The sequence below is a fragment of the Veillonella fallax genome (assembly GCF_020687175.1).
In the GTDB taxonomy this organism is placed as follows: Bacteria; Bacillota; Negativicutes; order Veillonellales; family Veillonellaceae; genus Veillonella; species Veillonella fallax.
Genome location: NZ_JAJEQD010000014.1, coordinates 1 through 54,844, shown reverse-complemented (window position 1 = coordinate 54,844; position 54,844 = coordinate 1). Strand labels below are relative to the sequence as shown.

Sequence of the window (54,844 nt, the reverse complement as noted above, 5' to 3'; positions counted from 1 at the left end):
GGGTGATTTGCATAACTATGACAAATTATCTTTCAATGATTGGGATTAAAGTACCAACACGTTTTGTCCTATAACCCCTATTTAAATCTACTATCTAGCCACTTGATGATGTAATGGCAAGTTACACCACCTATGATAGTGATAATAAGGGAAACAAAATAATCTATCACGAAAACACCTCCTCTCTGTTGCCAGATTAGGAGTTAGCAACGTGATAAGTATATCATAATAAAATGAACTAACGTATATTATAATAAGTTAAAAAATAGCTTATTTTTAACTGATGATATATAATAAGAAGGTATACATATAAGAAGATTTTTAGGAGGAATAGGAATGGAACAATTCCAAATGGACCTAGCTGGTCGTACGCTTACGATCGAGACTGGGGAACTTGCAAAACAAGCTGGCGGTGCCGTAATGGTTGGTTACGGTGATACTCGTGTACTCGTTACCGCTACAGGTTCTAAAGAGGCGAAGGATATCGACTTCTTCCCACTTACAGTAGACTATGAAGAAAAAATGTACGCTGTTGGTCGTTTACCAGGTGGCTTCATTAAACGTGAAGCACGTCCACCTGAATCTGCGATTTTGAATAGCCGTTTGATTGACCGTCCTATTCGTCCATTATTTGATAAAGGTGTACGTAATGAAGTACACGTAGTAGCAACTGTTATGTCCGTTGATCAAGATTGTGATCCTGCAATCTGTGGTATGATTGGCGCTTCCGCTGCTTTATCTATTTCTGATATTCCTTGGAATGGTCCTATTGCAGGCGTTCGCATGGGTCGCATCAACGGTTCTTTTGTTGTAAACCCAACAAAAGAACAATTAGAAGCAACAGATCTTAACATTGTTGTAGCTGGTACAAAAGATGCTATCCTCATGGTTGAAGGTGGTGCTCAAGAGGTTCCAGAAGAAACTATTCTTGAAGTTATCATGGCAGCTCATGAAGAAATCAAAAAAATCGTAGCTTTCCAAGAAGACATGAAAGCTAAAGTGGGCAAGGAAAAACGCGTATTCGAAAGCAAAGACGTACCTGCTGAAATCGCTGATGCAGTTCGCGCTTATGGTCATGATAAACTTGATGCAGCAGTTCGTTGTGCAGATAAACAACAACGTGATGCTCAAGAAAGTGAAGTGCGTGCCGATGTGTTAGCTCACTTTGAAGAAATCTACCCAGATAACTTGGCGGATGTAAATAAAGCATTTGATGCTATGACAAAAGAAATCGTGCGTCATATGATTACTGTTGAAAAAATTCGTCCAGATGGTCGTAAACTTGATGAAGTACGTCCTATCTCTTGCCGTACAGGTATATTACCTCGTACACATGGTTCTGGCTTATTTACACGTGGTCAAACTCAAGTATTGAACGTTGCCACTGTAGCACCATTGTCTGAAACTCAAACAATTGATGGCATTGGTTTAGAAACAGAAAAACGTTATATTCACCACTATAATTTCCCATCCTTCTCCGTAGGTGAAACTCGTTCCTCCCGTGGGCCTGGTCGTCGTGAAATTGGTCATGGTGCGTTGGCTGAACGTGCATTAGTACCTGTTATTCCTAGTGAAGAAGAATTCCCATATGCATTGCGCTTAGTATCTGAAGTGTTGGAATCTAACGGTTCTAGCTCCATGGCATCCGTATGTGGTTCCACATTATCCTTGATGGATGCTGGTGTACCTATTAAAGCTCCTGTAGCTGGTATCGCAATGGGTCTTGTAACGCAAGGTGAACACTACACAATCTTAACTGATATCCAAGGCATGGAAGATGCTCTTGGCGACATGGACTTTAAAGTGGCTGGTACAGCAAAAGGTGTAACAGCAATTCAAATGGATATCAAAATTTCCGGCTTATCCCGTGAAATTCTTCATGAAGCATTAGAACAAGCTCATAAAGGCCGCATGCATATTATGGGTATTATGCTTGATACAATTGCTGAACCACGTCAACAAATGTCTCAATACGCTCCACGTATTATTACAATGAAAATTGATCCAGATAAGATTCGTGATGTAATTGGTTCTGGCGGTAAAGTAATTCGTGGTATTATTGACGAAACAGGTGCAAAAATCGACATCGAAGATGATGGCACAGTATTCATCGCTTCTGTAGATCAAGATGGTGCTGCTAAAGCACAACAAATTATTGAAAACCTTACTAAAGAGGTTGAAGTAGGTGAAGTATACCTTGGTAAAGTAACTCGTTTGATGGCATTCGGTGCTTTTGTAGAAGTATTACCAGGTAAAGAAGGTCTTGTACACATTTCCAAACTTGCGAAAGAACGCGTTGAAAATGTAGAAGACGTAGTAAATGTAGGCGATGAGATTATGGTAAAAGTTATCGAAATCGATAAACAAGGCCGTATCAACTTATCCCGTAAAGATTGTTTAAAATAAGAGGTGTTACATGGATATTCGTGGCTTTGAAGTAGTTTCTGCTTTTGAAGAACAAGATATCAATTTACCGACACGTAAAACAACAGAAAGCGCAGGCTATGATATTGAATGCGCTGAAGCTGTTACTTTAGAACCAGGTCAAGTAGTATTAGTGCCAACAGGTATTAAAGCTTTCATGGCATACGATGAATACCTTGCCATTCACATTCGTTCTAGTATGGCCATTAAACGCCATCTAGCACTTGTAAATAGCACAGGCATTATCGACAGCGATTACTATAATAATGAGGACAATGAAGGTCATATCATGATCGCTTTACTCAATTATGGTAAAGAAACAGTTTCCCTTGAAAAAGGTGAACGCGTAGCGCAAGGCATCTTCTCAAAATACCTTATCACTAACGATGACGATGCTACAGGCATTCGTACAGGTGGTATTGGTAGCACTGGTGCTATGTAAACAACATACAATTCTAAATAGAATGGTGAAAGCCGCTCAACTGATGTTGGGCGGCTTTTTAGTTATTGTGTTATTATTAATCTATAAAGAAGAATATAATAAATATATTTTTATAAGAGTATTAAATTATAAGATATTATATATAATAAGGAAATAAATATGAATGAAAATATCATAGAGATTTTAACAAACGCAAAAAAACAACTTGAGTATTATATTCCCAAAATTATAAGTACTAATAATTTAACCAATCATGAAGATATAAATGTCATCAATGAACAATATAGACAAGCTTTAAAAGAGATAACGATGATTTTAGATATTTATAATTCTTCAACTCCAATATCTGCTTTAGATAAATTAATTAATCAAACAAAAGACAATTTTGATATTATAATCAACAACTGTGAAGAAAATATTTCTAATAATATAGAGATTAGGGATTATGATGATTATTACTATCAGTATAAATCTATTTTTAATAATTTAGAAAGTTACCTTGAAAAACTAATAAGTATACGCTATTTATGCCGTATTGGAAATCAAAATACTGTAATTGTAGGTAAAAATGGTTCAGGTAAATCTTCATTTGCTAGTTTTATTAAGAATTCATTTAGTGATAATATTGTCGTTATACCTGCACAAAAATATTTAGTTTGTAAACCATTGCATGATTTGAACTCATTAAGTATGAATCGTGGAACTTTAGGCGAAGTTCAATATAGAAACTATATTGGTGAACTAAGAGAATCAAAATATGTAGACGATGTTTTGAACCATTTAGAATCTATTTTTTCTAAGTTAATAATTACTTTTTGTAATGAAGAAGTGAAAAAAGGATTAAATTATTATTATAAAAAATCTATTGAGGGACCAGAAAATAGTTTATTGATTCAAGTAAATAATATTTTAGCTAATATAATCCCTGGAGTTCAGGTGCAGATAAACTCTGATTATAGGTGTATTGATATTTTAAAGGATAATAATATCTATAATGTTAATGCAATGAGTGATGGTGAAAAGGTATCTTTATACTATATTTTACATGTAATTTTAGCATCAGAGAATAGTTATATTATTGTTGATGAACCTGAAATATTTTTGAATACATCTGTTGCTAATAGATTATGGAATTATTTAGAAGAAATAAGACCAGATTGTAAATTTATATATTTATCTCATAATATTGATTTTATTATGTCAAGAAAATTAGCTAAATTAATTTGGTGTGTAGAATATATATACCCTAATAATTGGGTTTTGAAAGATGTAGAATTTCAAGATAATTTACTTCCAAAAGAGCTTATAATAAGTTTATTAGGCGCTCAGAAAACAATTTTATTCTGTGAAGGAAATGTGGGTGAGGTCTCTGATTATTCATTCTATTCTGCGCTTTTTTCAGATAAAGTTTTTGTTTACCCCGTAGGAGGTCATAGGGAAGTAATTCAATATGTTAGAAAATTTAACTCAAGCTTATTGAATGGATACTATAATGCTGTAGGGATTATAGATCATGATTTTCTATCTGAAGAGACAATTGATGATTATTTAAAAGATAAAATTTTTACGCTTCCTTTTAATGAAATTGAAATGGCTTTATTATGTGATGAACTTTTAGAAAGTATAGTTAGTTTGTATGAAGACGAAATCGGTACTAAAGAAAAAATAGTAGATTTTAAAAATAAAGCATTTGACTTACTAAAATCTAATAAAGATAAAATTGTATCACAAAATGTAAAATATTATATTGAAGAACAAATCACTACTTTTAGAATTAGCGATGAAAAAGATATGGAAACTATCACAGAGGGGTTTTATAAGTGGTTTGATGAATTAAAAGAAAAAGATTTATTTAAGTTTTATGAAGATAAAATTAACTCAATTATTGATAGTAAAGATTATAATGAATTCTTAAAGATTTCTTCATTAAAGTCTCAATTAAGTAAAGGCCTTGCTAATAAAGAATTGGACTCTAATTACTTAGTTAAGGCGATTCAAAGAGTTTCTAAAGATGCTGATTTACGTAAACTTTTAATAGAAAGGTATTTTAAAGAATTCAATGAGTTAATTAGTGAAAATTAAATTTTAGTGAGTGATTAGTTTGAAAACTATTATAAATTTATACAGTTTAAACGAGCTATATTTATATATACTCACTTTTAGGATATGAGTTTATAAATAGTAATTCTACGCTAATGATTAATATATATTTAACTCTCTCTGTGGTATCATGATATGTATGAACTATAAGGAGGCTATTATGGCAATTAGCAAAGAAATACAAAAGTCCAGCGAAATGAAATTCGATGGTAAACTAATTAAAGTTACTTATGATATAGCTGATGTAAATGGTAATGAAGCGTGGCGTGAGGTTGTTCATCATCCTGGTGCTACAGCTATTGTGGTTGTTACTGAAGATAATAAGATTGTAATGGAACGCCAATTCCGTTATGCTTTGCAACAGCCTTTACTTGAAATTCCTGCAGGAAAACTTGATCCTAATGAAGAGCCTCTAAACTGTGCTAAACGTGAGTTAGCAGAGGAAACAGGGTATCGTGCGAAACAATGGATTCCATTAGGCACTATTGCAACAAGCCCAGGTTTCTGTAATGAAGTACTACATTTATATTTAGCAAAAGATCTTACTATGGGCGAAACTAATTGGGATCCAGATGAATACGTGGAACTTGAGTATTTTACTTTACCTGAATTATTAGAGGCTATCAAGGCGGAGCAAATTAAGGATAGCAAATCTTTGGCAGCGCTTATGCTTGCTATGCCGTACCTCAAATAATAGTACGTAATAGGAGGATATATGTTTAAACGAATTATCCTATTAGTTATGGACTCTGTAGGTATTGGTCATGCCGCAGATGCTGCAAAATTTGGTGATGAAGGCTCTAATACATTAGGTCATATTGAATCAACAGCAGGTAAAATTCATTGCCCAAATTTGAAATCCTTAGGACTCGGACATATTGCCGATATTGCTGATACCGGTGAAAGCATTAACGGTGCTTTTGGTCGTATGGCGGAGCTCAGCACCGGTAAAGATACGACTAGTGGCCATTGGGAAATGATGGGGCATCCTGTTACCGTTCCATTTCCAACCTTTTACGAAGGGTTTCCAAAAGAATTAATGGATACTTTCACAAAGGAAACGGGCTATGGTTATTTAGGTAATGAAGTTGCATCTGGTACAGAAATTATTGAACGTCTAGGTGCGGAGCATATTAAAACGGGAAAACCTATTGTATATACCTCGGCAGATTCGGTATTTCAAATTGCAGCCCATGAAGATGAAATCCCTTTAGATGAGCTATATCGTATATGCCAAATTACCCGTGATAAGGTTTGCGTTGGAGATTACTATGTAGGTCGTATTATCGCACGTCCATTTGTAGGTGAACTTGGTAGTTTTGTACGCACATCTAACCGTCATGACTATAGTCGCATGCCGGAGAAAAAAATGGTACAACAAGAGTTACAAGATGCGGATGTTCCAACTGTAGCAGTCGGTAAAATTGGAGATATTTATGCCCATGTTGGTTGGGATGAAAGTTATCCTACAAAATCTAATGCCCATGGCATGAATATGGTTCCCTATCTATTAGGGGCTACATTTGATTACGGTCTTATGATGGTTAATCTTGTTGAGTTTGATAGCCTTTACGGTCATCGCAGAAATGTAGAAGGCTATAAACGAGCTATTGAAGATTTTGATTACCAACTTGGTGGGCTAATACCAATGCTCAATGATGATGATTTATTGCTTATCACTGCGGACCATGGTAATGATCCAACCTGGAAGGGGACAGATCATACCCGTGAATTAGTACCTATTCTTGGATATAGTCCACGAATGAATGGGTCTATAGACCTAGGCGATAGAAAAAGCTTTGCAGATATTGGGGAAACCATATTAGAAAACTTTGAACTGAAACAATGGGGCATTGGAACATCGTTTTTAGAGAAACTTAGTAAATAATTTCTAATGTAATATATAAAAAGAAGCTTTATTATTAAGGAATAAACTATATTTTCCTATAATAAGTTCTTGCGTCACAATATCTAGTATGATATAATCATTCAGGTATAAGAAACGATTTTTAAGGAGGTGACTCAATTGCCAAACATTAAATCCAGTATTAGAAGCGTAAAAACGGATGCTGAACGTCGTGCGAAAAACGCCGCTGTGAAATCTCAAATCCGTACAGCAGCTCGTAAAACCGTTGAAGCTGTTCAAGCAGGCGCAGTAGAAGAAGCAAAACAAGCACTTGTTCATGCTACTAGCGTAATTGATAAAGCAGCCTCCAAAGGTGTACTTCATAAAAACACTGCAGCTCGCAAAAAATCCAATCTTGCAGCTAAAGTAAACGCTTTATAATTTGAGCGTCAACAACCTCTTGTTGCCTAGCGATACGGGGTTGTTTTTTTATATCTACATCTTTAAAGGGACTCTCTATTGAGAGTCCCTTTTTGCATATATAATAAGTTACCTTATGTTATAATAAAGGATAGAATTAAGTGAGGTGTCTTATGAAAAAATTAATGATTATAGATGGTAGTAGTTTGTTATTCCGTGCATTTTTTGCATTACCACCGTTGAAGTCTGCTTTAGGTACTCCAACGAATGCGGTGTACGGATTCTTAACAATGCTCATTAAATTGTATGAAGAAATCAATCCGGATTATATTGCAGTAGCTTTTGATAAAGGTCGTCAGACATTCCGTACAGAAATGTATAGCGAATATAAAGGTAATCGTCCAGATGCACCAGAGGATTTACGACCTCAATTTAGCCTTATTCAAGATGTATTAAAAGCGTTGGGCATTTGTGTTATTGAAGAAGAAGGTTTTGAAGGGGACGATATTCTAGGATCGTTGAGTAAGAAATTTGGTACACCAGAGATGGCTGTTCAAATCATTACTGGTGACCGCGATAACCTTCAACTCGTAACAGAACATAGTCATGTATTCTTAACTAAAAAAGGCATTTCTGACATGTTAGAGGTTACTCTTGATAATATGGAGGAACTCTATGGTTATGGTCCTGATAAGGTTATCGAAATGAAAGCCCTTATGGGGGACTCCTCTGATAATATTCCAGGTGTACCAGGTGTAGGTGAAAAGACGGCTCTTAAATTGATTACAGAATACGGTAATCTTGAGTCTGTATATGACCATATTGAAGATATTTCTGGTAAGAAATTAAAAGAGCGACTCGTTGAAAACAAAGACTTAGCATTCTTATCTCGTGAGTTAGCTACCATCAAAACGGACATGGACTTATCTTACAAGGTAGAAGACTTTGTACAAAATTTCCATATTTCTGAGGTACAGCCTTTATTTGAAATTCTTGGTTTTACTAAATTAACACCTAGAATTGTACAAGTAATGGGCGGAGAGGAAGCAGCTTTTGGTGATTTTGGTTCTCTCTTTGCACCACAAGAAGAAATTTCTTTAGACGATGTAGCTGATGCTAAGGCTCTAACCTCTGACTTCTATACAGATAAAATAGTAGCAGTACATGTTGTACTCGATGGCAAAACTCCATTTAGAACAATTGAGACTGCCTATCTTTCTAATGGTGATACTGTCGTTAAAACAAATGATACAAAGGCTGTTCTTGCGGTGTTACAAGGTGCTAAGGCCATTGTTACTACTCAAACAAAAGAACTAATAGAAGCATTAGGTAAAGAGTCACCAGCCGAAATTTCTTTGTTTAATAATGATAACACTGCACGTATTCATGATATGTCTCTTCTAGCATACTTGTTAGATCCTACGCGTACTAACTATGGGTATCTATATTTAACGGAACGTTTTTCTGTGCCTAGTATTGCCAGCGGTAGCGTAGATGTAGAGTGCGTATCTATGGTGAAAGCTTTACTTGCTATGAACGATGTAGCTTGTGAATTTGCTCGCCGTGAAGAGTTATGGTCTTTATATGAAACAATTGAGTTGCCATTGATTCATACATTAGTAGTAATGGAGAAAAATGGTATATATATTGATACAAATAAGCTGGCTGAAACGACAGCTCGCTTTAAAGATGAATTAGCCCAAGTACAACAAGAGATTTATGATTTGGCAGGTGAAACTTTTAACATTAACTCTCCCAAACAGCTAGGTGTTATTTTATTCGAAAAAATGAACCTACCAGTTATTAAGAAGACTAAGACTGGATATTCTACAGATGCTGAAGTACTTGATATGCTACGTAATGAGAGTCCAATCGTGGAAAAAATCTTGGCATACCGTTCTGTAGCAAAATTAGTATCTACCTATTGTGAAGGCTTGGCAGTTCTTATTAATGATAAGACTAAGCGTATTCATACAACGTTCAATCAAATGGTTACGGCTACAGGACGTCTCAGTTCCTCTGATCCTAACTTACAAAATATTCCTGTTCGTACAGAAAAAGGCCGTGAAATTCGTGCTTTATTCTATCCAGGTGCAGGGTATGACACATTAGTGAGTGCCGATTATTCTCAAATTGAGTTACGTATTTTAGCGCATCTTTCTGGCGATGAAGCTTTGATTAAAGCATTCGTTGATGGTAAGGATATTCACCGTTTTACTGCGGCAGAGGTACTAGGTAAAGCCCAAGAGGATGTCACAAGCGAAGAGCGTTCTCATGCAAAGGCCATTAACTTCGGTATTATTTATGGTATTTCTGACTTTGGCTTATCTCGCGACCTTGGTATCACACGAGGTGAAGCTAAAAACTATATTGATTTATACTTTAGCCGTTATCCTAAGGTTAAAGAGTACATGGATCGTATGGTTCAGGAGGCCCATGAAACTGGTAAGGTTCGCACTATGTTCGGCCGTCAACGCGAACTTCCTGATATTAATAGCCGCAACTTTAACCGTCGTTCCTTTGCTGAACGTACGGCGATGAATACACCAATTCAAGGTACTGCTGCAGATATTATCAAGTTAGCAATGAACCAAGTTGAGCAAAAGTTAGAGGAAGGAAACTTCAAATCTCGACTTTTATTACAAGTACATGACGAACTTGTATTAGAAGTAGTAAATGAAGAATTAGAAGCAGTTGAAGAAGTATTGCGTTCTACAATGCAATCTGTAGTAGAATTACATGTTCCTCTTATTGTAGATGTGCATCATGCTGAGAACTGGGCATTGGTAAAATAGTTTAGTTAATAGTATTACGTGTTAGAAGGTATATATGTTTAAAATAGGCTTAACTGGTGGTATTGCATCAGGCAAGAGTACAGTCCTTACCTATTTTAAGGACAAAGGGATACCCTATATCGATGCTGACATTGTAGCTCGTGAAGTAGTGGAGCCAGGTACTGAAGGCTTAAAAGCCATTGTAGATACCTTTGGTTCTCATGTTTTACATGATGATGGCACACTCAATCGTGAAGCGCTTGGTGCTATAGTCTTTCACAATGAAGAAAAACGACAATTATTAAATAGCTGTCTAAAAACACATATACGCAATCGTATTATGGAATTGACAGCTCAATATGAACAAGGAAATACACCGGTTTTAATCTATGATATTCCATTACTCATCGAAGGGGAATGGTATACCATGATGGATGAGGTGTGGCTCGTATATGTGAATGAAACGACTCAAATTGAACGCTTAATGAGTCGTAATGGATATACGCGAGAGGATGCCCTTGCTCGTATTAATAGTCAAATGCGGCTTGATGATAAACGTGCCAATGCAGATATTATCATTGATAATAATAGTACGCCTCATGATTTGATAGTACAGTTGGATACTATTTGGAATGAGCGTATAGAGACAGTTTTACAAGAATCAAAATAATTGCCTATTGTGTACTAAAATTGGTATATAAAAATTAGTATTAAATGGTATAATAAGCCCATAAAATTTTATATAATAGTAACCTAATATTTGGTGGATTAGTATATTGTATCGATATTAAAATCGGATAAAGATTATGTAAGGAAAGGGGGATATATGAAACGTGCAACGGCAACGGCGCTATCGTGCGTCGTACTTGGGTGGTTTTATTTTACTCATTTAGATGATCCTATAGCGCGTCAAGTGGCGTACCCCTTTAACTATAGAGATGTAGTCATGGCTGCAGCTGAAAAGGAACAAGTACCCCCCTCCTTGGTGGCTAGTGTTATCTTAGCTGAAAGTAAATATAAGAATACTGCCGAATCAGAAACAGGCGCTCTTGGATTGATGCAACTTATGCCTGATACGGCGCGCTGGGTAGCTCAACAAGTTGGGCATGGTAATTATACAGACCGTCAGTTGAAAGAGCCTGAAACTAACATTGAGTTAGGGACATGGTATCTAGGTCATTTGTTAAAAGAATTTAATGGTGATGAGGTACAAGCGTTAGCTGCGTACAATGCGGGACGTGGTCATGTTGAATCTTGGCTCAATGAGAATAAATGGAATGGCATGGTTGATACTATACCTTTTCCTGAAACGCGTAGCTATGTAAAATCTGTCTTACAGTATCAAGAAAAGTACGAGGCATTATATGGAAACGATTATTGAAGCTTGTAAAGCATTAGATTATTCATGGTTGCCTCAGCAAATTGAGGGATTTACCTTAGTGGCGTCCAATGAAGCTGATTATACGGCACTCCTTGAGCGTATTTCAGCAGGTGAAGAGGTATTAAAGGTACCTATTTTCCATTATCAAAATGATTTGGGATGGCGATGGTCTGCCTTATATGATAAAGAGGTAGAGGACTATACAGTACATATTGAAATGCCACTGTTTTCCTTTGTTGACATTTCTTTTGTACGTGCTGATTTAGAGTCTTTCTGGCAAGGATTACAAGATCGCTGTGTTAAAGGGTTAACTAATATGTTAATAGAACCAGCGAAAAACTTTACCTTTACCTATCGCCGTCGAGGCATTCCTGAATGGGATTTTTCCGAGGTTATGCCTAAAGAACTAGAAGGCTTTGTATGTGATGTTGATCCAGCTCATGCAATCCGGATGATAAATGGTTCTTTTATTATCGGTGAGTATCGTAAGATGGACGAATGTACAGGATTATTGCTATATTATAACGAATTGCGAGATGAATACTTTGCAGAGCTTCGTTATAAAAACTATCCTGAAATAGACCATCACCTAGATGCTAAAAATTTAGATGATTTAACTGCAGTTTTACGTGAACATTTGGGTCCTATATTAAAAGGATTAAATGAACGTGTTGACTAAGGATAATCATTATATATGACTATGCTATTTTTTGAGTTATTTTATATTCATATGAAATAATCTAAGTGGGAATGTTTGGTTAAAGCCCATAAGAAAGCGTAGAATTTGTATATACACAGCAAATGTGATATACTATATATGACTTTTATATAAATCTTTTAAAAGAGTGGGCTTATGTCCACTCTTTCATTTATGATTAGCCTAATTAAGGTATTTGAAAAAAAGAGATATATACAAGATGTAGTAATGAAGGAGGCGATGGCTATGAAGAGAGAAGCAGTAGAGGAATTTGTATCCTCTGTAGTTGAAGGTATTATAGCCGGCACCGAAATGGAACTAGTCGATGTAGATTACGTTCGTGAACGCGATTGGTATTTGCGTGTCTACCTTGATAAACCAGGTGGTGTAGATTTGGATGACTGTCAGATGGTTAGCGAAAAACTAAGTGCTGTCCTCGACGAAAAGGATCCAATTACGGAAAACTATTTATTGGAAGTATCTTCTCCAGGCCTAGATCGAGTTCTTAAGAAGGATAAGGACTTGATTCGCTATAATGGTCGTGATGTTGATATTCAGCTATTTAAACCGATTAATGGTAGTAAACAATTTACTGGTACATTAGAAGGTTTTACAGACACAACTATCGATTTTACTATCAATGGTGAAAGTATGACATTCGAACGGTCTGCCATTGCACAAATTCGATTACATCTTGATTTTTAATATATGGAGGCATACGAGTGAGTCAAGAATTAATTCAAGCGGTAATGGTGCTTACAAAGCAAAAAGGTTTTGCTCCTGAGGTTATTTTTGAATCCTTAGAGGCTGCATTGTTGCAAGCATATCGCAAAGAACCAACATCTAATCCAGATGCGTACGTTGTGATTGACCGTGAAACAGGCGTTTACAAAGTAATGGCTAAAAAACAAGTAGTAGAAACTGTGGAATTGCCAGAAACAGAAATTAGCTTGTTAGAAGCGCGCAAAATTGACAAACGTTTTGAAATTGGCGACGTAGTAGAAGTAGATGTTACTCCAGCTAACTTTGGCCGTAGTGCTGCCCATACTGCAAAACAAATGCTTATTCAACGTTTGAAAGAGGCTGAACGCAGCGTAGTATACGAAGAATACTATAGCCGTGAAGGCGATATTATTACTGGCGTTATTACACGTGTTGAAGGTAAAAATGTATTTATCGATTTAGGTAAAACAGAAGCAATCTTGCCTCCTACTGAGCAAATTGCTACAGAAACATATCGCGAAGGAGATCGTATTAAATGCTATATCGTAGAGGTTAAGAAAACTACGAAAGGGCCTCAAATCATGATTTCCCGCACACATCCTGGTTTATTAAAACGCCTCTTTGAGTTAGAGGTACCAGAAATTTATGAAGGTGTGGTAGAGCTTAAATCCGTAGCTCGTGAGCCAGGTATGCGTTCTAAGATTGCTGTTTATAGCCGCGATGAAAATGTTGACCCAGTAGGTGCTTGCGTAGGTCCTAAAGGTCAACGTGTACAACATATCGTTGATGAGTTACATGATGAAAAGATTGATATCGTTAAATGGGATGAAGATCCAGCAATTTATATCGCAAACTCTTTGAGTCCAGCAAAGGTTGTATCTGTTGATGTAAGTGAAGAAGAAAAATCCTCTTACGTTGTAGTTCCTGATTATCAATTATCCTTAGCAATTGGTAAAGCTGGTCAAAATGCTCGATTAGCAGCCAAATTAACTAACTGGAAAATCGATATTAAGAGTGAAACTCAAGCAGCTGAAGAACCTTTTGCGGGTTTTGGCAATGCTGAGGATGGAGAATAGTCATGAAACCGAAATCCCAACCTATGCGCACCTGTGTAGGATGTGGTGAGCCAAAGGTAAAACGTGAATTGATTCGCGTAGCCTTGAGCCCAGACGGTAACATCAGTATTGATCGCACTGGTAAAGCACCAGGACGTGGAGCCTATCTATGTGAATCCATGTCGTGCTTTGAACAAGCCTATAAGGCAAAACGATTAGAACGATCATTAAAGCATAGTGTATCGAAAGAGATATACGAAGCGTTACAACGTGATTTACAAGAGCATGAGTAATCACTGATATACATGAATGAAGATAAAATTTTGAATCTCTTAGGTTTAGCACAACGAGCAGGCAAAGTTATTTCTGGTGATTTTATCGTAGAAAAGGCTATAAAGAGAAAGGAACCAAAATTGGTACTTCTCGCTGGTGACTGTGCAACCAACAATGAAAAGAAATATACTCAATTAGCAGAGACACATCAGATTCCACTTCATAGTATTGCCAATAAAGAGGCGTTAGGAACGGCCATTGGTAAAGAAGTTAGGGTAGTAGTCGCCGTACTAGATGATGGATTTGCAAAGGCAATAGTAAAAGAGATTGATCGATAATAAGGGGGTATGTAGATGTCCAAAAAGCGCGTCCATGAAATCGCCAAAGAGTTCGGCGTAGAAAGTAAGCAGGTCATTTCTATTTTGCAACAACATAATGTAAATGTTACGAAAGCAGTTAATTCTGTAGATGATTCCGGTTATGAAATTGTAAAAAAACAATTGAGTAAGAAATCTGAAGCACCTAAAGTAGCACAAAAAACAGAACAAAAAGTAGAACAAAAATCTGCTCCAACTGCAGCTCATAAACAAGAAGCTGCACCACATAAACAACAACATCCAAATCGTTCTAACGAACAGAAAAAGGATAATCGTAAACAAGGTGGTCAAAAACAAGACGATCAATCTAAACAAAATGACCATAAAAAGGGCAATGTACGTCATGTACAAATCTCTGAACCTACACGTAAATCCGAAGGTAACCAACAATCTGGTGACCGCGCTAACAACCGCCCTAACAATAATAATCGTAATAGTGACAATCGCAATAACAATGGTCGTCCTAATGATGCGCGTAATAATGATAATCGCAATAACGACAATCGAAACAATGATAATCGCAATTCTAATAACAATGATCGTCGTAACAAGAAAAATAAAAAAGGTGGTAACAACCGTCCTCAATCCTTGTTATCTACATCTATGCAAAAGAAAAAGAATCGCGTAAAACATCGTAATGAACAGTACTTACAACAAAAAGCTGAGGCTGAACGTAAGGCTGAAGCAGCGATTGCTACGGAAATCGAATTATCCGGTCCTTTAACAGTTAAAGAATTAGCCGAAAAAATGGGCCGCGAAGTATCTGAAATCATCAAAAAGTTGATGCTTTTAGGTGTTATGGCTAGCATTAACCAAGAGGTTGACGTTGATACTGCTACAATCGTAGCTGAAGAATTTGGTGTAACTGTAACAGAAGTAGAACCTGAAGAAGATCCTACTGATATCATCGAAATTGAAGATGCACCAGAAACATTAAAACCTCGTCCTCCAGTTGTTACTATCATGGGTCACGTTGACCATGGTAAAACATCCTTGTTGGACGTAATTCGTCAAACTAATGTAACAGCTGGCGAAGCAGGTGGTATTACTCAACATATCGGTGCTTACCAAGTTCGTTATAACGACAATAAAATTACATTCCTTGATACTCCTGGCCATGAAGCGTTTACAGCTATGCGTCTTCGCGGTGCTAAATCTACAGATATCGCAGTTCTCGTTGTAGCTGCTGATGATGGTGTAATGCCTCAAACTATTGAAGCCATAAACCATGCTAAATCTGCAGATGTACCTATTATTGTTGCTATCAACAAAATGGATAAACCAGGTGCTAACCCAGACCATGTTAAACAACAATTGTCTGAACATGGCCTTTTACCAGAAGAATGGGGCGGCGATGTAATCATGGTTCCAGTTTCTGCGAAACAAAAACAAGGTATCGACGACTTGCTCGAAAATATCTTGCTCGTAGCAGAGGTTATGGAATTAAAAGCGAACCCTAACCGTAAAGCTTACGGCGTAGTTATTGAGGCTCAACTTGATAAAGGTCGTGGTGCTGTATGTACCGTATTAGTACAAAAAGGTTCCCTTCGTGTAGGTGACACTGTACTTGCTGGTACTGCTTATGGTAAAGTACGTGCTATGACAAATGAACGCGGTGAAAAGGTAAAAGTAGCTCGTCCTTCTATGCCAGTAGAAATCTTGGGCTTCTCAGAAGTTCCACAAGCTGGTGAAATCATCAATGGTATGGATGATAACGAAGCACGTGCAATCGCAGAAAAACGTATTGCTAAACAACGCGTTCAAGAATTGCAAGCTACTCACAAAGTTACATTGGATGATATCTTCAATCAAATTCAACAAGGTGAGTTAAAAGATCTTAATATCATCATTAAAGCAGACGTTCAAGGCTCTGTAGAAGCATTGCGTCAATCCTTGGAAGGCATTAAAAACCCTGAAGTACGTATCGTTATCGTTCATGCTGCAGTAGGTGCTATTAATGAATCCGATATCATGTTGGCTTCTGCATCTAATGCAATCGTTATGGGCTTCAATGTACGTCCTGATGCTAATGTACGTCGCGCTGCAGAAAATGAAAAAGTTGACCTTCGTACATATCGCGTAATCTACGATGCTATTAATGACGTTGAGTCTGCGATGCGTGGTATGTTGGCTCCTCAATTCAAAGAGGTTGTCGTTGGTCGTGCAGAGGTACGTCAAGTTATTTCTACACCAAAAGCTATCGTTGCCGGTTCTTATGTAACAGAAGGTCGTATTACTAACGATTCTGAAGTACGTTTGATCCGTGATGGTATTGTTGTATTTGAAGGTAAGGTTGACTCTTTACGTCGATTCAAAGACGAAGTAAAAGAAGTTAAAACATCCTTCGAATGTGGTATCTCCTTAGAAGGTTACCGCGACATCAAGGAAGGCGACGTAATTGAAGCGTACTTGATGGAAGAAGTTGCACCTCAAATATAGGAGGTTTATATGAGTGACGTTCGTGTCAGAAAATTACAAGAATTCATCAAACAAGAGGTAAGTCAAATGTTGATGCGTGGATTGAAAGATCCTCGCATCGGCTTTACTACTATTACCGATGTTCATGTAACCGGTGATTTACGAGAGGCTACAATTTACGTTTCCTTGTTTGGTTCCGATAAGGAAAAAGAAGATACTCTTATCGCTTTAAAGCATGCAGCAGGCCATATTCGTACTGAGCTTGGCAAAGTACTTAAGTTGCGCCATATTCCTTCTATCACATTTGATAAGGATACGTCTTTAGACTATAGCATGCATATTGAATCCCTTTTGAATGAAATTAAAAAGGACGAAGAAAAAAATTAACACAAAGGATAGAGAACATGAGTAAGATTACTATTAATCAATTACATGTGGCTCTGTGTGAAGCTAATTCTATTATGCTAACCGTCCATGTTAGACCCGATGGTGATGCTATCGGGTCCATGGTGGCCTTTTACGAAGCCCTTGTAGGGCAAGGTAAAACTGTATATATGGTAGTGGATGATGTAGTTCCTGAAAAGTACTCATTCTTACGATATACGGACCACATCCATGATGTAGCGTATTTTGAAACAAATCCTGTTGATATTGATATGCTAATGGTATTGGATGCTAGCACGTATGAGCGAATTGGCAAAGTAGGTGCACTATGGAGTGCACCTATTTTTAATATAGACCACCATATTTCTAATACAGAGTTTGCGGATCATCTATATTTAAAGCCTAATTTTGCTGCTACTGGTGAAATTATTACCTATTTATGTACAAAATGGAATTGGCCTATCACCGAGTCTATGGGCACTGCATTATATATGGCTATTGCTACAGACTGTGGCTTCTTTAAGTTCAGTAATACCACAGCCAATACTTTAGAAATGGCTGCAAAATGTGTAGCAGCTGGTGCTAGACCTAATGTTATTTCTGAAACGATTGAAGCTGTGTCTGCCAGTCGTCTTGAATTAACAAAACAAGTTATGCAAACTATCGAGTTTTACAAGAATAACACCGTGGCTACAATCGAGTTGAATCGTGAAGCCATGACAATTCTTGGGGATGATACGGATGGTTTTGTAGATATTATTAGAAACGTTGATACTGTTGATATAGCTATTTTATTAAAAGCTGAAGCTGATGATAGAACGCGGGTAAGCTTGCGTTCTAAAGGAACTGACGTGAATGCTATAGCTAGCAATTTTGGCGGTGGCGGACATATTCGAGCTTCCGGTTGTACCATTAATTTACCATTACAGGAAGCAAAACAAGCTCTTATTGAGGTGATTAAATAATGGATGGCATTTTACCATTTTTAAAACCTCCTGGAATAACAAGCCATGATGCTGTTGCCATTTGTCGCCGCATTTTAAACGAGAAGCGCATAGGACATAGTGGTACTTTAGATCCTATGGCATATGGTGTATTGCCCATATTTCTTGGTAAGGCTACGCGACTTATTGAATACACTGATGGTTTTGATAAAACCTATGTGGCAGAATGTAAATTGGGGACTTTTACAGATACTGAAGATAGTTCAGGTCAACCGGTATTGCCTGATAATGACATGGTATTGCGAGATGGCGTTCTATTAAATGAATCGTCTCAAAGTTCAGAACTTTCTGATGCTATAGTAAAACCAACTTTTGAAGAATTAGTCAATACATTGAATACGTTCTGTGGAGTTCAAAATCAGAGACCATCAAAATATTCCGCTATTAAAGTAAATGGTATTCGTGCTTATGAATATGCCCGTAAAGGTATTTCTGTAGAATTGCCATTACGGAAAATTCATATAAAAAATATTGAGCTTGTAGCGTATGGATTTCCATATTTTACAGTTCGTGTAACATGTTCTGGAGGCACTTATATTCGTTCATTATTACGTGATATATGTGTTTCATTAGGTATACCAGGAACGATGACATCTTTGGCGCGTACTCAAGTAGGGCCCTTTGATATTGGTTCTGCAAAAATGGCTGAGGAACTGATGATTCATGGTGAAAGCCTATTGTTACCAACGGATACAGCAGTTTCACATCTTTCAAAAGTAACGGTAAATAGTGTACAATTAAAGATGATGGTTCAAGGTAAACAATTATCTATTGATAGTGAATTTTCCTATACCAAACCAGATCATTATTATAGAGCCTATGGTCCTCATGGATTCATTGGTATTATGAAACGAACAAACCACACATTAAAGGTGGAAAAAAATATTTTTATTGAAGGATAAGTATGAAGCAATTACATTCGTTTGATGAACTACGTCAAATCAAAGATACAAAAGTATATGCCCTAGGTACCTTTGATGGCATTCATCGAGGTCATCAACGAGTTATACGGAAGGCTGTTGAAGAAGCTGCATCAGTTAATGGTGTTAGCATTATCATTACCTTTGAACATCATCCGTTGACAATTCTACATCCAGAACGTGTTCCGAAGAGGGTTATTCAAGAAGAGGTTATGGATACCGTTCTTGATGATTTGAATGTAGATTATATTTTGCGATTACCTATGAATGAAGAACTACTTCAAATGAGTGCTGATGAATTTTTAGATGCTCTTTGTACGGATATGAATGTTCAAGCCATCGTAATAGGTGAGAATTTTACATTCGGTGCAAAAGGATTAGGTAATCCTACATATATGAAACAAGTATTGTCTGATAAACATATACAAGTCCTAGTACAGCCTTTATTGCCTTGTGATGGTCTTAGTACACCTATTTCAAGTACTGAAATCAGAAAAGCGATTCGAGAAGGGCGATTGGAAGATGCTACTCATTGGCTAGGAAGACCATTTCAATTTAAAGGGACTGTTATTAAAGGTGATCAACGAGGACGTACATTAGGGTTTCCTACATTAAATTTATTACTTCCTAATGAAATGGCTACACCTCCAGATGGAGTGTATGCTAATCGCGTGTGTATTGATGGCATTTGGTATGATGGGGTAGGTAATATTGGGGATAATCCTACCTTTAAAAATCAGTACCATAGATGCGAAGTACATCTGTTTAACTTTGACCAAGATATATATGGAAAAACAGTTCTTGTACAATTTATTTCCTATATTAGAGGCGAAGTTAAATTTAATAACTTACAAGATCTTATTGATCAAATGAAGGTGGATGAAGAACAGGCTTTAGCTATTTTGGCTAATGCATAATAAGGGGGTTCTCATGGATATTAAAGAAGCTCGTAAACAAATAGATAGCATTGATGCTGTATTAGTCGCTGAATTTGAAAAAAGACTATCTTTAATCAAAGAAATTGGTAAATATAAAGATGAACATCATTTACCCTTAGTAGATGAAGCGCGTGATGAAAGTATTGTTGCATTGCATACTGCAAATTGTAAAGATAAAACGTTATCACCGTATGTTGAAAATTATATAAAGACTGTTGTTTCTATGAGCAATGAGTTTTTAAAAGAGCATATGCATAAGCATATTTTTCTCATCGGTATGCCAGGAGCTGGTAAGACTACAGTTGGTAAAATGTTAGCCAAGGAATTGGGCCGAGACTTTTACGACTTAGATCAAACAATTCAAGATAAAGTAGGGAAATCTGTACAAAATATTTATATTTATGATGGTAAAGATGCTTTCAGCGAGTATGAATACAGTACAATTAAAGAATTAATTCATAATAAGCCATCTGTTATTGCTACCGGTGGTGGTACCGTTACCTATGACAAAACAGTAAAGTTAATGCGTAATAATGGTCTTGTTGTATTTGTTAATCGCGATGTAAATCATATCCTAGATGATTTGGATCTTGAAATTCGCCCACTTGTTAAAGAAAGTATCGAGTATATCTTTAATGTATATGAAGAACGATACCCTTTATACGAAGAAGTGGCACATATTAAAATCGGTAATGAAGGCAGCATTACCGATGCGGTACAAGAAATTATTGAAGCCTTACCTAATACGGAGAAATAATGGACGCCATACGAGGATTTGTATACCGAACTATATATGAGAATACACAACGTACATATTGCGTGTTTGTCCTTAAAGATTATAATGAGGAATACATTACTTGTACTGGTAAATTTGAGTCTCCTAAAGAAGGGGAGGATATCGAAGTCCGCGGCCGTTATGTAGAACATGAAAAATATGGTCGACAATTTGATGCTACTAGTGTAGAGAAGTTAAAACCTGACAATATGGGTGCTGCAAAGACCTACTTATTGAACTTAGGGATTAAAGGTTTTGGTGAAAAGTCCGTAGAAAAGGTACTTGATTATTTTGGTATTCGTATATTAGAAATTTTACGAGAGGAACGTCCTGAAGAAATTAAGGATGTTCCTGGTCTTCGAAAAAGTGTTAAGGATGAACTATTTAATACGTTACTTGGTGAAGGTATTTTATCCGATTTAAATCACTTTTTTGAAAGTCACCATATTTCGTCTAAATGGAGTCGCACTGTATATACCTATTACGGTGTTCAGTCTGTGGCTGTTATTGAAGATAATCCTTATACTTTGTTACGTGTAGCACCAGATATGCTCTTTGGTACGGCTGATACACTGGCGGAACATTTAGGTATTACTGGCAGTGACTCTCGCCGTTTAGAGGCTGGTTTAGAATGGATTTTACGCAGTTTAGATAATCAAGGTCATACTTGTTTGCCTGTAGATCAACTTATTGGCCGTTTAGATGATCTGTTACAAACTGATGTAGATGATATTGCTAACTTTATTGAAGGTCTTTTGGAGCAAGGTGCTTTATATAGTACTTATTATGAAGATATCTTATATATTTACCCTCCAGAAATGTATGTGTCTGAAGTAGAAAGCGTTCATTATACAAAAGATTTCTTATTAGAGGCTGATCCAATTTCTCTAGATGTTCCTAGTTTTATAGAAAAGTTTGAAGCTGATAATCATATTACATTTGGGGATGCTCAAAAAGAAGCTATACAGCTATCCTTCTTTGAAAAGTTTTCCCTTATAACTGGTGGCCCTGGTACTGGTAAAACGACGATTATTAAGGCCTTAGTAAAAGGCTTCCAACTTGGTGGACTAGGGCGTATTATTCTTTGTGCTCCTACGGGACGTGCTGCTAAACGACTTACAGAGGCAACAGAATTTGAGGCTACTACAATTCATAGATTGCTAGTACCTGTTCAAGGCAGTGACTCCTACGACTTTACTAAGAATGAAGATGATCCATTAGATATAGATGTTATTATCATTGATGAAGCATCAATGCTCAATGTACGGTTATTCTATTCATTAATGGCGGCCATTCCAAAGGAAGCCCATGTCATTATCGTTGGTGACGTTGATCAACTACCACCTATTGGTGCAGGTTTTGTATTAAAAGACTTACTTGATAGTGATTGTGTTCCTTATACACGACTCAACCAGATTTATCGTCAAAGTTCTGGTAATACTATTGTTGAAAGCGCCTATGCTATTAACCGGGGTGAAATGCCGAATCTGGACAGTGTAAGTGAAGAGTTTTCCTTTATACCTGTTAAGTCTTATGACATGATGATGAAAGCCATCATCGATGTGTATAAACGAGAACAAGAGCATGTAGAGGATGAACTAGACATTCAAATTATTTCTCCTATGCGCCGTGGTGAAGCAGGTAGTACATTGATTTCTCAATATGTACAACAAGCTGTTAATCCACCGGATAGCTTAAAGGGTGAAGCACGTGTCAACGGCATTACCTATAGGGTAGGAGATAAGGTTATTCAAATCCTTAACGACTATGAATTAGAAGTGTTTAATGGTGAAATTGGTGTAATTTACGCCATTACACGGACCGATATTTGTATCCGTTTTATCCATAAAGAGGTTCGTTTACCTATTGATGAAGCGCATATGATTATGCCTGCTTATGCTATTACAGTTCATAAGAGCCAAGGTAGTGAATATGGTGTAGTTATCATTCCATTTGTTCCACGTTATGGTGGTATGTTACAACGTAATTTATTGTATACAGCTGTTACGCGTGCAAAACGGAAGGTTATAATTGTGGGTACTACAAGTGCCGTAGAACGTGCTGTACGTACCGTAAATGCTGATGAACGATATACATTGTTTAAAGAACGACTACAAGGGAGATGTGATTCGTAATGAGTCTTTGGGATTTCCTATTTCCACCTGTATGTCCTCACTGTGGCGCCTCTGTAGCAACACAAGGAGATTGGTGTGAAACTTGTTTTAAAGATCTATTACATATTCGTCATGTGCCACATAAATTTTTACATTATGTAGATGATGTATGTGTGCTGGCGGATTATCGTGGTGGTCTAAAGTCTATGATTTACGATGTAAAATTTAATGAAAAAAAGGAGCAGTCCAAGGGGGCTGCTCCTTTTTTAGCATCGTACAACTTTTACATGAAATATGATGAGTTTAATATTGTAAATAGCAATTGTAAAACTGTATATGATTATATAGTTCCCGTACCTTCAAGTGAGACTAAGAAGAAAAAGAGAAGCTATAATCAGGTTGATTTATTTTTTAAGAAGTGGGCATACTCGTTAGAGAAAATAGATAAGGGATATTTTGTATGGCTAGATTGTATATATAAGTTTGAAACTTCTAGTGATATGTGGTCCTTAACACATAAAGAACGACATCAAAATATAGAGAATGCTTTTGTGATCAAAGCAGAGTATAAAGACATCGATTTTTCCACAAAGCGTATTTTAATTGTAGATGACATTTATACTACAGGAGCAACAATCGAAGCCGTAGCAAAGGTTCTTAGGTCATATAATCCTAGTAGGCTCGATGCTTTAACACTAGCTAGCGGTAGCTTTTAATTATTACAAAAAAGCGTTCACCGAATGGTGAACGCTTAATCATTATATTAGCCTAGCACATCGATAAATGCTTTTACTACATCTGGATCAAAGAGAGAGCCGGATGCACTAAAGAGTTCTTCTTTAGCTTTAGCTTTTGTTTTTGCCCAAAATTCTGTAGAAGGATTAACTGTTGTATCGTAATAATCTGCAACAGCAATGATTCTAGCTCCTAATGGGATATTAGCACCACGCAAATGTTTAGGGTAACCAGAGCCATCCCATTTTTCATGATGGTAACGAATATAAGGCAAGATTTGTTGGCAGCAAGGGTAGTTTTCGATCATATTCGCACCACTTGCAGCATGTTGCTTATACTTGGACATTTCTTGTTTATTAAGATATGGAGATTTTTGGATTAATGCATTAGGTACCATTAATAGTCCTACGTCATGTAGTAATGCTGCATGGCGAATTTGTTCAATTTCATTTAACGGTAAACCCATTTTAGCAGCAATACTAACTGCATAGTTTGAAACTTGGATAGAATGAGTGTACAGATGATAGCTTTTCATTTGTATCATCTGCAAGAGCTGAGCGCTAATGGCTTCTAAACTGTCCTTCTCCAGTTCGTACAACCCAGATGGTTGCATTAATGATAACATAAACATAATAAACCCCTTTAACTAACATGTAGAACATATGGTACAACCCCTCGTACTTATGTTCATATCGTACAACTTTAGGCCGTTCTTATTTAATAGTATACAAATTATACACCATAAATAATATTTTGTGTATGATACGTATGTTCTATTATACATGTTGTATTCATATTTGGCATACTAAAAATAATTGACATTTTAGGAATGTACTAAATATAGTACCTAGAAAAACTAATTTTATAAATATTAAAATAATATGAAGAATATTTTAGGTTTTCTATGACAATTTTCTATACATACCAAAAAAGGGGTTGCAAAATTTATTCTCATTTCAATGAGAACTGAACGATGCTATGTTCGGAAATATAATTTAATAGGTACGTCTTATTAATTTTAAGAATGTATATATAATTATAAATCTAGACATGTATACTGTTATTCTTTATAATACGTCTATACGGGTCTGTGGTTGAAAGTCGATGCCAGTCGCAGGCAAAACGATCCACATAAGCAACCCAAGGGGTTGTGAGCATGGTGCGGCTTAGGTGTAAGTCCTGCCGGTAAAACCGAGAGGGGTAGTAGTGGGGAGTCTCGGACTTATGAGCGAACCCTCCAGCAGGCGAGTGTGGGGGCAAAGACCAGGTCAGCCGTATGCGGGCACATGAGGCTTTTCTCATGTGCTTTTTTCTTTTTATACATCTGTATATTTAAAAATGGTAAAAATACCGATTCTTATGGGAAAGTTTTTATACATTGTTGTTATAAATATACAATCAGTGTATAAAAATAAAATATAAATATAGTGATTAATTGATATTCAGGATGATTCTATACAAAATTGTTGACATAATTATACTAAGTGGTATACTAGTGGAATAAAAATAGTTAGTTTAGTAAATGAGGATGATTCGATGTTAAATAGCAAGTTAAAAAAATTAATCATTGGTGGTTGTATGTTAGTAATGGCCGGTACTGTAATTGGCGGTTGTGGATCTTTTACACAAACAACTTCTAATAAACTCATTGTTGGTACTAATGCCACATTTGTACCATTTGAATTTAAAGATGAAAAAACTCAAGACTACACAGGCTTTGATATTGATTTAATTCGTGCCATTGGTAAACGTATCAATAAAGATGTAGAGCTTAAGAATGTTGCTTTTGATGCTTTGATTCCAGCTTTAAATACACATGATATTGATGTAGCTGCATCTGGTATGACGATTACCAAAGCTAGAAGTGAAAAGGTATTATTCTCTTCCCCTTATTATGAAAATGCCCTTGCTGTAGTATATAAAGATGGCGCAAATATCGCATCTCTTGACGATCTTAAAGGCAAGAAAATTGCTGCTCAACTAGGAACTACTGGTGCAGATTTAGCCCATAAAATCGAAGCTACTACTGTAAAAGAGTTTGACCATAGTAATGAAGCTTTGTTAGAATTACAAAATGGTGGTGCTGATGCAACTGTTATTGATTTGCCAGTGGCTCAATATTACAGTACTAAACATCCAGATCAACATATTAAATTTATGGCATATCCAAATACAAAAGAATATTTGGGCTTAGCAATTAATAAAGATAATAAAGATTTACAAGAACAAATCAATAAAGCAATTGCAGATATGAAGGCTGATGGTGAATTTAATACATTATATAAAAAATGGTTTAATGTAGATGCACCTGCTGATATGCCAGTAGTGGTAGAATTTAAATAATAGGAGAGATCATGAGTTTTAATTGGGGGTTAATTGCGGATAATTTACCGCTCTTATTACAAGGTGCACTTGTAACCGTAGAAATTACAGCTATGTCTGTTGGCTGTGGTTTCTTTATCGGTTTATTAGTAGCCTTAGCAAATTTATCTAAATTTACTGTAGTTAGATTATTAGCAAAATGTTATGTAGATATCATTCGTGGTACACCGTTATTGGTACAAATCTTTTTGATTTATTTTGCTTTGCCAATGATTACAGGACAACGTATTGATCCATTTATTGCAGCTGTTACCGCATGTAGTATTAACTCTGGTGCATATGTGTCTGAGATCTTCCGTGCTGGTATCCAGTCTATCGATAAAGGTCAAATGGAAGCAGGTCGATCTCTTGGTTTAACTTGGGGTCAAACTATGCGTTATATCATCATGCCTCAAGCTTTCAAAGCAATTATCCCACCATTGGGTAATGAATTTATTGCTATGTTGAAAGACTCCTCATTGGTTTCTGTAATTGGTTTCGAAGAATTGACACGTCGTGGTCAATTAATCATTGCTAAAACGTATGCATCCTTTGAAATCTGGGGTACAGTTGCTGTTATTTACCTTATTATGACAGTAACAATTTCACAATTAGTTGGTTACCTTGAAAGGAAATATAGCATTAAATGATTAAATTAGAAAATGTACATAAATCCTTTGGTAAAAATGAAGTATTAAAGGGCATTGATTTACATATAGAAAAAGGTCAAGTTGTCGTTATAATTGGTCCATCTGGTTCTGGTAAAAGTACAGTATTGCGTACTATGAACTACTTAGAAGAGCCTACATCTGGTAAGGTAATTGTAGATGGTATGGATCTTTCTGATAAGTCTAAACTCAATGAAGTTCGTGCTGAAGTAGGGATGGTATTCCAAAACTTTAATCTTTTCCCACATATGACTGTAATGGAAAATTTAACATTAGCTCAAACTAAGGTTCGTAAAACTTCTAGTGATGAAGCTAAGAAAATCGGACAAGCTTTACTTGATCGCGTTGGGTTAGGAGATAAAGCTAATGCATATCCTGATTCCTTATCTGGTGGTCAAAAGCAACGTGTTGCTATTGCCCGTGCCCTAGCGATGAAACCAAAAGTTATGCTATTTGATGAACCTACATCTGCACTCGATCCAGAAATGGTTCGTGAGGTTCTAGATGTAATGAAGTCTCTCGCAGAAGAAGGGATGACGATGGTTATTGTTACTCATGAAATGGGCTTTGCTAAAGAAGTAGCTGACCGCGTATTATTCGTTGATGGTGGATTAATCTTAGAAGATGATACTCCTGAAAAGGTATTTGATGCTCCAACAAATGAGCGAACAAAATTGTTCTTGTCGAAAATTTTATAATAATATTTTCTAACATAAAAGGAAGTAAGTTCTGAAATTCAGAGTTTGCTTCCTTTTTTTTGTATTTTTAAAGATAACCAAATTTGTAGATATTAAATTTCTTAATATATGAATCGATTTATATCTATTAATATATTTGATGACTTATTTTATCCGTATCTGTTCAACCCTTGTAAATAAGCGCTTTTAGGCTTTTCTTAATCTATAAAATTCGATTATCGCTATAAATATTTGTGATATATAAATATTTTATACATATATATTTTGGAGTAATAATTTTTAATTCATATATTTTTATGATTATAAAATTATGTAATAATTTAATGTGCTGTTCGGAAATATTTATAATATAGATAAATAAAGGTTTTAAAGTAGTTTTTAGGGGATGAATTATCAATAAGATATATTTGTATATTCATTAAAAGTGTTAATATTATTGTTTGATATTTTATACATGCTGTGTTATGATACAAGTGTAGTGCAAGACAGTAAGACAATATATATATTTTTAGGAGGATGTTACCATGTTAGGTAAAGTAAAATGGTTTAGCGCAGAAAAAGGTTATGGTTTTATTGAACGTGAAGACGGTAGCGATGTATTCGTACATTACTCTGCGATCCAAGACGAAGGCTTCAAATCTTTGACAGAAGGTCAAAATGTAGAGTTTGATATCGTTGATGGTAACCGTGGCCCTCAAGCTGCTAACGTTGTAAAAGCGTAATAACATACCAAAAAATACATAAAAGCAACATATAAAGAAACTCCGATATCGCATGATATTGGAGTTTTTCGATTGTTACTGGAAATAATATTTATAATTCTGCAAAAAATATAAAAATTCTTTTGAAAAAAAGAGGAGTTTTATACCTTGATGTAGAAATACTAAATATAACACGAGAGATAAGTAAAAAATTACTACACACTCGTATCTCGTGGATGATTTTTAGAAAGGGTGTTGACTTATGAAAGTAGCAATCAGAGGTAAAAACATTGAAGTGACAGATGCTCTAAGAGCATACATCGAAAAAAGATTGAGCAAATTAACTCGTTACTTCGATGATGAGTTAGATGCACAAGCGGTTTTATCCGTTGTTAAAGATAAATCTACTGTTGAACTTACATGCTTCGTTGATAAGATCGTTCTTCGCGGTGTAGAAACAAACGATGATATGTATGCAGCTATTGATTTAGTAATAGACAAGATCGTACGTCAAATCCATAAACATAAAACTCGTTTAGCAAAACGCTTCAAAAAACAAGAAGCTTTCCATCCTGAAGCTTTAGCAGCTCCTGTAGAAGAGGAAACTATCGAAGTTGTAAAACGGAAACACTTTGCAGTACGTCCTATGGATGTAGAAGAAGCTATCTTACAAATGAATCTTATTGGCCATGACTTCTTTATGTTCTTCAATGCTGAAACAGAAGCAATGAACGTAGTATATCGTAGACACGATGGATTCTATGGTTTGATTGAGCCAGAATTACAATAACCTATAATATCGGCTGACAATAATCCTAACTCCTTTCTACTTTTTAAATCAGCCGATTATTATATCAAGGTGGATGACCATTTTGAGTCATCCACCTTTTTTATAAAATGCTATAAATAATCGTGAAATGCCTTGAATTCTTTGACTATTCAAGGCATTTTCGTTATAATAAATTAGATAAAATAATGTAAGATGTCCTATAGAGGAGTGATTTGTTTGTTAAGCTTTTTACAAAGGCTATTAGGCAATAATAACGCAAAAGAAATTAAAAAAATGCGTGCTATTGCTGATCATATTAATGAAATTGAACCGAATTATGTTAAATTAAGTGATGCTAACTTAGTAGCAAAAACCGATGAGTTTAAACGTCGTTTGCAAAAAGGGGAAACGTTAGACGACATTTTGCCAGAAGCATTTGCTGTAGTTCGCGAAGCATCTAAACGTGTGTTAGGCATGCGTCATTTTGATGTGCAGTTGATCGGTGGTATTTGCCTTCATAGAGGTAATATCGCAGAAATGCGTACTGGCGAAGGTAAAACATTAGTTGCTACATTGCCAGTATATCTAAATGCATTGACAGGTAACGGCGTACATGTTGTTACAGTAAATGATTATTTGGCTACTCGCGATAGTGAACAAATGGGTCGTTTATATAACTTCTTAGGCCTTTCTACAGGTCTTATTGTGGCTAATCTCGATTATAACCAACGTAAAGAAGCATATGCATGTGATATTACATATGGTACAAATAATGAGTTTGGTTTTGACTATTTGCGCGATAACATGGTATCTGATGTATCTCAAATGGTACAACGTCCATTGAATTACGCAATTGTCGATGAAGTTGACTCTATTCTTATCGATGAAGCGAGAACTCCATTAATTATTTCTGGTCCTGGTCAACGTTCCACAGATAATTACTACAAGTTAGCTAAAATTGTTCCTCATCTTGTAAAAGATGAAGATTATACAATTGATGAAAAACAAAAGACTATTGCACCTACTGATTCTGGTATCGCAAAAGTCGAAAAAATGCTTGGTGTTGAAAACTTGTATGATGCAGAAAACATCGAGTTAAACCATCTACTTGGTGCATCTTTACGTGCTTATGCTATGATGCATCGCGATACTGATTACGTAGTTAAAGATGGTGAAGTTGTTATCGTCGATGAATTTACAGGTCGTTTGATGTTTGGTCGTCGTTATTCTGATGGCTTACATCAAGCTATCGAAGCTAAAGAAGGCTTGAAGGTTGAACGTGAAAGTCAAACATTGGCTTCTATTACATTCCAAAACTATTTCCGTATGTATAAAAAGCTTGCTGGTATGACTGGTACAGCTAAGACTGAGGAAAAAGAATTCATCGATATTTACGGTTTGGAAGTATTGCCTATTCCTCCAAATAAACCATTAGCCCGTGTAGATTTGCCAGATCAAATCTTTAAAACTAAGGCTGCTAAATATCGTGCCGTAGTACGTAATGCTGTAGAACGACATCAAACTGGTCAACCTATTTTGATTGGTACTACATCTATTACACAATCTGAAGAGCTTTCAGATATGTTATTACGTGCAGGCGTACCACATAAAGTATTGAATGCTAAACATCATGAAAAAGAAGCTGAAATTGTTGCCAATGCTGGTCAAATGGGCATGGTAACAATTGCTACAAACATGGCAGGTCGTGGTACTGATATTACATTAGGTGAAGGTGTACCTGAATTAGGTGGCTTGGCCATCTTAGGTACTGAACGTCATGAAAGTCGCCGTATCGATAATCAGTTGCGTGGTCGTGCTGGTCGTCAAGGTGACCCAGGTTCCTCTCAATTCTTCTTATCTTTAGAAGATGATTTGATGCGTATCTTTGGTGCTGACAATATTACAGGCATTATGGATAAACTTGGCATGGAAGAGGATGAACCTATTGAGCATTCTTTGATTACTAAATCTATTGAACGTGCTCAAAAGAAAGTAGAAGATCATAACTATAATATTCGTAAATATGTACTCGAGTATGATGATGTTATGAATCAACAACGTGAAGTATTATACGAACAACGTCGTCGTATTTTACGTAATGAGTCCTTACGTGACACAATCAATGAAATGATTGATAAACTTGTTACTGAATCTGTAGATGCTTATGCAGATGAGAAATTATATCCAGAAGAATGGGATTACGAAGGTCTCTACAAGCACTTGAGTCAATATTTCTTAACCGAAGATATTATGACTCCTCAAGATATGGAAGAATATAGTCGTCAAGAATTATTAGAACGCTTGATTGAAATTGCTCATGCTGAGTATCAAGATCGCGTTGATATGCTTGGTGATGCTATGTTTGGCCAGCTTGAAAAGGCTATTATGTTGCGCGTTGTTGATAACAAATGGATGGAACATTTGGATAATATGGATATGTTGCGTGAAGGTATCGGTCTTCGTGCATATGGCCAAAAAAATCCATTGGTGGAATATAAATTTGAAGCCTTTGATATGTTCCAAAACATGATTGCTGCTATCCAAGATGAAACAATCATGGCGTTGTACAAAATTCGTGCACAATTGATTCAAGAAATTGAAGAACCAGTTGACCACTTAGAAGGTGCACAACCCCATCATGAAGATGTGTTGGAGCCACAAAACATAGATTAAGATTTGTGAATGGCACGTTGCTCAATGGGATTTCCTTCTGGGCAACGGCCATTTTTCTATTTTATTAAGGTGATAGTTTATCGATGTAATAAGCTAATAAGTTAAAGGTGGTGAACATAAATTGTTAGAAGATTTAAAACCTATTATTTCTAATCTAGAAGAACGTATTTATGGAATGAGGGATTCACTTTAACATTGCTCAGAAAGAGGATCGAATCTTTACACTAGATGTACAAATGAGCGACCCTACATTTTGGGATGACCCAGACAAGGCTCGTGAGATTTCTCAAGAAGCCACACAATTGAAAAATGCTGTAGAAAGCTATAAACAACTTGTTAGTGATATTGAAGATGCTAATGTAATGCTTGAGATGGCAATAGAGGAAGATGATCGTTCTTTGGAAGGTGAAATCAAGGATTATGTTCAACAAATAGAAGAAACTGTAGAAAAACAAGAAGTTCTTTTATTGCTTAGTGGTGAATATGATGCTAATAATGCGATTTTAACATTCCATGCTGGTGCAGGTGGCACAGAGGCTCAAGATTGGTGCTCCATGCTGATTCGCATGTATTTACGTTGGGCTGAAAAAGCAGGATTCTCTATTGAATTGATGGATGAACAACCCGGTGATGAGGCAGGTACAAAATCTGCTACATTTTTAATTAAAGGTGAAAATGCTTTTGGTTATTTGAAATCTGAAAAAGGTGTACATCGTCTAGTGCGTATTTCACCATTTGATGCTGCTGCACGTCGTCATACATCCTTTGCTGCTGTTGATGTAATGCCAGAAATCGATGATACAGTAGAAATCAATATTGATATGAAAGATGTACAGGTAGATACATACCGAGCTAGTGGTGCTGGTGGTCAGCATATCAATAAAACAGATTCTGCTGTACGTATGACGCATAGGCCAACAGGTATCGTAGTTCAGTGTCAAACTCAACGTTCTCAAATGCAAAATAGGGAACAAGCATTACGATTATTGCGCGCCAAATTATTTGAATTAGAATTAGAAAAACAAGCAGAACTTAAAGAGCAAATTGGTGGTACCTATCAAGCGATTGAATGGGGTAGTCAAATTCGGTCGTATGTATTCCACCCATATAATCTCGTTAAGGATCATCGCACAGGGGTTGAAACAGGGAATGTACAATCCGTTATGGATGGTAATTTAGATCAATTTATGGAAGGTTTCTTGAAAAAAGAAGCGAATTTAACAATTTAGGAGTTCTTATGAAAAAGTTTTTACTATTCCTATTAGTGCTGATTATTGCTTTAGCAGCAGCAACTCAATTTTTATTACCTTCTTATATTAGTTCCCGTATTGAAAAACAGTTAAATGATTCACTAAAACCATCTTCTCAAACAGTAAATGTTGAGTCTCAACCAGGATTTAAATTACTCTATGGTGAAGCTGATCATGTATATGGTTCTTTAGATGATGTAAAACTTGGTAAATTAAACTTTGCAAACTTCAATTATGATGCAACACAAATTCTTGTAAATCCAATTTCATTATTGGCTAGCCAAGAAATTGATGTAGTAAGTGTAGGTAGTTCTAGTATCGAAGGTACTGTGACTAATGAAGATTTGGCTAAATTCTTAAGCACTCAAGCTGGTAGTGAAATTCAAGATGTAAAAGTAAACATCAATAAAGATAACATCAGCTTAACTGGTAACATGAATGTTGGCATGGTATTTAAAGGTTCTGTTAGATTAGATGGCAACTTAGAATTAAAGGATAATACTTTACTATTCGCACCTAAAAAGTTCACCATTAATGGTGCTACTATCCCAGGTTTGACATCTAATGTATTAGAGGCTACAGAAGTTTATAACTTTAATAACTTCCCAATTCCTGTGAAAGCTGAAAGCTTAACTGTTGATAATGGTGAAATTCACATCAAAGTTAAACCTGTACTTAACTAGAAAGGATTTATCGTGAATCATCGGAATACACAAAAAAGTAAGTACTCTTGGATTCTAATACTCTGTATTATAGTGGGACTTGTATCCTCTTTATATTTGGTATTTGAACGCCATCAGATTGAAAAATCTCAAAATCATATTGAAAATATCGTAGATTATGATGCTGTTCTAAGAGCTAATGCCTTTGAAAAGCGCAGTCAACAAGAGGCTTTTGATGCACTTCGTAATGCAGGTGTAACAGCATTCGCCATTTATGATCGTACCTTAGAAAAAGCTAAGGATGCTGGTCAAGTTAAGGTGTTAAGCTCCGAAGAGATGGATGCAGTCCGTGTTAATGGGGCATCCGTTAAACATGGTGCAACCTATGTAGCATTAATTTCTGGTAAAGAAGGTTACTATAAAGAAATTCGTGAAGACTTATATCATCGTATTGGTAAAGATAAAGTTAAAGAGCTTAATACTAGTATTGGTCCGGTCCTTGAATTATATGGTGCTACCGCTGATAGCTATCTAAAAATGAATCTTGGTATTTCCAAGCTACAAGCTCAAGAAGTTGCTAATCGTGGATTTAATGTTATAGTTCGTCCTACAAACTACAGAAATGTAACATCAGATGACCTCCAATATGTGTTTAAGCGTCTTGAAGGAATTCCACATGTAACAGGCATGATCTTTGCTGGTAAAGAGGCCCTAGGAGCTCCTAATTTAACGGATGAAACATTAGAACTATTACATAAGAATCATATTCCTCTAGTTGGTATTGAAGCCGTTAACCAACTTCAATATGAGCCACAACAAGGTTTCTTGGAAATGGCTGCTAAAGATAATTATAGTGTGGGCCGTGTATATACAATTGCTAAGGATGAATTAAAGAAAATCACTCCAGAAGAAGCAGCTCAACGATTCTATATTAGTGATATTGAACGTAATATTCGTTTTAACTTATTCCCTATGTATGAAACAGGTGTAAACAATGAAACAGTATTACAAACAACTATTAACTATATTGGGATGACCACTGAAAAATTATCTACTAAAGGTTATGAATTCGGTCCTGCTGATATTTATCCTCCTTATACGCCAAATCCTTTATTAGTAGTCATCACAATGATTGGTGCTATTGCGCTATTCGTTTATGTTGCTCAAATGTTAGTTCCAATGCGTAAACATACACAATTGGTAGCATTCTTTGGCATTTCCCTTGTATCTGTAGTATTATTCATCATTACAAGTGGTACATTGATTACTCAAATCTGGGCTTTATCTAGTGCTATTATGGCTCCTGTAGGTGCCATGATTCGCTTGATGGAGGAATGGCGTCGTTATGATGGAGCTCGTCCATTAGGTGCTATTAAATCTACCGTATTAGCAGTGCTTTATCTCGTAATTGCTGCATTATTTGCGGCTATTGGCGGTATGTATATTGCATCTTTATTAGGAAATACGAAATTCTTTATGGAATTTGCTATCTTTAGAGGTGTTAAGTTAACATTTGTACTTCCAATTGTATTGGTGATCATCGCGTACTTACAACGTTTCCCTTTGTGGAAAGGTCGTATGATTAACTCTAAAGAAGAAGCAAAGAAATTTGTAGTTGAATTCTTAACAATGGATGTTAAATTTTACGTATTCTTTGTAATGGCTGCTCTTGGTGGCGTGGCATGGGTATTTGTTGGCCGCAGTGGTCATACAGCAGGTGTTCCTGTACCAGGATTTGAACTTATGCTTCGTCGTTTCCTTGAAAATACATTGTATGCAAGACCTAGAGAAAAAGAGTTCATTATTGGTCACCCAGCATTAATGTTGGCTACGTTTGCATTCTTACGTAAATGGCCTACAGTAATCCATTTCTTATTAACTATTGCAGGTGTTATCGGCATAGCTTCAATGGTTGAAACATTCTGTCATATTAGAACTCCTGTATTCATGTCTATTATGCGTGGATATGATGGTTTATTAATTGGTGCTCTCTTAGGTTTGCTTCTTATCATTGCTGTACGTTTCATGATGTACGTAACACAATGGTTCCAAGCGCGGGAGGTTGACCATGAGTAATATTGTTATCTCTGGTTATTATGGTTTTGGTAATGCTGGCGATGAAGCAATGCTTTGTGCCATTATCGATGCCATTCGCAAAGAGGAAGCAGATGCGCATATTACGGTTATTTCTGGTAATCCTACAGAGACAAGCAAAAAACATAACATTCATGCGGTTGGAACATTTTCTGCATTCGGTATTCTAAAGGCTATTGCCAATTCTGATTTAGTGATCAGTGGTGGAGGCAGTCTTTTACAAGATGCTACAAGTATTCGTAATACATATTACTATTTAAGTATTATGGCTTTAGCTAAAATGATGGGAAAAAAGGTAATGCTTTACTCTCAAGGTATTGGGCCTTTAAATCGTCCCTCTACACGAAGTGCTGTTAGCTTTATATTGCGATTTGTGGATACCATTACAGTTCGTGATTCTATTTCAAAATCTGAATTAGAGTCCTTAGGAATTGAAGATGTAGAGGTTACAGCTGATGCTGTTTTGGCTATGCAACCGGCAAATTTGTCTATTGGTAAACGTATTTTAGAAGGCTATACATCTAAACTACCTAAATCTATAGAGAATCCAAAACGAATTGGTGTTGCTGTTCGTAGTTGGAAAGATGATACAGAATATCGTGAATCATTAGCCAATGTGTTGAGCCGATTACAAGAGCAAGATGAGGTAGAAATTATTTTTATTCCTATGTCTCATCCAGAGGATACAAAAGAAGCTAAAATTATCGCTAATTATATGCCAAAGGGGGCTATTGTTCTTGAAGGCCCATTCTCTACAGAGGAACAAGTATCCTTATCGGGGAATGTGGACCTAATGATTGGTATACGTCTTCATGCTCTAGTATTTAGCTCTTTAATGGGGAAACCTGTTATCGGTATTTCCTACGATCCTAAAATTACAAGCTTCTTACATATGATTGGTCAGGAACCAATAGGAACAATGACACATCTTAGAGAAGAGGCGCTATATCAGCGATGTCATAATCTCTTACATTCAAAAGAAGAGTATCAAGCATCTTATGATCGTATTGAAGCATTGCGTTTAAACTCTCAACGCAATGCAGAAATCGCTATTTCATTACTTAAAGATTATTAATATATTGGATCCAATCCAGAAAGTGAGGTCTCTATGGCTACATTAACACAAGATGTTAAACAACTAGTTCAAGAGAAGGCAAAAGCTATTCGCGTTAGTATTGTTCAGTCTGTAACGGCAGCAAAATCTGGACATCCAGGAGGATCTTTATCTATCGCTGATGTGATGGCCTTGTTGTACTATGTAGAAATGAATGTAGATCCAGCAAATCCAAAAGCTCCAAATAGAGATCGTTTTGTCCTTTCTAAAGGTCATGCAGCTCCTGCTTTATATGCTACATTGGCTGAAAAAGGTTATTTCCCTAAAGAAGAACTTTTGAATTTACGTAAAATTGACCATATGTTACAAGGCCATCCTGATATGAAACATACTCCTGGCGTAGATATGTCTACAGGTTCCTTAGGCCAAGGCATTTCTGCCGCATGTGGTATGGCATTGGCAGGCAAAATTGACAATGCTGATTATCGCGTTTACTCCATTTTAGGCGATGGCGAGCTTGAAGAAGGTCAAGTATGGGAAGCAGCAATGTTTGCTGGTCATTATAAACTCAATAATTTGACTGCTTTTGTTGATTTTAATGGCCTTCAAATCGATGGTGATATTACTAAAGTACTTTCTCCATTGCCAATTCCTGAGAAATTTAAAGCATTCAACTGGAATGTTATTGAAGTCAATGGTCATGATCTTGATGAACTTCATAATGCTATTGAATCTGCTAAAGCTTTCACAGAAGGTCCAACTTGTATCGTAATGCATACTGTAAAAGGTAAAGGTGTAGCTGAAATGGAAGGCCAAGCAGGTTGGCATGGTAAAGCACCTAGTGCAGAGCAAGGTGAAACCTTTGTTAATGAAATTATGGGGGTACAATAATGGGTAAAGCAACACGTGAAGCATATGGTAATGCGTTAGCTCGCATTGGTAAAGAAAATACAAATATTATCGTATTAGATGCAGATTTATCTAAATCTACTAAAACTGATACATTTAAAAATGTCTGCCCTGATCGATTCTTTAATGTAGGTATTGCAGAACAAAACTTGATTTCTGTTGGTGCCGGACTTGCAGCAGCAGGTAAAATTCCATTTGTTTCTTCCTTTGCTATGTTTGCAACAGGTCGTGCATTTGAACAAATTCGGAATGCTGTATGTTATCCAAAATTGAATGTAAAAGTATGTGCTACACATGCTGGTATTACCGTAGGTGAAGATGGTGCTACACATCAAAGCTTGGAAGATATCTCTTGTATGCGTACTTTACCTAATATGACTGTAGTAGTACCTGCTGATGAACGTGAAACAGAAGCAGTAGTTGAATGGGCTGCATCTTATGAAGGTCCTGTATATGTTCGTTTAGGCCGTGCTGGAGTAGATGATGTTACAGCTGAAGGTTATACATTCGTACCTGGCAAATCTACTACATTGGTAAATGGTTCTGATGTAACTATCATTGCTTGTGGTGCCTTGGTTGGCCCTGCTGTTGAGGCGGCTAAAACATTAGCTGAATCTAATGTGTCTGCCCGCGTTATCAATATGGCTTCTATTAAGCCTATTGATGCAGAGGCAATTGTAAAAGCAGCTACTGAAACAGGTGCTATTGTAACAGCAGAAGAACATAATATCATTGGTGGTCTTGGTTCTGCTGTGTCTGAAGTTGTTGTGGCTAATAAGCCTGTTCCTATGGAATTCGTTGGTGTACAAGATACATTTGGGGAGAGTGGTACGCCAAAAGAATTGATGGCTAAATATGGTTTGACAGCAAAAGACATAGTAGAAGCAGTAAAACGTGTAATCACTCGTAAATAATCAAAGGGGACCCCATGATTGAATTTAAGAATGTTAGTAAAGTCTATGATAATGGTTCTGTTGCATTAGACGATGTGTGTTTAACTATAAATGAGGGCGAATTTGTCCTCATTTGTGGTCACAGCGGTGCAGGGAAATCAACTCTATTTAAATTGTTAACTCATGAAGTAGTACCCGATTCTGGTACTGTCATTGTTGATGATTTTGATGTTACGCGTATGAAGCGTAGTAAAATTCCAAAATTACGTAGAAAACTTGGTGTTGTATTCCAAGATTTCCGTTTATTACCAAACAAAACGGTATCAGAAAATATTGCCTTTGCTCTTGAAGTAATTGAAGAAAAACCAAAGGTAATTAAGGAAAAGGTAAGTCATGTACTAGAACTTGTTGGCTTAAGTGATAAAGCAAATGATTTACCAGAGGATCTGTCTGGTGGTGAACAACAACGTGTTGCTATTGCTCGCGCTATTGTAAATCGTCCATCTGTACTTATTGCTGATGAACCGACTGGTAACTTAGATCCTGATACAAGTAAAGGTATTGTAGATTTGTTTAAGCATATCAATAATTTTGGCACAACTGTTATTATGGTTACCCATAATATGGATCTTGTTTCGTATTTAAATAAACGTGTTATTCGTCTTAAAGATGGTCGCGTTCAAAGTGATAATATGAGAGGTGCAGAAATTAATGAAGCCTAGAACATTGAAATACTTTTTTAAAGAAGCCCTCAAATCTATGAAGCGTAACGGTCTTATGACGTTAGCATCTATTTCTACAGTGGCTTTATCTCTATTTATGCTTGGTGTATTCCTTTGCGGTGTTATCAATCTAAATAACATGGCATCTAGTTTAGAAAACCAAGTGCAATTGAGTATTTATTTAAAAGATGGGTTAACAACTGACCAAATTATGGCGGTAGGTAAGCAAATTAAAGCTATACCAAATCTTAAGCATTTAGAGTTTGTTAATAAAGAACAAGCTATGAAAGAATTTAAAGCACGCCTTGGTGATCAACAACAATTGGTAAATGCATTAGGCGATGTAAATCCATTGCCAAATTCTTATGTATTAACCTTTGATAACCCTAGTGATGTTAAGGCTACAGCTAAATTGGCCACTACATTCCAAGGTGTTGAAAGTACACATTATGGTCAAGATATTGTGGAAGAACTCTTCCGTATTACTCAAGTTATTAGAATTGGTGGTATTGTACTAATCGGATTCTTAGCAGCCGCTACATTATTCATTATTTCTAATACAATTCGCTTGACTGTATTCGCTCGACGTAAAGAAATTGCCATCATGAAATATGTTGGTGCAACCAATGGTTTTATTCGTTGGCCATTCTTGATCGAAGGTATGTTATTGGGCTTAGTGGGGGCTGTAATTGCCGTACTTTGTGTAGGTGAGTTTTACCACTTCATTACTATGGAAGTTTCTGAGTCCTTAGCATTCTTCCCATTAGTACCAATGTTCCCATTCTTCTATGATGTGGCTATCTATATTTTAGGTGGTGGCGTAGTAGTAGGTGCTATTGGTAGTACGATTTCTTTAAAACAATACATGAAGGTGTAATGTTTATGAAATACAACACAATCAAATCTCGCCTTGTAGCAACAATTTTAACAGGTATGGTGGTACTGGGAACACCACTATATATCGTTGCAGAAGATGAGGATTTAACGAATCAATTAGATTCAATTCAACAACAAGTTAATCAACAAAATTCTATTAAAGCGGATGCAGAAACTGTCATTGTAAGTGTATCTGAACAGTTGCGACAAATTGAAGAGCAATTACGTCAGGCCCAACAACAGTTAGAATCTATTCAACAGCAACGTGTTGCCGTTGAAAATGATATTACTGTTAATGAAAAGTTACTCGCAGAAGCACAAAAACGCTTAGAAGGACGAGAATCCGTATTTTATAAGCGTGTACGAGATATTTATATCAATGGACGTCTAAGTTATTTAGATGTTGTCATTGGATCTAAAGACTTTAGCGATTTTGCAAATCGATTAGAGATCTTAAAACGTATCATTGATTCTGACATCAAGTTAATCGATGAAATTAAAAAAGAACGTGCTGAAATTGCGGCACGTAAACAGGCTCTTGAGCAATCTCGAGCTAAGTTAGTAGAGCTTGAAAAAGCTGCTGTAGCAAAACAAGCTGAAATTGAACAAAAGAAAAAAGAACGAGAAGTAGTTCTTCAGAAGGCACAAAATGATCGTGCTACGGCGATGCAAGCTGTGGAAGAACTTAATGCTTCTTCTGCTCAAATTACAGCTCTCTTAAAAGCGCGTCAAGCGGAACGTGCGGCAGCCCGTGCAGCGGCAGAAGCAGCGGCGGCAGCAGCGGCTCAACAGTCTGCACCAAGCTACTCTTGGGTACAAGGGTCTGGTCAACTTGGTTGGCCTGTAAGTGGTGAAATTACGTCACCATATGGTTATCGGACGCATCCAATTTGGGGCACAACGATTTACCATTCTGGTATTGATATTGGTGTTGATGAAGGTACGCCAGTTCATGCTGCCGATGGAGGTACTGTTGTTTGGTCTGGTTGGATGGGTGGCTATGGTTACGCCGTAGTTATCGACCATGGTAATGGTATGTCCACCCTTTATGGCCATAATTCTGAGCTTGCTGTCTCTGAAGGACAAGATGTATCTAAAGGTCAAGTTATTGCCTATGCTGGTAGCACTGGTAATAGTACTGGGCCACACGTACATTTTGAAGTTCGTATAAGTGGGGATCCTGTTGATCCTATGGGATATTTATAATATGAAATTTGATACACGTACGGTGTTATGGAGTCTATTGAAATATATAGGCTCCGGCATAGTTATTATGTGGCTCACGTTTTGGTACTTATCTGGTTCATTCTGGGGATTACCAAGACTATTTGTAGCCTACTATGCTGCGAGTCAAGTCTTTATGACACCGATGTCTAAAGCGACCCTTTATGATGGTATGCTTAAAGGCTTAATTGGCTCTTTGGGAGAGCCCCATAGTATTTATTTAGATGCTGACGAATTTAAATCCATGAAAATGCAAACATCTGGCACTTATGCAGGTGTAGGCATGGTTCTTGGTTATGATGATAAAGGTTTATATGCAGTTAGTATTATGGAAGATCAACCAGCTTTCAAAGCGGGCATAAAACCTGGTGATCATATTATTGCTATCGATGGTCAATCTACAAGTGATATTACTGTAGAAGATGCATCCTCTCGAATTCGCGGCGAGGCTGGTACTATTGTCGACCTTGATATAGAGCGTAATGGTGAAAAATTACACTTTGATATTACCCGTGAATCTATTGTGTTACCTACTGTTAAAAGCAAAATGCTCACAAGTACAGTTGGATATATTCGGATTAGTCAATTTGCAGAAAATACAGCTGATGATTTCGAAACACAATTTAAAGAATTACAATCTCAAGGTATGAAGGAACTAATTTTAGACCTTCGAGATAATCCTGGTGGGTTATTATCTACTACAGAAAAGATTTCTAACTATATTATGCCTCCAGGAACATTAGTAACCGTACAAAATAGAGCTGGGAAAAAAGAGGTTTATAAGTCTAATGGTCCAGAAGTAGCTATGCCATTAGTCGTTCTTGTTAACAAAGGGTCTGCTAGTGCATCTGAAATTATAGCTGGTGCTATTCAAGACCGTAAACTAGGTACTATTTTAGGTACTAATACATATGGTAAGGGTACAGTTCAAACAATTTACCCTAGCCTTGATAATGAAGGTGTTAAGGTAACTATTGCTAAATACCATACACCAAATGACCGTGTTATTGACGGCATTGGTATTAAACCTGATGTAGAACTGGATTTACCAAAAGGTGTAAATCCATCTAGTACATTAGATGATATTCAAATTAAAAAAGCATTAGAGTTATTACAGCAATAATGCATAGGAGTTAAAGTATGTTTATAGATAGAGCGCGTGTCTTTGTTAAGGCCGGTGACGGTGGGGACGGCATGTCTAGCTTCCGCCGTGAGAAATACGTGCCAAATGGCGGCCCTAGTGGTGGCGACGGTGGTAAAGGGGCAGACGTTATATTTAAAGCGGATAAGAATATTAATACTCTTGTAGACTTTAGATATAAACGTCAGTTTAAAGCACCTGCTGGTGGTAATGGTGAAAGCTCCAACAAGCATGGTCGCGGTTCTGAGCCACTTATTATCCCGGTTCCATTGGGTACTGTAATTAAAGAAGAAGAAACAGGTAAAATTTTCTGTGACCTCGTTAACGACGGCGATACTTTTGTTATTGCTAAAGGTGGTCGTGGTGGCCGTGGTAATGCACGCTTCCAAACAAGTGCTAATCGTGCACCTACATTTGCAGAAAAGGGTGAACCAGGTGAAGAGTTCTGGTTACAACTAGAGCTTAAAGTATTGGCAGATGTTGGTCTATTAGGCTATCCATCTGTTGGTAAGTCTAGTATTTTACGTAAGGTTTCTAAAGCTCAACCAGAGGTAGCTGCTTACCACTTTACTACATTGACACCTGTACTTGGGGTAGTAACAATCCCTGGAGACCGTAGTTTTGTATTAGCCGATATTCCTGGTCTTATTGAAGGAGCTAGCGAAGGTGTTGGCCTAGGGCATAACTTCTTGCGTCACGTAGAACGGACTAACATTTTAATTCACGTCCTTGATGTATCTGGTATGGAAGGTCGCGATCCAAAGGTTGATTTTGATGCTATTAATGAAGAACTTCGTAAATATTCTGAAAAATTAGCCAATAAAAAACAAATTGTTGCACTCAATAAGATTGATATGGTCTTTGATGATACAACAATTCCTGATACAAAAAAATATTTTGAAGATAAAGGATATGAAGTATTCCTTATCAATGCATTAAGCGGTGAAGGCTTACCAGAGCTCATGGAACGAGCTTACTACTATGTAGAAAACTACGAGCCAGAACCAGAAGCAACTGATGATACAGTTGTATACGAAGCAAAACCAGATGTGGAATTCGTTATTACTCGTGGTGATGATGCTGCATTCTATATTACAGGTAAACGTATTGAACGCTTAGTGGCAATGACAAATTTAAGTGATGATCAATCTCTTCGTAGATTCCAACGCATCTGGCGTTTTATGGAGCTCGATGCTAAATTGAAAGAAAAAGGTTGTAAAGACGGTGATGAAGTTGTGATTGGCGATCAACGCTTTACATTCCAAGAGTAGGAGTAATAATGACAGGAAAACAAAAACGGTATTTACGTTCTTTGGCAGCAACAATGCCACCAGTGGTTCAAATTGGTAAAAATGGTTTAGAAAATAGTGTTATTGATAGTGCTCGCGCAGCATTAATGGCTCGTGAATTAATCAAGGTAAAATTACTCAACAATAGCCCTGAAGATAAGACGATTTTCCAAGAGTTAGCTGATATGCTTGGTGCTGAATTAGTCCAAGTTATTGGTTTTAATGGTGTTTTATATAAAGCTAAAAAAGAACCAAAAATTATTCTACCTAAATAAATCGTCATATTACTAACATGTATTATATGGGGTCTTCATAACCTGTTAGCCCTAGGAGGTTATTCTATGCGCAGTGCTATCATCAACGCAAAAAGAATAGTAGTTAAAGTAGGCAGTAGTACGCTTTGTTATGCTAATGGTCATTTAAACCTAGAACGCATTGAACGATTAGTACGCCAACTATCAGATTTAGCTAACCAAGGTAAAGAGGTTATCCTCGTTTCTTCTGGTGCAACAGGTGCTGGACTGGCCCCTTTAGGATTTAAGGAAAAACCTAGAGACCTTGTATTAAAACAAGCTGCTGCAGCAGTAGGACAAGGCATCCTTATTCATATGTATGAGCGTATGTTTCGTGAATATGGTCGTACAGTAGGTCAAATTCTTTTAACAAAAGAAGATAGTACTGGTCGCCATAGTTATCTTAATTTGCGTAATACATTACATACGTTATTGCAACTCAATGTTATTCCTATCATTAATGAAAATGACGTGGTTGCCATTGAAGAATTTAAAATCGGAGATAATGATACTTTATCTGCTACTGTAGCAGGTATTGTAGATGCTGATTTGCTGATTATTTTGTCCGATATTGAAGGCTTATATACAGCTAATCCAGCAACTCATCCAGATGCTACGCTAATAGAAACAGTTTCTGAAATTACTGATGAAACCTATGCTATTGCAGGTGGAGCAGGATCTAATATGGGTACTGGTGGTATGTATACTAAAATTAAAGCGGCTCATATGGCTACAAACTCTGGCGTACCGATGGTAATCACATCTGGTGAAGTGGAAGATTCTGTTCGTCGTGTATGTAAGGGTGAACAAATTGGTACTCTCTTTGAAGCGCATGATGCTGGGCTATCAGGTAAACATCATTGGCTTGCCTTTGGTAAACGATTGAAAGGATCAATCACTATTGATGATGGTTGTGCGCGTGCTGTATTAGATAAAGGGGCGAGCATTTTACCAGCTGGTATTATTGATGTAGATGGGTCATTTGGACCTGGTGATACAATTTCTATTTATCATGATGGTAAAGAAATTGGCCGTGGACTTATCAACTATGGCATTGAAGATATGAAGGCCATTAAAGGTCATAATACAAATGATATAGCTCAAATTTTAGGTATTAATACAACCTATGATGAAGCAGTACATCGTAATAATCTAGTTTTATTACATTGAGGATATCCTATGAACCAGTATGAAGAAATTTGTAAAGATATGGGTCAAAGAGCTAAAGCGGCATCCTTTGAATTAGCTCAAATTGATCAAGGTACATTAGATTCTGCATTATTAGCAATCGCTGATGCTGTAGAAGCACAAGCCGATGAAATCATGGCTGCTAATAAGTTAGACTTAGATAAATCTGGCGATTATAATGTGCCTCAAACCATGATAGATCGATTAACATTGACACCTAGCCGCATTTCTCAAATGGCTGAAGGTGTTCGTCAAGTGGCTACTCTTGAAAGTCCAGTAGGTTCGGTTATAGAAACAATTACACGTCCTAACGGTTTGACTATTGAAAAAAGAGCGGTACCTTTTGGTGTCATTGGCATTATATTTGAAGCTCGTCCAAATGTAACAATTGATGCTGGTGTGCTTTGTTTAAAAACATCGAATGCTACGATACTGCGTGGTGGTAAGGAGGCCTTCCATACCAACCAAATTATCGTGACTATTATGCGTAATACCTTAGAATCTTTAGGAATTACGCCAGATGCAATTCAACTTGTGGAAGTTCTTGATCGGGATATGGTTGGTGTATTATTACACCAACGTGAATATATTGATGTCATCATTCCTCGTGGTGGAGCCGGACTGATTCGTCGTGTTGTAGATGAAAGTAGTATTCCTGTTATTGAAACTGGTAGTGGTGTATGTCATACATATATAGATGAATATGCTAATCTCGATATGGCATTAGAAATTGCAATCAATGCAAAGGTACAACGTCCGTCTGTATGTAACTCTATGGAAACATTGCTAGTTCACCAAGCGGTGGCCGGTGAGTTTTTACCACGTCTTGATGAGGCTCTACAAGAATATGGTGTCCGAATTCACGGTGATACAGCTGTAGCTCAATATATGGAGAATACAATTCCTTTAACAGATGATTCCTTCCATACTGAATATAACGATATGGACTTAAATGTACGTATTGTTGAAAATCTTGAAGAAGCCATTAATCATGTTAATTGTTATTCTACACATCACTCAGAGGCTATCGTAACAGATGAACCGATGCGTGCAAGAGTATTCATGAACTTAGTAGATTGTTCTACTGTGTATCATAATGCTTCTACGCGTTTTACTGATGGTTTTGAATTTGGTTTTGGTGCTGAAATCGGTATTAGTACTCAAAAGCTCCATGCTCGTGGGCCAATGGGATTACAAGCACTAACATCATATAAATACTTTGTATTTGGAGAAGGCCAAGTTCGAAAGTGAAGACAGTATATTACTTAATAAGGGCATACTACAGATATATTCATACCCCAAAAGGTCGATACGAATGGATATCCTATGGAAAAGCACTGCTCTTATTTATCATTATTTGTGTCATTGTCATTAAGGGTGTGACATTATTATGGTAGAGAAACGTCGTATAGGTATCATAGGTGGAACATTTAATCCTATCCATTTAGGGCATCTAATGATTGCTGAAGTGGCTTGTGAAAGTTTTAACCTTGAGAAGGTTATTTTTGTGCCAGCACGGATACCACCTCATAAGCAACATGATGTAATAGATAGCCATCATCGATATGCTATGACAGCAGCGGCTGTGTCAGATAATCCAAATTTTGAAATTTCTGATGTAGAAATGCGTCGAGAAGGCCCTTCGTATACAGTTGATACGATTCAACATTTTAAGGTGATCTATGGACCAAATGTTGAATTTTACTTTATAGCTGGAACCGATACAATTCGTGCGTTGCCAACGTGGAAATTTATTGAGGAATTATTAGATGAGGTCCACTTTATTGGCGCTACAAGACCTGATGGATCTAGTGCTATTGATGAAACATTAGATATTTTAGGACCAAAAGCACGAGAAAAAATACATCTTATGGAGGTTCCTGAGATGAAATTATCTGCTACGTATTTGCGAGAGCGGTTACGTTCTGGAAAAACTGTTCGGTACATGTTGCCTAAATGTGTAGTGGAGTATATAGAAGAAAACCATATTTATGGGAAGGAATAAAGGATGTTATCATTTGATGAAATACAAGTTAGCGTGAGTCAATGGTTGAGTAAAAAACGTTTTAAGCATACTCTTGGCGTTGTTGAATCAGCCACTCATTTAGCTGAGCTTTATGGCGTTGATGTGGAAAAGGCTAGATTAGCCGCATTGTTGCATGATTGCGCAAAGGAGCTTTCGCTGAAGGAAATGCAAAAGCTAGTTAGTGCTGAATCTTATGAGGCTGATCAAGAATTATTAAGCAATGGTAATCTTTTACATGGACTAGCCGGTATGATTCGTGCTAAACAAGAATTTTCCATATCTGATAATGAGGTTTTGGAAGCCATTAGGGTTCATACGACTGGTAAGGTACATATGTCTAAACTAGATAAAGTTATATTCTTAGCAGACTATATAGAACCTAATCGAGATTTTCCAGGTGTTGATGAATTGCGTAAAGTAGCGGATCAAAATTTAGATAAAGCTGTATTGCTTGGTTTTGATAACACTATTATTCATCTTATTGAGCAAAAACAATCTATTTATCCTTTGACCATTCTTGGTCGTAATGATGTGTTACAATCTTGTAAATAATGGAGTTTATATATGGAAGAACGTGAACGAGCAAGAGCTCGCCGTCGAAGAAGAAGACGTCAACAAAAGTCATCTGTTAAATGGCCTAGAATTATATTAGCTATTATTGTACTAGTAGCATTACTTGGCGGTATAGGATACGGTTTGTATACTGGTGTATCTTATGCATATAGAGCTATTGTAGGTACTACCGAATCAACTGATGCATCTGGAGATAATGGAAATAAACAAGATGGTAATACTGTATCTGTAGAGCAAAAAGGCTTAGATAAACCGTTATATATTCTTGTTGTCGGTACTGATGATAATAATCCAAGTCAAAGTGATAGCTTATTCTTGTTGTCTATTAATTTAGATCAAAAGACTATGGATGTTATTGGCATCCCTAGTAATAGTAAAATTGATAACAGAGATCAGACTGATGCAACAATGCTCAATAGCATCTATGAAAAAGGTGGTATTGATTTAACAAAAGCTGTTATTGAAGATATGTTCCATATTTCTATACCATATTATGTTGTAGTTAACCAAAATGCTTTCAAAAAAACGAATGATGTATTAGGAAATCAACAAATCTATGTAGAACAAAATATGGAACACGTGGATGCAGACGGAAATAAAGATATCGATTTGCAACGAGGCTATCAAACATTAGATAGTGATAAAGCATTGGCTTATTTAAGATATTCTGATCCAAAACATGATACATTTACACGTGTACAACGACAAGAACGCTTTTTAAAACTATGGGTAGAAGAAGAGCATAATGCATTCTTCTTAACAAATGCATGGCATATTTGGCGAATTTGGGATCATTATGATAGCAATATTTCTACATTAGATGCTATTAAGCTTGTGTATAATGCTAGCAAAATCAATAAGGAAGAAATCCATTTCTACATTCTTCCTGGCGAAAAAGAGCTAGTAGGAGATATGACATATTGGAAGGTAAATCCTACGGAAGCACAACGATTAGTAGGCATTACGATGGGAAATTTACCAGCTAATGAAATGACACAATTTGTAACAGCTCCAACTAATAGTACAGCCAAGGTTGCGCCTGAATCAGAACATAATGGTGGGACTATTACAAAGCCAACAGAACCTGGTGATGAGAGTAGTAAAAAACGGTAAAAGGGGAATAGTATGAAAAATAAAGAAGAAATTAAAGAAATCGTATTACAATTAGCACAAGCTGCTTTCGATAAAAAAGGTAGAGATATTGAAATCCTCGATTTAGAAGGTGTATCTATGTTAGGTGATTACTTCCTAATTGCTAGTGCGAATAATATCAAGCAATCTCAAAGTATTGCTGATGAAATGGAAGATAAAGCAGCAGAATTGGGCATGACAGTCAACCACAGAGAAGGTTACCGTGAAGGGGAATGGATTTTACTTGATTTTGGCGATGTTATTTGTCATGTCTTTGGTGGTGATGAATTGCGTGAATTCTACGGTTTAGAAGAGTTGTGGAATGATGCAGTTCGAGTTCCATTTGAAGGAGTATAATATGGCTACAGAATTGTTGGAAAATACAATTGCCACATTAAAAGTATTGCGTACTAGTGACCAAGGGGCCTTTCTAGATGGTCAAACAGGCAATACAAATGATGATATTTTGCTTCATAAGGATCAACAAACATCTCCAGTTGCTATTGGTGATGAGGTAGAGGTATTTTTATATCGCGATCCAAAAGGACGTTTAACTGCGTCTATGCGTTTACCTGCGATGAAGGTAGGTCAAATTGGCTATGTTGAGGTAATCAACACTACAAACTTTGGCTGTTTCGTTGAGGTTGGCACTGAGCGTGGTATCTTTATGCCACATGCTGAGATGCGTGGACGTCCTCAAGTTGGTGAAAAGGTTTGGGTTCGCCTATATACTGATAAATCTGGTCGATTTGCAGTATCTATGGATGTAGATGATGAAATGCGTCGTGCTTCTAAGGCCGCTACAGAGGCTAAGGTAGGACAACTAGTTAAGGGTGTTATTTATAACTTAACTAGTGATGGGGCATTCTTTATTACTCCAGAACGATGGATAGCCTTTTTACATCGCTCAGAAATGACGAGAAAACTAAAGGTTGGGGAGATGGTTGAAGGTCGCGTTACCTTTAAACGTGATGATGGCCGAATCAATGTATCTATGCGCCCTACCAAGGAAAAGGCCCTCATATCTGATGGAGACATTATAATGGAGTACCTTCTTAATCGTGGAGGCAAGATGCCATATAGCGATGAATCTTCTGCGATGTTGATTAAAGATAAATTTAATATCAGTAAAGCTGCCTTTAAGCGTGCTTTAGGGCATTTGATGAAAGAGAAAAAAATTGTTCAAGATAATGGTTGGACATTGTTAACTGAAACAGGACGTCAATGGACACCTCCTGTTGGTAATGAATCACAAGAAGAGGAATAAAGGCGATGAAAATTGTCATTGTAGGTGCTGGTAAGGTTGGCTATTCCTTGGCACAACGCTTGATACAAGATAATCATGATGTATATGTAATTGATCGTTCTCCAGAACGTATACAAAATCTTGAAAATACACTAGATGTTAGCCTTGTTCAAGGAAATGGCAGTGATATACAATTGCTCAACGAAATCGGTATGGATGATGTAGGAATGTTTATTGCTGTTACCGATTCTGATGAAGTAAATATGTTATCTTGTTCTGTAGCTAAAATTACAGGTGTTCCTACAACGATTGCTCGTGTGCGAGATAATACCGTAGCAGAACATATGGATGATGAGATGCGTGCTAAATTAGGGGTCGATTTATTTATCAATCCTGAAATGGTTACGGCTCAAGAGCTTTTACAAATTCTAGAGACTCCATCAGCTATTGATGTAGAAGATTTTGGCCAAGGTACTGTACGCCTTATGGAATTTAAGATTACAGATGATATTCCATTAATAGGTCAACCTTTAAAAGAAATTAAATTCCCTGAAGGTGTTTTACTAGTAGGGGTTTTACGTTATGGTGAAATGATTATTCCCCATGGTGAAAGTATTCTACAAGTTGATGACAGTGTATTCTTCTTAGGCTTAAAAGAGTCTGTTGAAGAAGTGGAAAATCTTTGGTTCCATAATCACACTACATTTTATAAACGGGCTGTTATCATTGGGGCTGGTCTATTAGGTAGAAATCTAACAGTTCTTTTAGAACAAGCTGGATTCTCTGTTAAGGTCATTGAAAAAGATTTTAACCGCTGTGAAAAACTTGCTAATCTTGTGGATAAGTCCATGGTTATCAATGGAGATGCTACAGACTTTGACCTTTTAGAAGCAGAAGAAATTGCAGATAGTGATGTTATAATTGCTGTTACAGATGATGATAAGCTCAACTTGCTCGTTGCTCTTGTAGGCAAGCATATGGGCATACCAAAGACAGTTGTGCGCGTAGGTCGACCTGAATACATTATGCTTATGGAACAAGTGGGGATTGATGTCGTATTCTCGCCACGTTTATTTACAGCGAGTCAAATTTTACGTTTCGTGCGTAGTGGAGAAGGTGTTTTATCTATTTCGACCTTTGAAGGTGGAAAAGCGGAATCTATAGAGGTTGCCATTACAAGTGAATCACCTGTGGCTGGTAAACAATTAAAGGACATCCGTTTACCAGGGAAGGCGTTAGTTGGTGTAATTTTACGTGGTGATGAAGCTATCGTACCACGTGGTAATACTGAAATCTTAGATGGAGATCACATTGTTCTATTTGCGTTACCTGAATCTGTAAGTAAATTACTTAAATATCTTACTTAGTATGGAGGGACTATGCGCATTCAAATTGTCATGTCCTTAGTGGGGCGATTATTATATATCTTTGGGATTTTTACATTAATTCCTTTTATATATGGTATTGTATTTGAAACTGCATATTGGTCGTTTTTGGTTACTACTGGTATTTCATTTGGCTTAGGTGGACTTTTATCCTATTATGGTCATGAAACTCAAAGCTTTAGTCTTCGTGATGGGTTTTTAGTTGTATCAGCTACATGGATATTAACTATTATCTTAGGTTCCTTACCATTTATTCTCAGTGGTATATTAACTAATGTATTTGATGCTCTATTTGAAGCTACATCAGGGATTACAGCAACTGGTGCTACAATTATTAATAGCGTAGATGATTTACCTAAGACATATGTTTTATGGCGTGGACTAATGCACTGGATTGGTGGGATGGGGATTATTGTCCTTATCTTATCGTTCTTAAAGAACTTAGGTGCAGATGCAGCTCATATGTTTAATGCAGAAGCATCGGTACCAAAACCTGGTGTTGTTATGCCCCGTATTCAATCAATGGCCTCTAAACTTTGGCGTTTATATGTTGCTTTTACCGCCATTTGTTTCGTTATGCTATGGGCTGGTGGTATAGAGCCTTTTGATGCATTAAATTATGCATTTTCCATTATTGCTACAGGTGGTTTTGCACCTACATCTGCAGGTACATTTATTTATGAACAAAGCAACTATATCTGTTTTGTATTTATATTTTTCATGATACTTGCTGGTGGTAATTTTGCAGTATATTATAATGCACTGCAAAGAGGCATTCGTGTTTTGATTGATGATTTTGAAACACGTATGTATTGGCTAGTTATTTTTATTGGAATTGCTATAATATCAATTTCGATGGCAGTACAATCAAATATTAATGATCCAATTCAAATCTTTAGAGATGTTTCCTTTAATTATGTATCGATTCAAACTGGTAGTGGATTTGCTGTAAGCGATTATGATTTATGGCCAGCCGCGGCACAGATGATGTTATTTATTTCATCATTTTTTGGTGGTTGTAGTGGTTCTACAACAGGGGGCGTAAAAATTATTCGCCTCATTATTTTAATTAAGAGCAGCATTATTTATTTAAGAAAATCAATTCATCCTGAGATGGTACAAGTCGTGCGCATTAATGGTAAACCGATGCCTACTAAATGGATACAGATGGCACAGCAATTTTTATTTTTATATTTAATGATTTACGTTATATCTGTTTTCCTTATGACTTGTTCTGGAATGTCTACTTATGATGCGATGCAAATTATAACAGCTTTTCTTAGTAATGTAGGCATTGGATTTGGTGGTTTTGGGCCTACAGATGCCTTTGGTAGTATGTCTGATGGTGCTAAATGCGTAGCAATGGCAGACATGTTATTAGGTCGTTTGGAATTATTTACAATTCTTGTTATGCTTCATCCTCAATTCTGGGAAGGGTATTTTATAAAAAAACAATCTACTAAACGGTATCGTATCCTATAGGAGGGCGAATAATATGAATATTATAAAACGCCCTCTAGGGCTTTATAAAGCAAATTGTTATGTATTAATTAAAGATGGAAAATCTCTTATTATTGATCCCGGGTTTCATAGTAAGCATATAATTGAAATGGTAGGAGATTCTGAGCCTATAGCAGTATTATTAACACATGGTCATTGTGATCATGTATCGGCTCTTGATGAGGTTTGTGAGTATTATAATATTCCTGCTTATTTACATCCTTTGGATCAAGAGTTATTACAACTAATCCGACGTAGACCTAGTGTATATAAAAAGAAGATGTACACGAATTGTAAAGATTTAGTGGCTGGTAAATTAGAAGTAGGGCCTTTTAAAATAATCGTACATCATACACCAGGCCATAGTGCTGGCTCAGTTTGTTTGGAGATTGGTGGACATCTTTTTTCTGGAGATACTTTATTCAAACAAAATGTAGGAAATACCGACAACTATAAGAGTAATCCCCATGATTTAATCATTAGTTTGAAGCATATATTAACGTTGTCAAAGAATTTAATCGTCGAACCAGGACATAAAGAATCTACAACATTAAAAGATGAAGAAGAATTCATCAAAAATATTGTAGGATAGTGTTGACAAAAGTCCTGATAACCGATATACTAAGCAAGTACTTTGGATACGGCCCCGTGGTGTAGCGGTTAACATGTCGCCCTGTCACGGCGAAGATCGTCAGTTCAAATCTGATCGGGGTCGCCATTCATGCCTCGGTAGCTCAGTTGGTAGAGCAACGGACTGAAAATCCGTGTGTCGACAGTTCGATTCTGTCCTGAGGCACCATGTACATGCGGGAATAGCTCAGCGGTAGAGCACCGCCTTGCCAAGGCGGGGGTCGCGAGTTCGAATCTCGTTTCCCGCTCCAATTTTATATGGCGGCATAGCCAAGCGGTAAGGCAGAGGTCTGCAAAACCTTTATTCCCCAGTTCGATTCTGGGTGCCGCCTCCACAATCGTTACCCATGCCGGGGTGGCGGAACAGGCAGACGCAACGGACTTAAAATCCGTCGGTTGGAAACAACCGTACCGGTTCGATTCCGGTCCTCGGCACCAATTAAGACTAACTTCGGTTAGTCTTTTTTCTTATGTAAATCTAGATTTTAAATGTGTATAATTTAAAAATATGAGAGTGCGTTTGTTATTAGAATGGCATATTTCAAATACGATTATCTATGTTTAATAAAGTTATGAATAATAAAGCAAAATTATTAATTAGTGAATGTCTATGTGGCGTATCCTGTCGTTATGATGGAAAAGATAATCTTATAGAACAGTTACCGCTGTTAAAGGATACTTTTGATCTGGTATCCGTATGTCCAGAAGTATTAGGTGGGCTTAGCACACCTCGTGATCCTGCGGAACGACAAGGTAAACGTGTATGTACGGCTAATGGAACTGATGTAACCACAGAATTTCATAAAGGAGCTCAAATTGCATTGCATATAGCAATGCAACAGGGATGTAAGCAGGCTCTAATGAAAGCAAAAAGTCCTAGTTGCGGTTATAAGCGTATTTATGATGGTACCTTTAGTAAAACCCTGCGAGAGGGGCACGGATGTACTGTAGAGGCCTTATTAATGAATAATATAGAGGTTTATACGGAAGAAGATATTCACCTATTAATGGAATCATAACCACCCGTAGAACGGGTGGTTTGCTCTGACCCTATAAGGGTCTTTCTCTAGTGGCGGCCCTCTAAAGAG

The 54,844-nt window shown here is 36.7% G+C and carries 52 protein-coding genes and 5 tRNA genes; 56 read left to right on the top strand and 1 reads right to left on the bottom strand.

Annotation, left to right across the window (positions count from 1 at the left end; genetic code table 11):
* The first annotated feature begins 336 nt into the window (after positions 1-336).
* The 22 genes from LKD20_RS07450 (at position 337) to LKD20_RS07345 (ending at position 23,781) form a co-directional block, all read left to right on the top strand.
* Complete coding sequence (locus tag LKD20_RS07450) at positions 337-2,406, top strand: polyribonucleotide nucleotidyltransferase (RefSeq protein ID WP_227721334.1); 2,070 nt, start codon at positions 337-339, stop codon at positions 2,404-2,406.
* A 10-nt stretch (positions 2,407-2,416) separates the two neighbouring features.
* Positions 2,417-2,866 carry a dUTP diphosphatase gene (dut, locus tag LKD20_RS07445; RefSeq protein ID WP_024066377.1) on the top strand — a complete coding sequence of 150 codons (450 nt, stop codon included), beginning with the start codon at positions 2,417-2,419 and terminating at the stop codon, positions 2,864-2,866.
* Between the two features lie 159 nt (positions 2,867-3,025).
* The gene (locus LKD20_RS07440) at positions 3,026-4,948 is read left to right on the top strand and encodes an OLD family protein (RefSeq protein ID WP_227721333.1); all 1,923 of its coding nucleotides are present in this window, start codon (positions 3,026-3,028) and stop codon (positions 4,946-4,948) included.
* 178 nt (positions 4,949-5,126) lie between these two features.
* Positions 5,127-5,660 carry an NUDIX hydrolase gene (locus tag LKD20_RS07435; protein ID WP_227721332.1) on the top strand — a complete coding sequence of 178 codons (534 nt, stop codon included), beginning with the start codon at positions 5,127-5,129 and terminating at the stop codon, positions 5,658-5,660.
* A 21-nt stretch (positions 5,661-5,681) separates the two neighbouring features.
* Positions 5,682-6,854: a phosphopentomutase gene (locus LKD20_RS07430; protein ID WP_227721331.1), complete on the top strand. Its 1,173-nt coding sequence runs from the start codon at positions 5,682-5,684 to the stop codon at positions 6,852-6,854.
* 138 nt (positions 6,855-6,992) lie between these two features.
* Complete coding sequence (rpsT, locus tag LKD20_RS07425) at positions 6,993-7,253, top strand: 30S ribosomal protein S20 (RefSeq protein ID WP_004692998.1); 261 nt, start codon at positions 6,993-6,995, stop codon at positions 7,251-7,253.
* A gap of 152 nt (positions 7,254-7,405) precedes the next feature.
* Positions 7,406-10,027 (top strand): DNA polymerase I, encoded by a 2,622-nt coding sequence (gene polA / locus LKD20_RS07420; protein WP_227721330.1) that lies wholly within the window; start codon positions 7,406-7,408, stop codon positions 10,025-10,027.
* A gap of 34 nt (positions 10,028-10,061) precedes the next feature.
* Positions 10,062-10,676, top strand: a complete 615-nt coding sequence (gene coaE, locus LKD20_RS07415) for a dephospho-CoA kinase (protein WP_227721329.1) — start codon at positions 10,062-10,064, stop codon at positions 10,674-10,676.
* Between the two features lie 156 nt (positions 10,677-10,832).
* On the top strand, positions 10,833-11,387 hold the full coding sequence (locus LKD20_RS07410) for a lytic transglycosylase domain-containing protein (protein WP_227721328.1): 555 nt from the start codon (positions 10,833-10,835) through the stop codon (positions 11,385-11,387).
* Entirely contained in the window at positions 11,371-12,066 is a 696-nt protein-coding gene (locus LKD20_RS07405) for a hypothetical protein (protein ID WP_227721327.1), read from the top strand. Before LKD20_RS07410 ends, LKD20_RS07405 begins: the two co-directional genes overlap by 17 nt.
* Before the next feature lie 264 nt (positions 12,067-12,330).
* Positions 12,331-12,789, top strand: a complete 459-nt coding sequence (rimP, locus tag LKD20_RS07400) for a ribosome maturation factor RimP (RefSeq protein ID WP_227721326.1) — start codon at positions 12,331-12,333, stop codon at positions 12,787-12,789.
* A 17-nt stretch (positions 12,790-12,806) separates the two neighbouring features.
* Positions 12,807-13,883: a transcription termination factor NusA gene (nusA, locus tag LKD20_RS07395; RefSeq protein ID WP_105085509.1), complete on the top strand. Its 1,077-nt coding sequence runs from the start codon at positions 12,807-12,809 to the stop codon at positions 13,881-13,883.
* A 2-nt stretch (positions 13,884-13,885) separates the two neighbouring features.
* Positions 13,886-14,155 carry an RNase P modulator RnpM gene (gene rnpM / locus LKD20_RS07390; RefSeq protein ID WP_105085510.1) on the top strand — a complete coding sequence of 90 codons (270 nt, stop codon included), beginning with the start codon at positions 13,886-13,888 and terminating at the stop codon, positions 14,153-14,155.
* A gap of 12 nt (positions 14,156-14,167) precedes the next feature.
* Complete coding sequence (locus LKD20_RS07385; protein ID WP_213467774.1) at positions 14,168-14,473, top strand: L7Ae/L30e/S12e/Gadd45 family ribosomal protein; 306 nt, start codon at positions 14,168-14,170, stop codon at positions 14,471-14,473.
* A gap of 15 nt (positions 14,474-14,488) precedes the next feature.
* Complete coding sequence (infB, locus tag LKD20_RS07380) at positions 14,489-16,951, top strand: translation initiation factor IF-2 (RefSeq protein ID WP_227721325.1); 2,463 nt, start codon at positions 14,489-14,491, stop codon at positions 16,949-16,951.
* Between the two features lie 9 nt (positions 16,952-16,960).
* A complete protein-coding gene (rbfA, locus tag LKD20_RS07375; RefSeq protein ID WP_005386857.1) occupies positions 16,961-17,317 on the top strand; it encodes a 30S ribosome-binding factor RbfA in 357 nt (118 codons plus the stop codon).
* A gap of 17 nt (positions 17,318-17,334) precedes the next feature.
* Complete coding sequence (locus LKD20_RS07370) at positions 17,335-18,279, top strand: DHH family phosphoesterase (protein WP_005386856.1); 945 nt, start codon at positions 17,335-17,337, stop codon at positions 18,277-18,279.
* Positions 18,279-19,220, top strand: coding sequence for a tRNA pseudouridine synthase B (locus tag LKD20_RS07365; protein ID WP_227721324.1), 942 nt, complete (start codon positions 18,279-18,281; stop codon positions 19,218-19,220). Before LKD20_RS07370 ends, LKD20_RS07365 begins: the two co-directional genes overlap by 1 nt.
* A 2-nt stretch (positions 19,221-19,222) precedes the next feature.
* Positions 19,223-20,155, top strand: coding sequence for a riboflavin biosynthesis protein RibF (gene ribF, locus LKD20_RS07360; RefSeq protein ID WP_227721323.1), 933 nt, complete (start codon positions 19,223-19,225; stop codon positions 20,153-20,155).
* Positions 20,156-20,168: 13 nt separating this feature from the next.
* Positions 20,169-20,933, top strand: coding sequence for a shikimate kinase (locus LKD20_RS07355; RefSeq protein WP_105085516.1), 765 nt, complete (start codon positions 20,169-20,171; stop codon positions 20,931-20,933).
* The gene (recD2, locus tag LKD20_RS07350; protein WP_227721322.1) at positions 20,933-23,086 is read left to right on the top strand and encodes an SF1B family DNA helicase RecD2; all 2,154 of its coding nucleotides are present in this window, start codon (positions 20,933-20,935) and stop codon (positions 23,084-23,086) included. The genes LKD20_RS07355 and recD2 overlap by 1 nt, the downstream gene beginning before the upstream one ends.
* The gene (locus tag LKD20_RS07345) at positions 23,086-23,781 is read left to right on the top strand and encodes a ComF family protein (RefSeq protein ID WP_227721321.1); all 696 of its coding nucleotides are present in this window, start codon (positions 23,086-23,088) and stop codon (positions 23,779-23,781) included. The genes recD2 and LKD20_RS07345 overlap by 1 nt, the downstream gene beginning before the upstream one ends.
* Positions 23,782-23,828: 47 nt before the next feature.
* Here the strand turns inward: LKD20_RS07345 and LKD20_RS07340 are convergent, their stop codons facing one another.
* Positions 23,829-24,431 carry an HD-GYP domain-containing protein gene (locus LKD20_RS07340; protein ID WP_004693025.1) on the bottom strand — a complete coding sequence of 201 codons (603 nt, stop codon included), beginning with the start codon at positions 24,429-24,431 and terminating at the stop codon, positions 23,829-23,831.
* Between the two features lie 905 nt (positions 24,432-25,336).
* Between LKD20_RS07340 and LKD20_RS07335 the strand changes: the two genes are divergently transcribed.
* The 34 genes from LKD20_RS07335 (at position 25,337) to LKD20_RS07170 (ending at position 54,775) form a co-directional block, all read left to right on the top strand.
* Positions 25,337-26,143, top strand: a complete 807-nt coding sequence (locus LKD20_RS07335; RefSeq protein WP_227721320.1) for a basic amino acid ABC transporter substrate-binding protein — start codon at positions 25,337-25,339, stop codon at positions 26,141-26,143.
* A gap of 11 nt (positions 26,144-26,154) precedes the next feature.
* Positions 26,155-26,811: an amino acid ABC transporter permease gene (locus LKD20_RS07330; RefSeq protein WP_105089103.1), complete on the top strand. Its 657-nt coding sequence runs from the start codon at positions 26,155-26,157 to the stop codon at positions 26,809-26,811.
* Positions 26,808-27,527, top strand: a complete 720-nt coding sequence (locus LKD20_RS07325; RefSeq protein ID WP_005386848.1) for an amino acid ABC transporter ATP-binding protein — start codon at positions 26,808-26,810, stop codon at positions 27,525-27,527. The genes LKD20_RS07330 and LKD20_RS07325 overlap by 4 nt, the downstream gene beginning before the upstream one ends.
* Positions 27,528-28,051: 524 nt before the next feature.
* Positions 28,052-28,249: a cold shock domain-containing protein gene (locus tag LKD20_RS07320; RefSeq protein ID WP_005386847.1), complete on the top strand. Its 198-nt coding sequence runs from the start codon at positions 28,052-28,054 to the stop codon at positions 28,247-28,249.
* Between the two features lie 241 nt (positions 28,250-28,490).
* The gene (hpf, locus tag LKD20_RS07315; protein ID WP_005386845.1) at positions 28,491-29,018 is read left to right on the top strand and encodes a ribosome hibernation-promoting factor, HPF/YfiA family; all 528 of its coding nucleotides are present in this window, start codon (positions 28,491-28,493) and stop codon (positions 29,016-29,018) included.
* Between the two features lie 216 nt (positions 29,019-29,234).
* A complete protein-coding gene (gene secA, locus LKD20_RS07310) occupies positions 29,235-31,670 on the top strand; it encodes a preprotein translocase subunit SecA (RefSeq protein WP_227721319.1) in 2,436 nt (811 codons plus the stop codon).
* A gap of 121 nt (positions 31,671-31,791) precedes the next feature.
* Positions 31,792-32,899 (top strand): peptide chain release factor 2 gene (prfB, locus tag LKD20_RS07305; protein WP_227721318.1). Its coding sequence is split into 2 segments (ribosomal slippage): positions 31,792-31,848 and positions 31,850-32,899, totalling 1,107 coding nucleotides; the frame shifts between segments, so codons are not numbered across the junction.
* 8 nt (positions 32,900-32,907) lie between these two features.
* Positions 32,908-33,603, top strand: a complete 696-nt coding sequence (locus tag LKD20_RS07300) for an LmeA family phospholipid-binding protein (RefSeq protein WP_119206738.1) — start codon at positions 32,908-32,910, stop codon at positions 33,601-33,603.
* Positions 33,604-33,615: 12 nt separating this feature from the next.
* Positions 33,616-35,658: a DUF5693 family protein gene (locus tag LKD20_RS07295; RefSeq protein ID WP_039969226.1), complete on the top strand. Its 2,043-nt coding sequence runs from the start codon at positions 33,616-33,618 to the stop codon at positions 35,656-35,658.
* Entirely contained in the window at positions 35,651-36,751 is a 1,101-nt protein-coding gene (gene csaB, locus LKD20_RS07290) for a polysaccharide pyruvyl transferase CsaB (RefSeq protein WP_227721317.1), read from the top strand. Before LKD20_RS07295 ends, csaB begins: the two co-directional genes overlap by 8 nt.
* 33 nt (positions 36,752-36,784) lie before the next feature.
* A complete protein-coding gene (locus LKD20_RS07285) occupies positions 36,785-37,621 on the top strand; it encodes a transketolase (RefSeq protein WP_119206736.1) in 837 nt (278 codons plus the stop codon).
* Complete coding sequence (locus LKD20_RS07280) at positions 37,621-38,553, top strand: transketolase family protein (RefSeq protein ID WP_119206735.1); 933 nt, start codon at positions 37,621-37,623, stop codon at positions 38,551-38,553. The genes LKD20_RS07285 and LKD20_RS07280 overlap by 1 nt, the downstream gene beginning before the upstream one ends.
* Positions 38,554-38,567: 14 nt before the next feature.
* A complete protein-coding gene (gene ftsE, locus LKD20_RS07275) occupies positions 38,568-39,254 on the top strand; it encodes a cell division ATP-binding protein FtsE (protein WP_119206734.1) in 687 nt (228 codons plus the stop codon).
* Positions 39,244-40,131: a permease-like cell division protein FtsX gene (gene ftsX / locus LKD20_RS07270; RefSeq protein WP_227721316.1), complete on the top strand. Its 888-nt coding sequence runs from the start codon at positions 39,244-39,246 to the stop codon at positions 40,129-40,131. Before ftsE ends, ftsX begins: the two co-directional genes overlap by 11 nt.
* On the top strand, positions 40,131-41,336 hold the full coding sequence (locus tag LKD20_RS07265; protein WP_374047433.1) for a murein hydrolase activator EnvC family protein: 1,206 nt from the start codon (positions 40,131-40,133) through the stop codon (positions 41,334-41,336). Before ftsX ends, LKD20_RS07265 begins: the two co-directional genes overlap by 1 nt.
* A 1-nt stretch (position 41,337) precedes the next feature.
* Entirely contained in the window at positions 41,338-42,477 is a 1,140-nt protein-coding gene (locus LKD20_RS07260; protein WP_227721314.1) for a S41 family peptidase, read from the top strand.
* 17 nt (positions 42,478-42,494) lie between these two features.
* Positions 42,495-43,766, top strand: coding sequence for a GTPase ObgE (gene obgE, locus LKD20_RS07255; RefSeq protein WP_227721313.1), 1,272 nt, complete (start codon positions 42,495-42,497; stop codon positions 43,764-43,766).
* An 8-nt stretch (positions 43,767-43,774) separates the two neighbouring features.
* Positions 43,775-44,059 (top strand): ribosome assembly RNA-binding protein YhbY, encoded by a 285-nt coding sequence (yhbY, locus tag LKD20_RS07250; RefSeq protein ID WP_005386817.1) that lies wholly within the window; start codon positions 43,775-43,777, stop codon positions 44,057-44,059.
* A gap of 66 nt (positions 44,060-44,125) precedes the next feature.
* Entirely contained in the window at positions 44,126-45,247 is a 1,122-nt protein-coding gene (proB, locus tag LKD20_RS07245) for a glutamate 5-kinase (RefSeq protein ID WP_227721312.1), read from the top strand.
* 9 nt (positions 45,248-45,256) lie between these two features.
* On the top strand, positions 45,257-46,516 hold the full coding sequence (locus LKD20_RS07240; RefSeq protein WP_227721311.1) for a glutamate-5-semialdehyde dehydrogenase: 1,260 nt from the start codon (positions 45,257-45,259) through the stop codon (positions 46,514-46,516).
* 139 nt (positions 46,517-46,655) lie between these two features.
* Complete coding sequence (nadD, locus tag LKD20_RS07235; RefSeq protein WP_119206729.1) at positions 46,656-47,270, top strand: nicotinate-nucleotide adenylyltransferase; 615 nt, start codon at positions 46,656-46,658, stop codon at positions 47,268-47,270.
* A 3-nt stretch (positions 47,271-47,273) separates the two neighbouring features.
* On the top strand, positions 47,274-47,843 hold the full coding sequence (yqeK, locus tag LKD20_RS07230; RefSeq protein WP_005386810.1) for a bis(5'-nucleosyl)-tetraphosphatase (symmetrical) YqeK: 570 nt from the start codon (positions 47,274-47,276) through the stop codon (positions 47,841-47,843).
* A 12-nt stretch (positions 47,844-47,855) separates the two neighbouring features.
* On the top strand, positions 47,856-48,977 hold the full coding sequence (locus LKD20_RS07225; RefSeq protein ID WP_005386809.1) for an LCP family protein: 1,122 nt from the start codon (positions 47,856-47,858) through the stop codon (positions 48,975-48,977).
* A gap of 12 nt (positions 48,978-48,989) precedes the next feature.
* On the top strand, positions 48,990-49,352 hold the full coding sequence (rsfS, locus tag LKD20_RS07220) for a ribosome silencing factor (protein ID WP_005386808.1): 363 nt from the start codon (positions 48,990-48,992) through the stop codon (positions 49,350-49,352).
* A 1-nt stretch (position 49,353) separates the two neighbouring features.
* On the top strand, positions 49,354-50,262 hold the full coding sequence (locus LKD20_RS07215; RefSeq protein ID WP_227721310.1) for a CvfB family protein: 909 nt from the start codon (positions 49,354-49,356) through the stop codon (positions 50,260-50,262).
* 5 nt (positions 50,263-50,267) lie between these two features.
* Positions 50,268-51,608: a Trk system potassium transporter TrkA gene (trkA, locus tag LKD20_RS07210; protein WP_060924664.1), complete on the top strand. Its 1,341-nt coding sequence runs from the start codon at positions 50,268-50,270 to the stop codon at positions 51,606-51,608.
* Positions 51,609-51,620: 12 nt separating this feature from the next.
* Complete coding sequence (locus LKD20_RS07205) at positions 51,621-53,108, top strand: TrkH family potassium uptake protein (RefSeq protein ID WP_156719762.1); 1,488 nt, start codon at positions 51,621-51,623, stop codon at positions 53,106-53,108.
* Between the two features lie 13 nt (positions 53,109-53,121).
* Positions 53,122-53,718 (top strand): MBL fold metallo-hydrolase, encoded by a 597-nt coding sequence (locus LKD20_RS07200; RefSeq protein ID WP_213467790.1) that lies wholly within the window; start codon positions 53,122-53,124, stop codon positions 53,716-53,718.
* A gap of 50 nt (positions 53,719-53,768) precedes the next feature.
* Positions 53,769-53,844, top strand: a tRNA-Asp gene (locus LKD20_RS07195).
* A 5-nt stretch (positions 53,845-53,849) separates the two neighbouring features.
* Positions 53,850-53,925, top strand: a tRNA-Phe gene (locus LKD20_RS07190).
* A 7-nt stretch (positions 53,926-53,932) separates the two neighbouring features.
* Positions 53,933-54,007: transfer RNA gene (locus tag LKD20_RS07185), tRNA-Gly, on the top strand.
* Between the two features lie 9 nt (positions 54,008-54,016).
* A tRNA-Cys gene (locus LKD20_RS07180) sits at positions 54,017-54,091 on the top strand.
* A gap of 14 nt (positions 54,092-54,105) precedes the next feature.
* A tRNA-Leu gene (locus LKD20_RS07175) sits at positions 54,106-54,194 on the top strand.
* Positions 54,195-54,328: 134 nt separating this feature from the next.
* Positions 54,329-54,775 (top strand): 2-thiouracil desulfurase family protein, encoded by a 447-nt coding sequence (locus LKD20_RS07170; RefSeq protein WP_432049328.1) that lies wholly within the window; start codon positions 54,329-54,331, stop codon positions 54,773-54,775.
* Positions 54,776-54,844: the final 69 nt, after the last annotated feature.

What these genes read in the sequence shown, in the direction of transcription:
- LKD20_RS07450 (WP_227721334.1), top strand. Translation starts at nt 337, where the DNA reads ATGGAACAATTCCAAATGGACCTAGCTGGTCGTACGCTTACGATCGAG.
- dut (WP_024066377.1), top strand. Translation starts at nt 2,417, where the DNA reads ATGGATATTCGTGGCTTTGAAGTAGTTTCTGCTTTTGAAGAACAAGAT.
- LKD20_RS07440 (WP_227721333.1), top strand. Translation starts at nt 3,026, where the DNA reads ATGAATGAAAATATCATAGAGATTTTAACAAACGCAAAAAAACAACTT.
- LKD20_RS07435 (WP_227721332.1), top strand. Translation starts at nt 5,127, where the DNA reads ATGGCAATTAGCAAAGAAATACAAAAGTCCAGCGAAATGAAATTCGAT.
- LKD20_RS07430 (WP_227721331.1), top strand. Translation starts at nt 5,682, where the DNA reads ATGTTTAAACGAATTATCCTATTAGTTATGGACTCTGTAGGTATTGGT.
- polA (WP_227721330.1), top strand. Translation starts at nt 7,406, where the DNA reads ATGAAAAAATTAATGATTATAGATGGTAGTAGTTTGTTATTCCGTGCA.
- coaE (WP_227721329.1), top strand. Translation starts at nt 10,062, where the DNA reads ATGTTTAAAATAGGCTTAACTGGTGGTATTGCATCAGGCAAGAGTACA.
- LKD20_RS07410 (WP_227721328.1), top strand. Translation starts at nt 10,833, where the DNA reads ATGAAACGTGCAACGGCAACGGCGCTATCGTGCGTCGTACTTGGGTGG.
- LKD20_RS07405 (WP_227721327.1), top strand. Translation starts at nt 11,371, where the DNA reads ATGGAAACGATTATTGAAGCTTGTAAAGCATTAGATTATTCATGGTTG.
- rimP (WP_227721326.1), top strand. Translation starts at nt 12,331, where the DNA reads ATGAAGAGAGAAGCAGTAGAGGAATTTGTATCCTCTGTAGTTGAAGGT.
- rnpM (WP_105085510.1), top strand. Translation starts at nt 13,886, where the DNA reads ATGAAACCGAAATCCCAACCTATGCGCACCTGTGTAGGATGTGGTGAG.
- LKD20_RS07385 (WP_213467774.1), top strand. Translation starts at nt 14,168, where the DNA reads ATGAATGAAGATAAAATTTTGAATCTCTTAGGTTTAGCACAACGAGCA.
- infB (WP_227721325.1), top strand. Translation starts at nt 14,489, where the DNA reads ATGTCCAAAAAGCGCGTCCATGAAATCGCCAAAGAGTTCGGCGTAGAA.
- rbfA (WP_005386857.1), top strand. Translation starts at nt 16,961, where the DNA reads ATGAGTGACGTTCGTGTCAGAAAATTACAAGAATTCATCAAACAAGAG.
- LKD20_RS07370 (WP_005386856.1), top strand. Translation starts at nt 17,335, where the DNA reads ATGAGTAAGATTACTATTAATCAATTACATGTGGCTCTGTGTGAAGCT.
- LKD20_RS07365 (WP_227721324.1), top strand. Translation starts at nt 18,279, where the DNA reads ATGGATGGCATTTTACCATTTTTAAAACCTCCTGGAATAACAAGCCAT.
- ribF (WP_227721323.1), top strand. Translation starts at nt 19,223, where the DNA reads ATGAAGCAATTACATTCGTTTGATGAACTACGTCAAATCAAAGATACA.
- LKD20_RS07355 (WP_105085516.1), top strand. Translation starts at nt 20,169, where the DNA reads ATGGATATTAAAGAAGCTCGTAAACAAATAGATAGCATTGATGCTGTA.
- recD2 (WP_227721322.1), top strand. Translation starts at nt 20,933, where the DNA reads ATGGACGCCATACGAGGATTTGTATACCGAACTATATATGAGAATACA.
- LKD20_RS07345 (WP_227721321.1), top strand. Translation starts at nt 23,086, where the DNA reads ATGAGTCTTTGGGATTTCCTATTTCCACCTGTATGTCCTCACTGTGGC.
- LKD20_RS07340 (WP_004693025.1), bottom strand. Translation starts at nt 24,431, where the DNA reads ATGTTTATGTTATCATTAATGCAACCATCTGGGTTGTACGAACTGGAG.
- LKD20_RS07335 (WP_227721320.1), top strand. Translation starts at nt 25,337, where the DNA reads ATGTTAAATAGCAAGTTAAAAAAATTAATCATTGGTGGTTGTATGTTA.
- LKD20_RS07330 (WP_105089103.1), top strand. Translation starts at nt 26,155, where the DNA reads ATGAGTTTTAATTGGGGGTTAATTGCGGATAATTTACCGCTCTTATTA.
- LKD20_RS07325 (WP_005386848.1), top strand. Translation starts at nt 26,808, where the DNA reads ATGATTAAATTAGAAAATGTACATAAATCCTTTGGTAAAAATGAAGTA.
- LKD20_RS07320 (WP_005386847.1), top strand. Translation starts at nt 28,052, where the DNA reads ATGTTAGGTAAAGTAAAATGGTTTAGCGCAGAAAAAGGTTATGGTTTT.
- hpf (WP_005386845.1), top strand. Translation starts at nt 28,491, where the DNA reads ATGAAAGTAGCAATCAGAGGTAAAAACATTGAAGTGACAGATGCTCTA.
- LKD20_RS07300 (WP_119206738.1), top strand. Translation starts at nt 32,908, where the DNA reads ATGAAAAAGTTTTTACTATTCCTATTAGTGCTGATTATTGCTTTAGCA.
- csaB (WP_227721317.1), top strand. Translation starts at nt 35,651, where the DNA reads ATGAGTAATATTGTTATCTCTGGTTATTATGGTTTTGGTAATGCTGGC.
- LKD20_RS07285 (WP_119206736.1), top strand. Translation starts at nt 36,785, where the DNA reads ATGGCTACATTAACACAAGATGTTAAACAACTAGTTCAAGAGAAGGCA.
- LKD20_RS07280 (WP_119206735.1), top strand. Translation starts at nt 37,621, where the DNA reads ATGGGTAAAGCAACACGTGAAGCATATGGTAATGCGTTAGCTCGCATT.
- ftsE (WP_119206734.1), top strand. Translation starts at nt 38,568, where the DNA reads ATGATTGAATTTAAGAATGTTAGTAAAGTCTATGATAATGGTTCTGTT.
- ftsX (WP_227721316.1), top strand. Translation starts at nt 39,244, where the DNA reads ATGAAGCCTAGAACATTGAAATACTTTTTTAAAGAAGCCCTCAAATCT.
- LKD20_RS07265 (WP_374047433.1), top strand. Translation starts at nt 40,131, where the DNA reads ATGTTTATGAAATACAACACAATCAAATCTCGCCTTGTAGCAACAATT.
- LKD20_RS07260 (WP_227721314.1), top strand. Translation starts at nt 41,338, where the DNA reads ATGAAATTTGATACACGTACGGTGTTATGGAGTCTATTGAAATATATA.
- obgE (WP_227721313.1), top strand. Translation starts at nt 42,495, where the DNA reads ATGTTTATAGATAGAGCGCGTGTCTTTGTTAAGGCCGGTGACGGTGGG.
- yhbY (WP_005386817.1), top strand. Translation starts at nt 43,775, where the DNA reads ATGACAGGAAAACAAAAACGGTATTTACGTTCTTTGGCAGCAACAATG.
- proB (WP_227721312.1), top strand. Translation starts at nt 44,126, where the DNA reads ATGCGCAGTGCTATCATCAACGCAAAAAGAATAGTAGTTAAAGTAGGC.
- LKD20_RS07240 (WP_227721311.1), top strand. Translation starts at nt 45,257, where the DNA reads ATGAACCAGTATGAAGAAATTTGTAAAGATATGGGTCAAAGAGCTAAA.
- nadD (WP_119206729.1), top strand. Translation starts at nt 46,656, where the DNA reads ATGGTAGAGAAACGTCGTATAGGTATCATAGGTGGAACATTTAATCCT.
- yqeK (WP_005386810.1), top strand. Translation starts at nt 47,274, where the DNA reads ATGTTATCATTTGATGAAATACAAGTTAGCGTGAGTCAATGGTTGAGT.
- LKD20_RS07225 (WP_005386809.1), top strand. Translation starts at nt 47,856, where the DNA reads ATGGAAGAACGTGAACGAGCAAGAGCTCGCCGTCGAAGAAGAAGACGT.
- rsfS (WP_005386808.1), top strand. Translation starts at nt 48,990, where the DNA reads ATGAAAAATAAAGAAGAAATTAAAGAAATCGTATTACAATTAGCACAA.
- LKD20_RS07215 (WP_227721310.1), top strand. Translation starts at nt 49,354, where the DNA reads ATGGCTACAGAATTGTTGGAAAATACAATTGCCACATTAAAAGTATTG.
- trkA (WP_060924664.1), top strand. Translation starts at nt 50,268, where the DNA reads ATGAAAATTGTCATTGTAGGTGCTGGTAAGGTTGGCTATTCCTTGGCA.
- LKD20_RS07205 (WP_156719762.1), top strand. Translation starts at nt 51,621, where the DNA reads ATGCGCATTCAAATTGTCATGTCCTTAGTGGGGCGATTATTATATATC.
- LKD20_RS07200 (WP_213467790.1), top strand. Translation starts at nt 53,122, where the DNA reads ATGAATATTATAAAACGCCCTCTAGGGCTTTATAAAGCAAATTGTTAT.
- LKD20_RS07170 (WP_432049328.1), top strand. Translation starts at nt 54,329, where the DNA reads ATGAATAATAAAGCAAAATTATTAATTAGTGAATGTCTATGTGGCGTA.